This window comes from Chitinophaga sp. CF118 (genome assembly GCF_900112615.1).
In the GTDB taxonomy this organism is placed as follows: Bacteria; Bacteroidota; Bacteroidia; order Chitinophagales; family Chitinophagaceae; genus Chitinophaga.
This window is the reverse complement of sequence record NZ_FOMK01000007.1, coordinates 230,686-271,407: the sequence shown is the minus strand read 5'-3', so window position 1 is coordinate 271,407 and position 40,722 is coordinate 230,686. Positions and strand designations below refer to the sequence as shown.

Genomic DNA, 40,722 nt, shown 5'->3' with positions numbered 1-40,722 from the left:
TTACGGCTCATCTTCAAATCCTGCAGCCTTCTTCTGATCTCCAAGTTATTTTTAGCGAAACATCAGTCCCTTATTGGGTGACTAGAAGTATGCTTTATTTATGCTTTATATATGCTTCACATATGCTTTATATATGCTTTATCTCTCTGTAATCCTTATTGGCAGAGACTTATAAGGGGTTTGTTTTTTCCGGTTTAAGAGGTTTTTACAGCTATAATGGATAAAAAATAAACTGCGCAGAAAGACTGCGCACACGTGTTTCATCTTTGCATTGTCAATTACAAGCAAATAATAAGGTGATGAGATTCAATATTTTAAAGCACAAAGGGCAATCGGTGATAAACAATGAAGGTGCAAAAGTGTATAAACTTACACCTGAGATGGAATTGTACAGCAGTGTGGTAACATCGGCTCTTCAGGATCAGTTTTATGAAGGGGATACAACAAGGGTAGAAAGAATCCGTTCATTGATTACCCGTAATGATCCCGCTTATGTGGCCAAACTGGCAATATATGCCCGTGAAAACATGTACCTGCGTTCAATTCCCATAGTGCTGGCCGTAGAACTTGCAAAAGTGCATACCGGCGACTCACTGGTAAGTAAAACCGTGAGTAGGATAGTACAGCGTGCGGATGAAATTACAGAGTTGTTGTCTTACTATGCGCTGGCGAATGTGCGAACAGACAGAAAGAAATTACATCGCCTGAGTAAGCAACTACAGAAGGGATTGTCGCTTGCATTCAACAAATTTGATGAATATCAGTTCGCAAAATATAACCGTGACACGGAAATTTCATTGAGAGATGCCTTGTTTCTGGTACATCCGAAAGCAAAGGATGAAACACAGCAGTCATTATTCAACAAAATCGTGGATAATGAGCTGGAAGTACCATATACCTGGGAAACCGCTTTATCCGCTGCAGGACAGGTAAAATATGACTCCGGTAAGGAAAAGCTGCTTGCAGTAAGGGTTACCTGGGAAGGACTGATAGATAGCAGAAAGCTGGGTTATATGGCAACTATGCGTAACCTGCGTAATATGCTGGAAAACAACATCAGCGATGCGCATGTATATAAAGTATGCGCACAATTGACGGATGAAACTGCCGTGTTGAAATCAAAACAGTTGCCCTTCCGTTTTCTGGCCGCCTATCGCGAACTGAAAAAGGTGCCGCATGGATTAACAGGATATGTACAGGAAGCACTTGAAACAGCGTTGAAATTAAGTGTGCAGAACCTTCATGGATTTGATAACAGAACCCGGGTAGTGATTGCCTGCGATGTATCAGGTTCTATGCAGCAACCAGTATCTGCAAAAAGCAAAATCCTGTATTATGACATTGGCCTGATGCTGGGAATGCTGTTGCAATATAAATGCCATCATGTGGTATCCGGTATATTCGGTGATACCTGGAAAACGGTGAGCCTGTCCCGAAATAGTATCCTGTCTAATGTAGATGCGTTCTACAAAAGAGAAGGAGAAGTAGGATATAGCACCAATGGTTACAAAGTACTGGAAGATCTTGTAGCGCGCAGGTATGTGGCAGATAAGATCATGTTGTTCACGGACTGTCAGATGTGGGATAGCACGAGCGGAAACACGAATAATGCGAATACGCTGAACGCACAATGGCAGCTCTACAAGAAGATAGCTCCGGAAGCTAAACTGTATCTGTTCGACCTGGCTGGTCATGGTGCTATACCGCTTAATATACGTGAACAGAATGTATATCTGATAGCCGGGTGGAGTGATAAGGTATTTGAAGTGATGGAAGGCATCGATCAGGGTGCTTCTGCGGTAGAACATATTCATGCAATAACAGTATAATTGGCATCCCTCTGAAAGGGAGGGATGCTATAAAAATCTTAAATAACAGCATGTCGTAAAAATGAAATACTTCGCAGCCACTAAGGGGAGGAATAGCGCGACGCTCTGATAAAGCGTGAGGCTATACGGGTTCGACTCCCGTTTGCTTACCCCGCTTTCATTTTGCCTGTTACTGCTGTTGTTATAAACAGGTGTCGTAGAACAGCGTTACTTCGTGGGTCGGAGGTTCGATTCCTCCTCTGGAAAGCAATTTCCATGTAGCTCAGTTGGTAGAGCAACTTCACGCTGTCCGGTTTTCATTACCCTGTTTGTAATTTTTTACTTTCATGTCCGGTGCCGTAGCACAGGGATACTTCGCTTTGGTCGGGTACGAAGGTTCAAATCCTTCAGAGGATGCCTTAACCGGCTCCCGATGGTTAGTGGTTAAACACCGATCCAGATTTCCCTATGCGGCTTGTTGCCCGGTTGTGGAGGTAATAAAAAAGCATCCTTTTGCGAAGGGGCTTTTTTGTTAGAATCAGTATTACTGATAAATAAAGATAAAAATATCTTTTATTAATTAACCTTTATCTTTGTAGTCAAATATTGTATTCATGTTTTCAAAGACTTGTGAGTATGCGATCCGGGCTGTGATTTTCATTGCCCAAAAATCGAGTGACGGATCAAAAGTTGGAATAAAAGAAATCGCAAAGGGTATAGATTCCCCTGAGCACTTTATTGCAAAGATTCTTCAGGATCTTAGTCGTGACGGACTGGTATTATCACAAAAAGGCCCGTCCGGAGGGTTTTATCTTGATAAAAAATCACTGCATTCATCCCTGGCTGATGTGGTGAAGGCCGTAGATGGAGATAAAATTTTTACCGGCTGCGGATTAGGACTTAAACAATGTTCCGAATCCAGGCCATGCCCATTGCACAATGATTTCAAAAAGATCAGAGCAAACATCTTTAAGACACTTGAATCTACTAAAGTGGGAGAGTTTAATGAGAAGTTGGAAGCCTCCCTGGTGTTTCTGAAGAGATAACATGATAATTGTGATGTGAAAACCAGAGAATGGATCAAAAATAAATAAAGGGCTTGAAAATCGCTTAAGCGACTAGGGCTCTCCATCATCAAGTGTCCGAATGAAAAGAGCCTGTATCGTAATTAGAATACAGGCTCTTTTTACATGTATAACTATCTCTTCTCCTTTAAAGACCATCCCGTTTTCAGTCCTATCACAAAAATCACCAGCAGCACTTCCCCTGTTGCCAGTATTATATCACCCGGGACCCTTAACCAGCGTAACGTTTGCATAGTATCTGTATGCATGAATTCGGCAGATCTTGCATACCAGTAACCATGTTGTATAGAAGCAATTATCTGGAGGATGCCCATTGGCAACATGCTGATTGTTACCATTACCAGCAGTCCGATGTTGATCAGCCAGAAAGCAGAACCAATCAGTTTATCATTCCAGTGTTTTTCAGGATATAATCCACGTAATACAAATAACATTAGTCCTATACCAAGAATTCCGTATACCCCAAATAAAGCGGTGTGTCCGTGAACAGCTGTTGTATTTAATCCCTGGATATAATACAAGGCAATGGGAGGATTGATGGCAAAGCCGAAGATGCCCGCCCCTAAAAAGTTCCAGAAGCACATGGCAATGAAACAATAGATTGGCCATTTATAGGCTTTAATCCATTTGGTAGACCTTGTTATTGTATAATTATGATAAGCTTCATATCCTATCAGGATCAGCGGGACTACCTCGAGTGCGCTGAAAGTTGCACCCACCGCAAGTACTGAAATAGGTGTGGCACTAAAGTAAATGTGATGGAATGTGCCTAAGATTCCACCAAGCAGGAATATAATTGTAGAAAACAGGACTGCCACCGTTGCATGCCGGATATGTAATAAACCCAGCCGGCAGAACAGGAATGCAGAAACAACTGTTGCAAACACTTCAAAGAATCCTTCTACCCACAGATGAACAACCCACCAGCGCCAGTATTCGGCAATGGCCATGTGTGTTTGTCTGCCGTACATTAATCCGGCAGCATAGAACACTGCAATGGCAATGGAGGCAATTACAAATAAGGTGAGCAGGTGGCGACTCTCATCCCGTTTACGTAAGGCGGGGAGTAATGCACGCAGCATAAGTATTAGCCAGATAATCAGGCCCGCCAGTAAAAGGATCTGCCATATTCTTCCCAGCTCAATGTATTCATAACCCTGGTGTCCCCAAAGGAAATTATCTACCAGTCCCAGTTTCTGCATCACACCCAGCCATTGCCCCACTAATGAACCGGCTACCACAATCACCAGAGCCATAAATAATATATTCACACCTGCCTTCTGAAAGCGGGGCTCATAGCCGGATACTGCAGGTGCAATGTATAGTCCTGTAGCCAGCCAGGAAGTGGCTATCCAGAAGATAGCAAGTTGCACATGCCAGCTGCGGGATACAGAAGCCGGCAAGAACTTATCCAGCGGAAATCCATAAAAAGCATTGCCCTCTACCCCGTAGTGTGCGGTGATCACACCTGCCAACATCTGCACAATGATCAGCGCACTCACAATCCAGAAGTACTTTAGCGTGGCTTTCATGGAAGGAGTTGGTTTATCATTCCGTAAAGGGTCCTGCAATGGTAGTTCTACAGGCACCTCATCTTTGTTATAAGCATGATGCAGAATCAATAAGGCAAGGCCTGCCAGCAACAGCAATACACTAAATCCAGACCAGAGATGCAGGGAAGAGGATGGTATATTACCCACTACTTCATCTCCCGGCCAGTTATTGGTATAGGTAACGTGATCGCCGGGACGTTCGGTAATACATACCCAGGTGGCCCATGCCAGGAAAGCATTCATCTTGCGCATACGTTCTGCATCTTTGATGGTAGCAGTGGGAATAGCATACTGATTACGCAATGTGTTGAATGCGGGATCAGTCATAAAAAGTCCGGCGTAGTAAGTAGACAGTTGCCGGAATGCCTGGAGCCGTGCGGGGGAGAATACTATCTGGTTTTGTTGTTGATCAAACGTATTTCTCCGGATTTCCGTCTTTAAACGGTCTTTGTATAATGCCTGTTCATCAGTAGGTAGCTGGCTGTATGTTTTACCATCTTTAGCAGCTAATGCTGTTAGCATGATATCGGATTCCCTGTGCAGGTAGTCGGCAGTCCAGTCTGGCGCAATATAACTGCCATGCCCCCATATACTGCCCACTGTCTGGCCTCCGATGGATTGCCATACATTTTGTCCGTCTTTAATATCCTGTCCGGTAAACAGTACATCTCCTTTTTCAGAAACTACCTTGTCCGGGATAGGAGGCAGGTTGTGGTAAATGTCAGTTCCGAAATAAATGAGCAGCGCAAAAGATACCATCATGACGATAGCAAGGCTGATCCATAGTTTTCTAGGTGTCATGTAATTCTAATTAAAAGTAGTCAGTGATTGTATTTTAGGCAGATAAAAAATTTAACAAGCTATTGACAGCAGCAATCCGGAGTATGTAATAGTGCTGTTTTCATGATTGGCGTAGTGAGGTAATACGATGCAGGAATGTTGCCGCAATCGTCTGCGCTTTCTTTTTTGTATCGTTTGTTACCGGGCCATCAAAGCGTTCATCCAGGGTAGCATGAAAGTGGAGTAGCCATCTGTCAAAGTAGATACTATCCAGTGGCATGTGTTTATGTTTCTGAAACGGATTACCGGTGTAATCCCGGTTGCCGAATATGGCCATGTTCCAGAAGTTGTACATGATATTTAGATGAGCAGTCCAGTCATTTCCGATATGAGACAGGAAGATCGGGCCTAGCAGCCCATCTTCACGGACCTTGCCATAAAATCTGTCTACCATCCATTTAATGTCTTCTATTCCTTGTATGTCTTTTAGTTCCGGCATAACTTTTCTTTAATAGTATATAATAAGACCTTTTTATCTTTTATTATAATAGAGGTTTACCTCCTTTTCTTTCACAAAGGTATATGTTATTCCGATAATAAAAGATAAAATACTCTTTTATTATTTTGTCCCGTAAAAAAGGAGCAGGCAATCAATCTTCAAAGAGGGGTCTGATCTTTTCTTCTTCCATGTCCAGTAACTCTTCATACCTCCTGATCACAGCATCATCCACGCCTTCTTTTTTATTCAGTTGTCGCAAAAAGAGACGCTGATGTGCAAGTAACTCTAAATAGATTTTAGAGAAATCATCATGATCAGACTTTACGTTAGGGTCCAACATGGATTGGTCCCGCTCAAACCTTGCTTGTAATTGTTGTAATGAGGGGTTGGTTTTCAGCTTTTCATTGTAGTTTATTTCCAGGAATGTGAGGCTATGCTGCGCCAGTTTTTTCTTTATGTGTAAGTGTTGTTCTTCTGCAGATGTATATTTATCAGGATCTTCCATATTGAGCCACCTGATAACCAACGGTAATGTAAGTCCCTGGATAACGAGTGTAAGCAGGATTACCATAAAAGTGATGAACAGGATCATGTTGCGCTGGGGAAAGGCTTCCCCGTTGCTCATATAAACAGGAATTGACAATGCTGCGGCAAGGGAAACCACACCCCGCATACCTGCCCAGCCAAAGATAAGCGGCCCTTTCCAGCCGGGTCTGTTGTCTGCTGTTGTAATATAACGGCTGATGAACACAGTGAATACGGAAGAGCCTAAGGTGCAGAGAATCCGGGTAACGATGAGCGCAAAGGTGATGAACAGCCCATATCCTATAGCCTTTTGCAGGCTTACTGTTCCCAACTGATCAACGATCATCGGTAGTTGCAGGCCGATGAGCATAAAAACCAGCCCATTCAGCGAAAAGTCAAGGGTAGACCATACATTGGATGCCCGTAGCCTGCTGCGGTAGGTAAGGATGGTCTGGCTGCGGAAGGAGAGGAACAATCCGCCGCTTACCACAGACAATACTCCTGAGAAATGAAAATGTTCGGCCACGAGATACATCACATAAGGAGCTGTAAGGGTTAATACAATATCCATGTTGGAGTTTGTAGGTAACCACCTGTGAATGGCATAATAAACCATACCAATAAGTACGCCTGTAATAATGCCCATTACGATTACCTCTACAAAGCTAATTGCTGCTTCGTGAAAAATAAACTGGCCTGTACTTACAGCTATCAGCGCAAAGCGGAAAACGATGAGGCTGGATGCATCGTTCAGTAAACTTTCTCCTTCAATTATAGCACAAAGTCTTCTGGGAATTTTCACATTTCTCAGAATAGAAGTGGCTGATACAGCATCTGGAGGGGATACAATACTTCCTAATAAAAATCCGAGTGCCAGTGTAAAACCCGGAATAATTCTGCTGGATATAAAAGCAATCACGAATGAAGTAACAATAACAATCAGGAAGGCAAAACTGGAGATTACCCGCCTCCATCGCCAGAAGTCTTTCCATGACGTGTGCCAGGCGGCATCGTAAAGCAGGGGAGGGATGAATATTACAAGAATCAGTTCAGGATTAATTGTAATGACAGGCATAACGTGCGTGATACTTAATATAAGCCCACCTATTACAAGTACAATGGGGTATGCAATCTTCACTTTCTGGGCCAGCATTACCAGGAATAAGATGATAATGATGAGTATAATGTATTGTATGAAATTGTTCAGCATATCTTATTTTAATTTATCAATAAATAGCCCCGTTATGCCACAGATCCGCTTTTAAGAAGAAAGTTACAACAATTACAGTATTTTTCATGTCGGGTAGAATTGCCGTTTTTTATCAAACGAATATTGAAGTCTAAAGGCTCTTTAATACTTTCTGATGGAGCGTCGTCATGAAATGAATCGGCTCCATTCTTATTTATGGAATTTCCTGGTTGCAGCATCTATATTTTAAAATCACCTATGGCTTCGTATATCCGTATTCCAGAACCCTGTAATGAAAGCTGGGAAGAGATGCTTCCGGCAGAACATGGAAAACACTGCTTAAAATGTTGTAAAACAGTCGTTGATTTCACTGACTGGGAAATACCTGCTATTGTCGAATACATGAAAGAGAATGCTAAAAAGAATGTTTGCGGACACTTTAATAATACATCTGTGGAAACTTCTCAGGATTACCTGGTGAGGCAAGTTTCATTCTCCAATATCTCTATCTTTAAAAAGATAGCTGCTATCTTTTTAATTGCTTTCGGAATGGCTGGTTCTTCCTGTATGATGGGAAAGCCTGCTCCGGTAGAAAATATGGATGATTCTACTGCTATACCTGTTATGATTGATTCTACTACTTTATCTGTAACTACAGGGGTAGTTATTATGGATGCAGATTCAATTGCACCTTCAAAGGATTCGCTTATTCCCTGAAGGCAGAAATCAAGCAAACAATTGTATAATTCAAACAATTTTCAACGGAATAGCTAAAACGAGCAAGCATCCGGCTGGGTCTGATTATGTTAATATAGCATTATATTGTGAAGATTTAATATTAATTGTTATAGAGAGCCTAAATAACGAGTTGTAATCCCGGGCATTAACCGGCAATTAACAGTTTGAATGATCAGATGTGTGTAGATTTATGCAATAGATTGCAGAGATTCCAGCGTTATCCTTGTCAATATCAATATGTTGTTGATATGGAAGGCTAAAAACTCCAAAATTCTAAAGCAAAATGAATCACGAGCACATTTACCAGTTGTTATTACAAAAGCGCAATGGAACAATTAGTGTACCAGACGATGAGTATGTGACAGGACTTATTAATGTTCATGAAGACATAGAACTCATGTGGAAAGCAATCAAGCATAGTCCATCTATCCAGGGCGAAGAGAAGTTCTGGCATGAAATGAATACAGACCTTGCGTGGCAACAAGTAGAAGAAAAACTATTGCCAAGGCGTAAAGCAATGTGGTGGACCAATCGCTGGTTAATTGCTGCTGTAATTACAGGAGTGGTGGCTACTGGTATTACATTTATGTGGCAATCAGGGATTTTTAAACCAAAGCAACCACAGGAGCTGGCAACAACAGTAAAGGCAGAAACAGAATTACAGTTGAAACTGGCTAACGGACAGACTGTAAAACTTCCTTACCATCAGGCAAAACAACAAATCAGCGCGGGTGATGTGCAACTGAATGCTGGATCTAATAAATTACAATACACTGCAAATAAAACGGAGTCAGGATTTAATACCCTCATAGTCCCTCCTAAAATGGATTATAAGCTGGTGTTATCTGATGGTACGGAAGTATGGTTGAATGCTACTACTAAGCTCCGTTTCCCCTTCAATTTTAACGGCAATCAAAGAGAAGTATACCTGGAAGGAGAAGCATTCTTTAATGTAGCCAAGAATACGACACAGCCCTTTATTGTACACACGGAGAAAACAGAGATCAGGGTATTGGGTACTACCTTTAATGTGAGTGCTTATAAAAACGGTATTACAAGTACGTCACTGGTAAGCGGAGCTGTTACTTCAAAGTCTGCTACTGCACAGGTGACTTTAAAACCCGGGCAGGAAGCTGTTGTGACAGATAATGATAAATTTGACATTCGTAACTTTGATTCAGATGAAGTACTGGCCTGGATGCGTGGAATCTATATCTTCCATAACACCTCCCTGAAAGATATTGGAGGTGTAATTGAACGCTGGTATGGTGTGAAAGTAGTGTTTGACCGTCCTGAACTGGCCGCTAAGAAATTCACCGGAGGATTGGAAAAACTACATACTCTGGATTATTTCCTGGAAACATTAAAAATAGTAGGGAACGTGGATTATTCTTATGATAAAGAAGGTGTGCTGCATCTTAAGTAATAAAACAAGTAACGACACATTTAATATATAACAAGTACCTGTATCATATGTATGATGCAGGTTTTTTATCAAAATGCTTCTCCAAGGTTGAGCTTTATCGCTTTATATCCTTTGCTCACTCCAAAATCAATAGCCATATTCGTATTTGATCCTTTATTGAATTTAATTCTCAGCCCTGTACCTACCGCCGGATGCCACGACCTGAACATCGATTCAGATCCACTCACTGTATTTACATTAGCAAAAACAACAAACCCGAACAGACCATTTTCAGTTATATCCCTCCTGTATTCACTTTCCAGGTAGAATAGACTTTTGCCACGATACCGGTTTTGATCTACTCCTCTTCCGGAGCGGTTGCCAGGATCCCAGCCAATACTTGGTAAGTTAAGATAAGGAGCATTGCTGTGTAACACTGTCCAGAAATAAGACCAGAACGCAAAGGTGTTTTGCTGATCCGGATTTGCAGGATTGACCGAAATATATTTTCTCACATCCGCATACAAAGATTGCCACCGGAGATCATTACCCAGGAAAGAAGGATTTATACGAAATACAACATTCGCATAAGCTCCGGGGAGCGGGTTAATAGAATTATTACGACTATCGTATAATAAGCTGAAACTAACTCCTGATGAAACGGATCTATCATCTAATCCATATGGATAACCGGTAAAGGTTTTCAGGTCTATGTTCGCACTATCACTTTTGATATTCATATAGTAATCCAGGTTATATCCGGCTCCCGCAAAAAAATATGGCCTTATACGTTTGAGTGCCTGTTCATAAAAGCGGATATACCGGTAGTCTACTAACGTTCTGTGATCATGATCTTTATCGTTTCCCAATCCCCAGGTATATTGAGGATATACCAAAAGCCTCAGATCTCCCTGGATAGTCCATGAATTATTGGGTAACCATATACTTGTACGCAGGGGTAAGCCAAACCGTCCTTTTAAATTAAAATAAGGGGCAAATGTAGCACTTGAAATATTGGTAGTACGACGCGAACCTAAATAGATACCTGCCGTTGTACTGGTAACTAATACATGACCGCTTCCTCCCGGAACACTGCTACTCACTGGTAACACAGAAAAGTAAATTCTTTTTTCTTCCAGTTTCCTCTTTTTATTAGGTTTGATGTGAAAGAGCCTTTTGGCAATATCAACCAGATCTGTTTTTCCTGTTGTATCTTTTACAGTATTACTTTTAGATACAACAGTGGATGCATCCTGAGCAAACATCATACATGGGTATAAACATAATATTATAAAGATGATTTTTGACATGGAGATTTGGGGTATAAAAATAATTTCGCAATTTAAAGATTGAGTTAGACATAATAGTCATTATCAAAATTTATAGGCTGACAATGCTAAGGTTACAAATACTATACCACGACATTAATGTGTAGAAGGACCAAACATATTACAGAATAATTCACAAAAACGTGTATTTTTATAACAACTAAAGAGATCTCAACCAAAATCCAGCTATGGAAGCAGTAAAGCCATCATTGACTGCTTTGTATAAAGCATCTCCACAGGAGGAGTTATGGGATAACTTCCGGCAGGGTAGCCGGGACGCATTTGCAGTGATCTACCAGGAACATGTAGATGATCTTTACCATTATGGGGTGCATTTTTGTGGAGATGGAGAACAGGTGAGGGATTGCCTTCAGGAACTTTTTCATGACCTCTGGCAATCCAGAGAACACCTGACAGACCAACTACAGAATATCCGGTATTACCTGCTCAGCAGCCTACGCCGCCGTTTATTGCGGGCACTGGAAAAGGATCGCCGTCTCCGTGCTCAGACTTCTGAAATCCCGTTTGACTTTGAACTGATCCCTCCCCGGGAGCACTTTATTATCCAGGACGAAAAACAACAGGAACAGTTACAACAACTGCATGTAGCCCTGTCAGCCCTACCCCGCCGCCAGCGGGAAGCTATTTACCTGCGTTTCTTCCATGACCTTTCTTATCAGGAAGTAGCAGACCTGATGTCCATGAAAGTAGACTCCGTATACAACATCATCTCCAAAGCTATCGGTGTATTGAAAAGAATGCTACCACCTGCCGTATTACTCTTATTATTAAGCCCCGGGAAATAATTTAAAAAAAACCTTCCCCAAAACGATGAGATTTTCCCTTTCTCTGTCTCTTTATATAAAAGAGACGGTTTGCAGCAGTACCATATATATACAGCACGTGATTTTGCAATGGACGAAAATTTCCAGCAATGGGTACTAAAACCAGATGTAAAGAACAATTACGAATGGGCTACCTGGCTGAAACAACATCCTGAAAAAGAAGCTGTAATAGCAGAAGCCATAACCCTGGTAAAGTCCATCCATTTTCGTGATTACCAGCTAACCGGTGAGCAGAAGGACCAGTTGTGGGATGCTATCTGGGATAATATAGCAACAGATGAAACGGCAGAATTACCTGTTCTGCCTGTAGCGAACAGGAGTCGCTTTTATAGATTGTTTTCCTGGAAGTACGCTGCTGCCATATTACTGGGCATCCTGCTGGGCACGCTCTGGTTAACACATACAGACAAACAGTTTCATGCACTCACACTGAGCACAGCTACTTTACCGGGACAAACAAAAAAATTGCTGTTGCCCGATAGCTCGGAAGTATTATTAAATGCAGGATCAAGGCTGGTGTATGCACAGAAAGAAGCCAACGTAAGGGAAGTGTGGCTGGATGGAGAAGCCTGGTTCCATGTACGTCATACAAAAGAGAATACAAGATTCATTGTACATACATTCGACCGTCTTTCAGTAGAAGTTCTGGGTACCCAGTTCAACATCAATAATTTTAACAACAGGATAGCAGTCGTATTGCAACAAGGAAGTATTAAGCTGAATATCAAAGAACAGCAGGGACAAAATGAAACACAGCTATACCTGCAACCCGGAGAGATGCTCCGTTATAATAAACAGGATGGAGAATATACCAAGAGCAGAACAGATGTGACAAAGGTAATCGCCTGGACACACGGGCAGCTTATGATGGATGAATATACTGTTGCCGATGCCATACAATTTATGCGGCAGGTGTTTGACCGACAGGTATCTGTAAAAGAACCAAAGATGTTGCGGTACCGTGTTTCAGGCTCTATGCCTATCGTTTACAATGCCGATACTATGCTAATTCAATTTGAGAAAGCTTTTGGAGTACATTTTTATAAACAGGGCAAGTAAGATAGCGTAACCACGTTGGGAAACTGATACCCAAACTTTTTATTAACCAAAACTAAATTGCACATGAACAAACATTTACGTGTGCTGCTGATGCATACTATTGCATTAAGTGTTCTGTCACCTTGTGCTCTGGCAAACCAGCCGCTGGCTGCAAAGCCGGGTGCCAAACCTGTAAGACAACCACTGGAACAGCAGGAGGAAGTATTATTGAAACAATTATTCCGGCAAACGGAAGTGAAATTCGGTGTCTCAATTGCTTATAAAAGCGACCTGGTGAAAGACCAGAAAGCAAAAATAGATCTTGCTGCCTGTAAGTCAGCTGAAGAAGTACTCGACAAAGCACTCGCTCCATTTAATCTCTCATATCAGAAAGTCAGAGAGCACTTTTATCTTATTACCGCAAGGGAGGCAACGCAAACATCCGGTGGTGAAGCCATACAACGCCCTATACATGGTAAGGTAACAGATGCCAAAGGTACTGCACTGCCAGGTGTTACATTGCGTGTAAAGGGAACCGGTACGGGTGCTGTTACCGGCCCTGATGGTACTTTCACTCTCAACGTTCCCGGCACTGCCAATGACCTACTTGAAATATCTTTCGTTGGGTACGAATCCAAAGAAATACCAGTGGGAAGTCTGTCAGAAATAAATATCATACTAACAGAAAATACCAGCACACTTAACGAAGTGATCGTTACAGGTTACACCACTCAACGCAAAAAAGATCTGACTGGTGCCGTAACCGTTATCGACATCGGAGAAATGGTAAAGCAACCATCCGGACAGGTTACAAGTCAATTACAGGGACAAGCATCAGGCGTTACCGTTATTGGTTCCGGGCAGCCGGGAGAAGAACCCGTGGTGCGCATCCGTGGGGTGAATACCTTTGATAACAATACTCCGCTTTACGTAGTGGATGGAGTACCTACGCAAAGTATCAATGACCTGAATCCTAATGACGTGGCTTCGATGCAGGTATTGAAAGATGCAGGTGCTGCTTCTGTTTATGGTTCCCGTGCATCCAATGGTGTGATTATCATTACGACCAAAAGAGGTACCGGCAAGGTGAAAGTGAAATATGATGCGTATTATGGTCGTCAGTACCCTAAAGGAGGGAATGCTTTTCATACACTGAACTCTCAGGAAATGGCCAACCTGCGCTGGCTGTCATACAAAAATACAGGTACGCCATTGAGCGATACTTTGTATGGAGACGGCCTCACACCCAGACTGCCGGATTATCTGCAACCTGTAGGACTGATGGAAGGAGATCCCCGCACTAATCCTGACCTGTATTATGTAAATCCAAACTATACAGATCAGAACGATTATAACAGTTTCTATTATATCACTAAAGCCAATAAAACTGGAACAGACTGGTTTCATGAAATCTTTAAACCGGCCGCAATGACCAGTCATAACCTGTCTGTGAGTGGTGGCAGTGACAGAGGTAATTACTTGTTCTCACTGAACTATTTTAATCAGCAGGGTACCCTGATGAATACCTATCTGAAAAGATATATCATCCGCTCTAATAGTCAGTTCAACATTTCTAAAAATATACGGATAGGAGAGAATCTGTCTTTCTCTGTTACTGATAACCCCACCGTAGACCTGCTCACGGCCAGTGGGGCCGTGGGTATGGCTATACGGGAACAGCCCATTATCCCTGTATATGATATCAAAGGTAACTTTGGTGGTTCAAATGGGATTGGACTAGGCGATGCCATGAACCCGGTAGCCATGCAATACCGCACCCGTAATGATAAAGGACAGGTGAACAGGGTATTCGGTAACGTCTATGCTGATATTGACTTCATGGAACACTTTACCTTCCATACAAGCTTTGGTGGTGAGGTGAATTCGGGATATCGTCATAGGTTCACCTATCCACAGTATGAGAATAAAGAAAATGCAGGTGTAAATTCTTATACAGAATCAAGCGACTTCGCTCATAACTGGACATGGACCAACACTCTGAACTACCACAATACATTTAATAAAGTACATAACCTGAATGTACTGTTAGGTACAGAAGCATATGATGAACGTACCCGTCAGCAGGTAGGTACTACGCAGGACTTCTTCTCTTTTGATCCGGATTACGTAGATAACGGCACGGGTGCAGGCGGACAAACCATCACGTCTACCCGTTACTCTGCAGGTTTATTATCCCTCATCGGAAGGATAGACTATACTTTTAATGACAAGTATATCCTGAGCGGTACACTGCGCCGGGATGGATCTTCCAAATTTGGTGTGAATAACCGTTATGGTATGTTCCCCGCAGTAAGCGCCGGCTGGCGTATCTCCCAGGAGTCTTTCCTGAAAAGTGTAAGCTGGCTCACAGATCTGAAAATTCGTGGTGGATGGGGTATTATGGGAAACCAGTTGAGCCTTACACCGGGTAATGCCTTTACTTTATATGGTGGTAATAAGAACACTTCTTATTACGATCTGCAGGGTACCAACAACGGTATTTTGCTAGGTTTCCAACAGGTACAAATAGGTAATCCTAATGCAAAGTGGGAGAGTGATATCAATACCAACATCGGTATAGATGCAACCTTGTTTGGTGGTAAACTGGAAGTATCTGCTGATTACTTTCAGAAGAATATCAAAGACCTTTTATACAACAGTGAATTACCGGGAACATTCGGCACCGCTCCTGCACCTTATTCTAATGTGGCCAACATGAAGAATCAGGGTGTAGACCTTACCGTTACCTCACATACGAACATCACCAAGGATCTGAAGTTTGATGCGACAGTAACATTGACCACCTTCAAAAACAGGATCGTTAAGATTGCCACAGGAGTGGATTATTTTGACAGCCAGCCACGTAACTTCAGTGAAAGCATTATCCGCAATGCTGTAGGACAGCCTATTTCCAGCTTCTACGGCTATAGGATTACCGGGTTCTGGAACAGTCAGGATGAGGTGGATAAAGCCGATGCGGCAGCACAGGCAAAGACGGGAGATGCTTCTGCCACCTTCCAGGAAGCAGCAGCACCTGGCCGCTTCAGATATGCAGATACGAACAATGATGGTGTAATCAACTCAGACGATCGTACCTTCCTTGGGAACCCTAATCCCAAAGTATCTTATGGCATTAATCTCGGATTAACCTACAAAGCATTTGACTTCAGTATGTTCCTGTTTGGTGTGCAGGGCAACCAGATCTGGAACCAGGTAAGATGGTGGACAGACTTCTCCTCTTCATTTGATGGTGCTAAAAGCAAAACAGCCCTCTATGATTCCTGGCTGCCGGAACGCACCAATGCCAAAGCGCCTATCCAGGAAGGAGAAGGTTCTTTCAGTACCAACAGTGTTCCCAACTCTTATTATGTAGAAAACGGTGCTTACCTGCGTTGTAAGAACGTTCAACTGGGATACACCTTCCCACAAGCATTCGGCAGCAGGATCCACATTGAAAGATTAAGGATCTACGTACAGGCAGCTAACCTTTTCACTATCACAAAATATACAGGTATTGATCCTGAAATTGGAGGAAGTGATGTAAGGAGCTTTGGTATAGATGAAGGCACTTATCCAAGCCAGCGCCAATTCCTGGCAGGTGTAAATCTTACATTCTGATGTTAAATTGTAAAGCCATGAAACTAAATAAAAATATATCTATAGCAATACTGGCAGGAATAACACTTTGCAGTCCTTCCTGTAAAAACTTCCTGGACCGGGTGCCGCCATCTTCTTTAAAAGAAGAGCTGATCTCCAATAAAAAAGGAATCAATGCACTACTGGTAGGTGCATATGGTGCACTGGATGGTCAGGACTTTACGGATGGAGATATGACAAATCTCTCCGGTGGAGCGGGGTACGCAGTATCTCCCGATAACTGGATCTATGGGAGTGTGTGTGGAGGTGATGCACATAAAGGTAGTGATCACTTTGACTCTCCACCAACACTGGATCTGGCCAGGTTTACTGCCGGTGCTACCAACAGCTTCCTCAATGATAAATGGCGTGTGGATTATGAAGGAGTAACCCGTTGTAATACCGTACTCCGTCTGTTACCTAAGGTTACAGATATGACTGATGAGGAGAAAACGGAAGTTGCAGCAGAAGCACACTTCCTGCGGGGGCATTATTATAGTGATCTTAAAAAGATGTTTAATATGGTACCGTGGATAGATGAAACTACCACAGACATGAAAACACCGAATAATAAAGATATCTGGCCTGAAATAGAAGCAGATTTCAAGTTTGGTATGGATAACCTGGCTAGCACCCAGACAGAAGTTGGCCGTCCGAATAAATGGGCTGCTGCCTGCTACCTGGCCAAAACTTACATGTTTGAGCATAAATATACAGATGCCAAGCCTCTCTTTGATCAGATTATCTCCCAGGGTATCACCTCAAAAGGAGAGCGTTATAAGTTGAGAGATCGTTTCGAAGACAATTTTGATGCGGCAACAGAGAATACATCAGAATGTGTTTTTGCCATTCAGTATGATGCAAACGATAATTCCGGTACCTCTGCCAATGCCAACCAGGGCGAAATGCTCAACTACCCCTATAATGGCCCCTTCAGCTGTTGCGGTTTTTTTCAGCCTACACAAGACCTGGTAAATTCTTATATCACAAACGCCCAGGGGCTGCCTTACCTGGACGATTATAACAGTCACAGTATCACTACAGAAACATTGGATCCACGCCTGGACTGGACAGTAGGCCGCCAGGGGATTCCATACCTTGATTGGGGCGTACATCCCGGCGATACCTGGATTAGGGAAGCATCTACTGCTGGACATTATTCTCCCAAGAAAAACGTTTACTGGCAGGCAACACAGGATAAATATTATGATCCCAGGGGATGGGCACCTGGTAATGCAATCAATTATAATCTGATCCGTTATGCAGATGTACTGTTGATGGCGGCAGAATGTGAAGCCCAGTTGTCTAATCTGGATCAGGCACAGGCTTATGTGGATACAGTGCGTGGAAGGGCTGCCAGGCCAGAAAGTGAAGTATATCTATATCTGGACAATAATGCGCCGATGAGTGGCTTCCAGGATGTACCTGCTGCCAATTATAAGGTGTCCAGGTATCCCACAGGTACTTTTACGGCGCAAGGCAAGGATTATGCCCTGAAGGCCATCTATTTTGAGCGCAAACTGGAACTGGCTATGGAAGGACATCGCTTCTTCGACCTGGTTCGCTGGGGAGATGCGGGTGATGTGCTGAATGCATTCTTTGCCTTTGAAGGAAACCTTACATTGGATATCCAGGGGGCTAGTTTTACCAAAAATAAGAATGAGTACTTTGCTATTCCGCAGCGGCAGATAGATTTATCTACTAATGGAAGCAAGAGTACATTAGAACAGAATAAAGGATATCATTGATAGATAATAGCGATACCCATGATAGTTATAGCGGTCAGACGCCCGAAAGTCGTCTGACCGCTATGTTATTTAAGATAAGATCCTGTATTGCTGGGTAAGGTTTTTAATGGCGTATTTGATCAGGGAGTTATGACCAGTAAGATTCAGTTTTTTGGAAATATTATGTCTGTGATTCTCTACCGTTTTAATACTGATGTTAAGTGCCTGCGCAATCTCTTTTGTACTCATACCTTCTGCAATCATCTGCATAATCCTGAATTCAGTCTTACTCAACTTGTTGTGAATTTCAGGTGCAATCACCGGCATAGATACGATAGTAGTATGCTTTCTGTCTCTTTGTTGAATGTTATAAAACGTAAACCGGATGAGCCTTGATTTAATGCTCATGATGAGTTCTTTGCTTTTAAATGGTTTGGTCAGGAAATCATCAGCTCCCAGGTTCATACCCATGCGCATATCTTCTTTACCATCTTTCCCACTGATAAAGATAAAGGGGATATGTTGAAGGGTATGGTCATTGCGAAGTTCCATAAGGAAGTGAAACCCGCTTCCACCGCGGAGTTTTACACCGCATACCACAAGGTCGGGCTTGTATTGCCGGCTCATATAAATGCCTTCTTCTGCAGATGTACAGGTAATTATTTCATAGTTGTGCAAAGTCAGCAACTGCTGAATCTTTTTTAGCAGAGTAGTGTCTTCTTCGAGCAACAATATTTTATAAATAGGATCTTTCATGTATTAATAATTTGAGGTAGTTTATACGTCCCTGTTATATCATGCCCGATTGCACTGGTTGAGTAGAACTGTGCATTGTTATTATAGAACGCATAACAACTGGATGTGGTATATAATATCATCCGTATATAATGGTTTTTATCTGGATAAATGACAACCATACTTGCTGTGGGTACGAACATTTGGCTGATAAATCGTTCACGGTCAATAGTAAGAGTTGGGATAATTTCCAGCATATCTTTTACTTATGTGGGCAGCAATTGAAGTAAAATAAAGCATAAGTCTAAGAATTTTCAAAGTATGTTTTTTAATGATAGGTAATAACTTCATTCTTTATTATAGTAATTACTTTTTAAGAATAATTCTTGCGTAGCTTTTCAAGAGAAGATATGGGGTATAAATTTCTAAGTCGGTCACGATGCACGTAAATATGCGTTAAATAACGGCGGTTTCAGAATGTTTGGTTGTCGGCCATGCTTAAAATAAGTGTTAGCACCTAGAAATATGTGTATCCTTACTCATTTTCCAAAAGGGGCACTGAAATTTACAAAATCTAACGTATCAAATGTACATCTTTACATCGGAAAATGTATAAAGCATTTAAAACTAGGCATATGCATCGTAAAAAATTATATCAATGACTATTTAGGTTAATATAAGCTCAAATAGACGATATAATGAAAATGTCTGGTTGTAATAGTGGAGAGCCATATCCATAATAAAGCCAAACTCTCGTTAAGCCTGGTATGCTTAATAGAATGTGTACCAGGCAACTGCGAAAGATTTGGGACAGCTCCCATCATGTCATTTATACACAGGTTTTCATAGGATAGATAACTAAATTGCCGCCTAGTCCTGGGCGGCATATTTATTTTTATCATTAAATTTATTAGTTTAGTACTTCAGGTCGATTTATATTCTAATAACCATAATGTATATACTCAATTTAAATAATTCCATGCCACAGAAAACTAATTCCAACCGGAGGAACTTTATCCGGAATGTATCCTTAGGAAGCCTGGCCGCAATAACCCTTCCATCGTTGGTTTCAGGAACCGCCAAAGAAGTACAGGCAAAGAAAATTACGCTAAAAAAGAATGCTGTCGTTCTCTTTCAGGGAGATTCTATTACAGATTCCGGTCGTAAAAAAGACCAGTCCACACCCAACAATGCGGGTTCACTGGGAAATGGTTATGCTTTCCTGGCAGCGGCAACCCTGCTGAAACAATTCCCTGATCTGAACCTGCAGATCTTTAATAAAGGTATCAGCGGCAACAAAGTATATCAGCTGGCTGAGCGCTGGGAGGAGGATTGCCTGAAAATACAGCCTGATGTACTGAGCATTCTGATAGGGGTCAATGACTTCTGGCACACTCTGACAGGTAATTACAAAGGAACTATAAAGACTTATCAGGATGATTTTACAGCGTTGCTGGATCGTACCAAACAAAAATTACCAGCTGTGCAGCTGGTAATAGGAGAGCCTTTTGCTGTGATTGGCGTAAAAGCAGTTGATGAGAAGTGGTACCCTGCTTTCAATGACTATCGCGCTGCTGCAAAAGAGATAGCCACGAAATATGATGCTGTCTTCATCCCTTACCAGACCATTTTTGATAAGGCGCAGAAAATAGCACCGGGATCATACTGGACAGGGGATGGTGTACATCCAAGTATTGCGGGAGCCGAGCTGATGGCCGCTTCCTGGGTTGAAACGGTAAAGAAATAGCATTATAATTAAGGGGGCAACTAGGGCCCCCTTAATTATAATGTTATTGTTGAGTTACTCTTGGTGGCATCAGCTTATACACTACTGGAGTTACTATTCTTGACAGCAAAGTAGAACTGATCAATCCCCCGATCAGTACGATGGCAAGTGGTGCTATCAATGGATTGGTAGAGATAGCAATAGGAATCAATCCACCAATGGCGGTGAGGGAAGTGAGTACAATCGGTAAAAAGCGTACCTCCCCGGCTTCCCTGATGGCTGTTTCCAGAGGTTTACCCTGTTCCCTTAGCTGGTTGGTAAAATCTACCAGCAGGATGGTGTTCTTCACTTCAATACCTGCCAGTGCAATCATACCCACGATAGCAATAAAAGATAAGGAGTTACCGGTTAACCACAGTGCTATGGCCGCACCCACAATACCCAACGGGATTACTGATAATACAATTAAGGTACTTTTAAATGTACCGAACTCCAGTACGAGTACTGCTACAAAGAGGAATATGGTTACAATAATAATGCTCATAAACCCTCCAAAAGAATCCTGCCTTGACTCCACTTCGCCACCCATCTCATAACTATATCCTGCAGGTAACTTCATTGCATCCATTTTGACAATTACATCATTGATCACCCTGTCAACAAGAAACCCTTTCTGTACGAAAGCTGTCACAGAAACTACTCTTCTTTTTTCCTGATGATGAATACTCAGCGGAGAGGTTTCCATACGGAAGTCTGCCACTTGTGTAATCGGGTAAGCTTTGCCTGACCGGCTGTTTACATACAGGTTATTGAAAACATCCAGGGAAGGATGTCCATCTTTATTACGGGTTAGCAGAATATCATAATCATTGTCGTTATTATCCGAATAATGCCCAAGATTCAGTCCGGCTACCGCCATTCTTACTGTACGGTCTATGGTAACACTGGAAATATCGAGCAACTGTGCTTTTTCATTGTTGATAGCCACCCGGATATCGCTTTTCAGCAAGTTCACGGGGTTGTTTACATAAATAGCGCCCTGTGTATTTTTCAGCAGGAGTTCTGCTTTTGCTGCCAGATTGCGTAAAGTGTCCAGGTTATCTCCGAATAGACGAATTTCTACGGGAGCAGGAACAGCTGGCCCTTGTTCAAAGTTGGTCACTTCCACTTTAGCACCTGGATAGGGGGTCCATAATTTACGGAGTTTCTCGATCAATGCGAGCTTTTTGGTAGGAGAAGCGTGTTCGTCCAACTGAACGAACAGCTGTGCATAATCTGTTCTTTCATGTTCCGGAACAATGTTATAGTAAATACGTGGATTACCCTTACCAATGTTGGAAGAAAAGTATTTTACCTCCGGTTCCTGTTTTAATACCTTTTCAATGTTCTTCGCAATGCTGTCTGTATAGGCCAGACTGGATTGAGGCGGTGTGGTAATATTGATCAGGAACTGTGGTTTTTCAGAAGCAGGGAACAAACTGAAACCTATTACCTGGAACAGAATCAGAGAGGTGCCAAAAATTATCACAGTGGCAATGATGGTAAGTACAGGTTTATTTAAAGCCTTATCCAGCAGTTTGGAATAACTACCGTGGATCAGGCGTTTCAGAGCACGCATGAAGATATTTCCTTCCGGATTTCCGGTATGTTCAGATAATAACTTGCTGGACAGGAATGGGATGATCGTTAATGATACCAGCATAGATGCAAATACACTCATGATTACAGCCAGTGGTAACCCCCGGATAAAATCCCCGGCGCCTTCTGGTAGGAATACGAGAGGCATAAATGCGATCATCAGTGCAGCCGTACAGCCCACAACAGCCTTGCCTATCTGACCAGTAGCTTTTAACGTAGCCTCCATACGGGTATGCCCTTCCAGGATCCAGCGTTCTATATTTTCTACCACCACAATACTATCATCCACCAATAAACCCAGTGCTACAACCAGGCCTACAATACTTAACTGATTAAGGTTATAACCGAACAATTGTAAGAGGATCACCCCAATGGCAAGCGACAAAGGAATAGAGATCATTACGATCAGAGCAGGGCGGAAACCTAACGGTAGAAGGGTAAAAGCTACCAATAAGATGGCGATGAGAAAATCTTCTCCTAATCCACCTAAGCGCCTGTTTACATTCTCTGCCTGGTCAAAATTCTGCACCAGGTCTATATTAGCAGGCAAGGTCTTTTTAAATTGTGCAATGACTGGTTTATACAGTTCCTGGGTCTTGCTGATATTCTCACCTTCTTTCTGTGCAGCTACCACGAAAACACTGCGGTGTCCGTTTAGTCTTGTTGCGTAAGTTTCATCTTCATAACCGTAATACACATTGGCAATATCTTTCAGGAACACGTTTTTTCCATTGCTGATGTATACCACTGTATTCTTGATCTGATCCAGCTGTTGATAACTGCCACTGCTTTTAATATTGAAGGTACGGTTACCTGCATTCAGACTACCACCGGGAATATTCACCATCTCATTTTGCAGGCTGTTCATTACATTATCTGCTGATATGCCCATCTGGGCTATCTTATCTGTTGCCAGTTCGATCCTTACCTGTCTGGTAGGCAATCCGTGGATCTCAACATTCTTTAAAGAACGGAGGCGTTCCAGTTCATCCTGCAATTTCTCTGCATAATACTGTAACCTGTCGCGCGGCGCATTTTCAGACACCAGAGCAATCTGCAGGATGTTTACATCGCTGGGCTGAAAGCGCATTACCGTCACGTTTATATTTTCGGGTAATTCACTCCGCTTGCCATTCATCACGCGTAATACTTCCTGGTATTTATCGTCAACATTACTGTTGTATTTATATTCTATCCTGATCACAGCTAGTCCGTCGCCAATACTTGTACGTACACGTTTGATATTCTCCTGTGCAGAGAATTCTTTTTCCAGCGGATCTACTATCAGGTTTTCCATGTCTTTGGGGCTGGTACCAGGATATACGATAGCCACTGAATAAGTGGGGGCATGCATTTCCGGATCTTCCGAACGGGGCATGTTGATGATAGTCGTAATGCCCAGCACAATGATCATGATAAAGATCACCAGTGTGAACTGGTAGTTCTTTACTGCGTATGAAGATATTTTCATGTTCTGAAATGTTATTTGTTCGTGATAGTGATGGAGCTTCCTTCAGTTAAATAAGCGCTGCCTGAGATGATGAGTGATCCTGCATTTTCTAATCCGTTGCTGATAATTACATGATTTTTTTCCATACCAGCAATTGTAACGGTTACCTTATGCGCTGTTTTATTATCACTTGTTACAAATGCATATCCTTTATTGCCGTCGCCCTCCAGCAGAGCATCGTAAGGGATGTCCCAGGGACCATTGCTTCCGGAAGCAGTGGCAACAACCGGGGTGATCTTAGCCTTTCCGAACATACCAAAGGCAATAGCCGCAGGTTTTTCACCGGTAAGTTTTATATCTGCCATAAAGGAACCATCGGCAACGTTAATACCTTCTGATTTGCGGGAGATAACACCACTGAATACTTTACCTGGCATTGATTCTACTTCAACCTGTGCTTTGTCCTGTAGTTTAATCGCCGCCCATTCTTTGTTGCTTACCGGAACACGTAGTAACCAGTTGCCTGACTGTGCACCGTTGGTTTCAAATACAGCCGTGCCGGGTTGTACCATTTGCCCTTCGCTGGCCAGTTTACGTAATACATAACCATTGGCCTGTGCCCGGATTTGCGAATGACTACGGTTGAACTGTGCACTTTTCAATTGTTCCAAAGCTATGTCTACAGCTGTTTGTGTGTTCTGTAATTGCTCAAGAGTAGCTACACTATCTTTATACAGGTTCTGGATCCGTTGGTGATCGCGTACTGATTTATCATAATATAGCTGCGCTTGTTTCACCTGTGCATCAATCTCCACGGGATTGAGCGTAGCCAGGAGTTGTCCTTGTTTCACTGCATCTCCTTCTTTTACAAGGAGGCTTTGTATGATTCCTCCAGTTTTGAAAGACAGCATTACTTCATCATCTGTAGTAAATTGACCTGAAACATTAATCAGATTCACAGCCGCTATCTGTCCATTTAGTGGCAGTAATTTTACAGGAATCTGATCTGTTTCTTTTTTCTGTTCCGCAGATGTATGTTCTCCGCAGGAAACTGCAAGAGAGGAGAGTAGTGCGAGTAGTGTAATAACATGTATTGTTTTCATGTTGTCGTATTTTTAAGATGTTAGAGTTTATAAGTAGCCGTTGTTCTTTCTATCTCTGCAAGTGCCGTCTGCACCTGTGCAAAAGCAACGGAGAGTTGCAGTCTTGCACTGGTAAGCTGATTCTGAGCATCCAGAAGTTCAATGTACAGGAGTTGCCCTGCTTTATATACTTTCAGTTGATCGTTGTAATATTTTTCGGAGAGCTGTAACTGCGTTTGTGCATTGGAGAAAGTGGCAGCAGCAGTACGGTAATTATTCTGTGCGGTATTTGCCTCTAGTTGCAGAGCACTATTGGTCTCATTATATGAAGCCTGGATCACCTTTAAGTCCGAAGCCGCCTGTTGTGCTTTGTATTTTCTTTGTCCACCGGCAAACAGGTCCCATTGTAGATTTACACCCCACATATAGTAGCGGGATTTATTATCGAAGTTCCAGTTATACGCCTGGGTACCCAGGTCCAGAAATGTGTTGAGTTTAGGGATCAGATAAGAAGAAGATAGCCTGTATTGCAGGTTCGCAATTTTTTTCTGTTGATCCAGCTGGATCAGTTCTTCACGGTTACCAGCATTTCCATCTATTAGTAATACTTGTGCAGGAGTGAAAAGAGTACTGTCAAGTGTAATCTCTGTAGTGAAAGGCTCGTTCATCAGGAAGTTAAAATAAGCTTGTGCGTTCTGTTGCTTGTTCTGAGCTTCTGTGATTGATGTCACTATCTTCTGCTGTTCAGCCTGTGCGCGGGTTAAAGCGGTGCTATTACGTACCCCGTTATCGAGGAAACTTTTATTCACCCGGATATTTTCCTGCACCTGTGTTAGCGCTATATTGTAAATCTCTACAGCTTTAGCAGCCTGATAGTACTGATAGTAAGCTGTTTTAAGGTCTTTAGCCAGTTCACGTTTATAAACGTTTACGGTAGCCTGTTGCAGGGAAATGCTTTCCTTGCGGATTTTCTGTGCATACCATATTTCTGTATTGATGAGTGGGAGTGTGGTGCGTATATGAGCATCATAATAATTATCAGGATTCAGCAATACCGATTGATTTTGTAATTGCGGAAACTGCTGGCTGTTGGTCAATTTATTCAGAGTGCTGTACACTGGGTTCAGCATGTCGCCAATCGGGATATCAATGGTACGGCCTCCGGCGGCTTTGGTATAGGACCCCGTCAGGCCAATTTGTGGATAGAAGAGCGCTTTAGCTTCTTTCAGGGCTAGCAGGGATTTTTCCAGCTGAAAATTTCTTTGCTGTAATCCCTGGTTATGTTCAAAAGCCTGCTTAATGTACCTGTCAAGTACTGTTTCCTGTGCATTAGCTGCTATTACAGCACTAATCAGCAGTAGCAATGTGAACGATAATCTTTTGATAATGTTTGTTGACATAATGAACACTGTTTAGTGATAGCGTTAAAAAAAAGACACATTGAGTGCCAGTTGCTTAAAATGCATTGTTGATGACGTCAAGTAAGTTCTGATCAGTATTTAGATACTGTTGACCGGAGCAATTAGTTCATTGTCTGATCAACAGTATCAAGTAGTTAGCGGGTGATCAGTTCAATATATTCATCAACGGATTGTATGAGTATCTTGTTAATGTCTTCTTCGCCTGGCAATTCGAGTACTTTACAGCGGCCCCGTACATTCAGGGAAACCAGACCGTGTACCATTGCCCAACAGGATAAGGCGGCTGTCTTTGCGTCTTTGTACCGTAGCCTGTCACCGCAGCGCTCAATCACATCTGTCAGGAATTTGAAGGCATTACTCCCATTTTGCCAGCTTTCATCGTCTTTTACGTTCATTGGAGAGCGGATAATGAACATCAGGTCGTACAGGTCCGGGTTATTCATGCCAAACTCAACATATGTCTTAGTTAGCTGTTCCAGTTGTTTTACCGGATCTGTAGCTGTAACACTGGTTTGGAATATCTCGTTTAATTTCCCGAATGCTTCAGCCTGAAGTCCCCATAACAATTCATCTTTATCTTTATAATATAGATAAATAGTAGCTGGACTATATTCTATTTTATCAGCTATATTACGGAGGGAAGTCTTTTCATAGCCTTCCTTTACAAACATTTCCATGGCAGCGTTCATGATGAGCTTACGCATTTCCTGTTTCTCCCTTTCTTTTCTATCCGAGATGCCCATGTTATTTTATTTACAATGCAAACTTACTAAACAGTGTTCAGTAATTAAAATATTTTTTCTACATTTACGTCATAATTAAAAAATAACCTATGGAATTGTACACAATATTAGGAGCGGGAGGTGTGATAGCGAATGAGTTAACGAAAGAATTATTAAATAATGGCAAGAAGGTACGGTTGGTAAGCCGGAATCCTAAAATGATAGATGGCGTTACAGATACTGTAGCCGCAGATATTACAGATCCACTGCAAACCCGTAGGGCGGTGAGTGGGTCATCAATGGTATTTTTGTGCGCCGGCCTTGCATACAATCATAAAGTATGGGAAATAGCCTGGCCAAAGATCATTCAGAATGTGATCCATTCCTGTAGTGAGGCTGGAGTGCCGCTGATTTTTTTTGATAATGTATATATGTATGGGCGGGTAGATGGTGCAATGACTGAGCAGACACCTTATAATCCATGCAGCAAGAAAGGTGAAATCCGTGCACTAATTGCCAATAAAATTATGGACCGGGTAAAAGAAGGTCGTCTGACAGCTACCATCGCCCGTTGTGCAGACTTTTACGGACCGGGTGCAGATACTACCGGGGTTATGAACCTGCTGGCAATTGGTAAACTCGCAAAAGGGAAAACGGCCAACTGGCTGGGGAGCGATAAGCATACACATAGTTATACCTATACACGGGATGCTGCAAAAGGACTTTATTTATTGTCGCAGGACCGCAGTACTTTTAATCAGGTATGGCATTTGCCAACTAGCAATCCGGCTCCCAACGGTAAAGAGTATATAGAAATGATTGCAAAAATAGCAGACGTAAAACCACGGTATACGAGGCTGACAGGCTTTATGATCCGTCTTGCCGGCCTTTTCGATACTACCGTGGGAGAGTTGCATGAAATGCTTTACCAGAGTAACTATCCTTACATCTTTGATAGTACTAAATTTGAAAGGCATTTCAATTTTAAGCCAACATCATATGAAGAAGGGATCAGACAAACACTGGGAAAGTAGTGGATTTGAAATCAATATCTTATAAAGACCGATGTGATAAACTACCAGGAAATAATAAAATAAATTTGGAAGAATAAATATTCCTGTTTTATATTTGCATCAGTTCTTTAAGATTCTTATCAAGAAAGACGGAGGGAAATGGCCCTGCGAAGTCTTAGCAACCATCCTGTTATAACAAACAGGAAAGGTGCTACATCCACCCGGTAAAAACCGGGAAAGATAAGTCAGTTAGTTTGATCTATATTCTTTACAATATATTGAAACTCACCTGGCTCTCAGGTGAGTTTTTTTGTTTTATAGACAAATCTTCTCTCTGCGCTCTCTCTGATAAGTTGCTTACAGGAACCTGTATAACAACATTCTTCATCAAACTAAAAATCAAAAAGAGATGAGCACAATTACGCAATTAATCCATTCCATTCCTGTTGACGAACAAACAGGTGCTATTGCAGTTCCTATTTATCAGACTTCTACCTTTGTACAGGAAGCACCTGGTGTAAACAAAGGTTATGATTATGCACGTACCAATAACCCTACCCGTGAGATCCTGGAAAAGATAGTGGCACAGCTTGAAGAAGGTGCAACCGGTATTGCTTTTTCTAGTGGGTTGGCAGCCATAGACGCAGTATTAAAACTCCTGAAATCAGGCGATGAAATAGTTGCCGTTGATGATATTTATGGTGGAGCATTCCGGCTGTTCACTAAAGTGTATGAAAAATTCGGGATTAAGGTAACCTATGTGGATACTTCGGATATACAGGCGGTATTTAATGCCATTACACCAGCCACCCGTTTGATATGGCTGGAAACGCCTACCAACCCCACTTTGAAAATATCAGATATTGCTGCTATTGCTAAAGTAGCAAAAGCCAGTAAGTGTTTGTTCTGTGTAGATAATACTTTTGCATCCCCGGTACTACAACAACCGCTGGAACTGGGTGCTGATATAGTTGTGCATAGTGCTACCAAATACCTGGGCGGTCACAGTGATCTGATAGCCGGAGTTGTGGTAACCAAAACAGCAGAACTAGGGGCAGAAATCCGTTTCTATCAGAATGCCTGTGGTGCTATACTGTCGCCGTTCGACAGCTTCCTGCTGATCCGCGGTATTGAAACATTACATCTACGTGTAAGGCAGCATTGCAGCAATGCACAACAGATAGCAGAATATCTTGAAAATCACCCGCTTGTTGACAAAGTATATTATCCCGGCCTTTCATCTCACCCCAATCATTTATTGGCAAAACAGCAGTCAAATGGTTTCGGGGGCATTGTGTCTTTTTCCCTGAAAGATGACACGGAAGAAGCAGCAAAAGCATTTGTGACAAATACCCGCTATTTCAAACTGGCAGAAAGCCTGGGAGGTATTAAAAGCCTGTTGTGTCATCCCGCCAGCATGACCCATAAATCCATTCCTGATGAAAAACGCAGGGCAGCAGGAGTGGCAGACAGCCTGATACGCCTGTCCGTTGGACTAGAAGAACCTGAAGATCTCCTGGAAGATCTTACACAAACATTTAACAAAATACATCAATCCTCACCGGTAGTTTCTGGTTTATAGTTCGTAGTTTGCAAAGGCAAAATTGTTCTGTGAGGAACTGTGTATTTGTAGAAAATGGGCTTCCTGTTTCCAGATATAAATCTGACTTCGTAGAAGTTTTCTGTTAAACTATAAAAAACAGCAGGCTTCTACGGAGTCAGAGTATGTGATATGAGCAGGTAACTACTCACAGAGTTTTAAATTGCTTTATACAGGGACTATAAATTGTTAACTATGCATAAATGGTTATTACTTAGTGTAAGCCTCTCCGTTATCTGTTATCAAACTTACGCACAGGATAAAAAAGCAACTTATTTTAAAGATATTACGCTGATAGATGGCAGTGGTAATGCTGCACAACCTCATGTAAATCTGCTGATCAACGCAGATACTATTGTATCTGTAATAAGCGGTAATCATATCCCGCCCAATGCGAAGGTGATCGACATGTCAGGCAAAACGGTTATGCCATTGCTGATATCCGGTCATGAGCATCTCGGTCTGTTGAAAGGAAACACGTCTACAGCAGATAACTATACCCGTGAAAATGTAATACGTCAGTTAAAACGTTACCTGCACTATGGCGTAGGTACTGTGCTTAGTCTTGGAACGGATCAGCCACTGGTATTTGCCTTGCGTGATTCTTCCGGAAAGGGCCTGATTCCGGGGGCTACAATATTGACGGCCGGTTATGGATTTGGGGTAAAGGGGGGCTCACCACCACCGGCTTTCGGGCAGCATACACTTCGCCCGGAAACGCCGGAACAGGCTATTTCAGATGTAGATAAACTGGCCATACTGCAACCGGATTTTATAAAGATCTGGGTAGACGATGGCGGCGGTTCCATGCCAAAAGTAGCGCAACCTGTATATGAAGCCATCATTAAAGAAGCGCATGAAAAAGGATTAAAAGTTGCTGCACACGTTTACTTCCTCGAAGATGCCCGACAACTGGTAAATGCAGGTATTGATCTGTTGGCACACAGTATTCGCGATAAAGAAGTAGATGCTGCATTGATCACTGCTATGAAAGAGAAGGGTGTTTTTTATATTCCCACACTAGCACTGGATGAATATGGCTTCATCTATGCAGGTCAGCCTGAATGGATAAATGATCCTTTTTTCATACGATCCCTTGAGCCGGGTGTGTGGGATATGATTACAAGTGATGTCTATAAAAAGGAACAACAAGAAGATAAGAACCGTGGGAAAAAAATGCGGGCGTTTATGACTGCCGTAGTAAATCTGCGTAAGCTGGACAGTGCTGGCGTGAAGATAGCCATGGGTACAGATGCCGGAGCATTTCCTGTAAGAGCACAGGGCTTCTCTGAGCACCTGGAACTGCAACTGATGGTAGAAGCGGGGCTTAGTCCGCTGAAAGTAATTTCCTGCGCTACGCTGAACGGTGCTACATTATTGGGCATTGAAAAGCACACCGGCACACTGGTAGCAGGAAAAAAGGCGGATTTTATGATCCTGGATGGAGATCCTTCACAGGATATCAATAATACCCGGCATATCGTTGAAGTATGGAAAAATGGTAAAAAAGCGGAATAAAATTTAAGGCGAAGATGATTAATCTATTTAAAAACTTATTTATTGCATGCCTGCTGATCTTAACAATCTCATCATCACAGGCACAGACTTTCACGGCGAAAGAACAGATACAGATCAGGAAATCTTTTTACCTCCTGTACATATTTGAACGGAAAAGCGAAGTACACAATTTGCTGCTGAAAAATGTGGCATTCAATAGGATAGCTACCAGTCGCCAGGAACGTTTGACAAAAGCCAACAGTCAATGTAAAGATGTATCCTGCCTGGCAACCGCACTATTATGGACGCCTGAAGAGATCCGTGATGCGGGTGTAGAACTACAGCGGCTTACGACAGGAGATAAAAGTTTTCAGGAACTAGTAGAAAGATTAAAAGTAGAGGAGCGTTATCCGGTATATAGCAAAGATGCGGATACGACTTTTATTAGGAAAGCATGGCAGGATGTAACAGCAGGGATCAATCATATTTATCAGGTATATTTGAAGGGGTTACCGCCGCGTTATCCACGCATAGATTCTATTTCTTTCCTGCCATCTGATCCGGCGTTTTTCAAGTTGGTAAAAACCAATCTGAAGCCAGTGATCAACGTGGGGAAAGGTAATGCATTTTACAAACAACCATTGGTAATAGCATTAAAAGCACTAGCGATAAACGGACGTGATGAAGCCACTCGTTATGAACCGCTATATAAGGATAAGAATGCTGCTCCTTTTGCCAAATCAAGAAGGATAAACTGGAATGGTTTCCGTTACAGTGCGATCCTTGTTCCGGGCGCTGGTCCTGGTTCATCGGGAAAAGCTATTGATACGATGGGGGAGTACCGGTGTAAACTGGCAGTAGCCGCCTATAAAAAAGGAATGGCTCCTTTTATAATTGTTTCCGGTGGACATGTACATCCGTATAAAACACCTTTTTGTGAAGCGATAGAAATGAAAAAGTATATCGTGGGCAAATTAGATGTTCCGGATAGTGCAGTGATCATAGAGCCCCATGCGCGTCATACGAGTACCAACATAAGGAATGCAGAAAGATTGATGTATCTGTTTAACATGCCACCAACAAAGCCTGGGTTGATCATCTCTGATCAGTTTCAGTCACTGGCTATTAAAAATATGGGCGTCCGCTTTATCAATGAGTTGGGATATATACCTTATAAGAGCCTGGAAAGGGTGAGTAATACAGAGAATGTATTCATTCTATCATTGAAAGCGTGGCAGCAGGATCCACAGGATCCGCTGGATCCTTAATAACACTTTAATTGACTTTATTATCAGGTCTTGCCCGATAATAAAGTCAATTTATAATTTGGCAGGTTTCCCTATAAATTTCGTCACCAACATAGCAGCTACGGTATCACCGGTAGCATTTAAAATAGTAGCCAGCGGGTCCACCAGCGTACCAATGATCATTACCGCAGGCAGTGCTTCCACTGGAAATCCATATACCGACATTACCAGCAGTTCTCCTATATAACCACCATTAGGAATACCCCCCTCTACAATGCTCACTATTACTGTAATACCCATCGCCAGCAGGATAGTATCTATGCCGCTGAAATCGCGCCCGAACATGGCAAATACAACCCCAATTTTAACAATGGAAGAAATGCTGGAACCATCCTTGTGCAAAGTGCCTCCCAAAGGAATCACCACATTGCCAATATGTGTTGGTATGCCCATTTTATCCGCTGCTTCAAGGTTAGCAGGAATAGTAGCGATACTACTGCAGGAACCCAGGGCGGTGAAGGTTGGTACCAGGTTATATTTCCAATAGGTTTTGATGCCGTTTATACCGCCGGCAATAAACGCATAGACACTGAATATCACGATGAAATAAAAGAAACCAAATCCATAATAGATACGCATAGAGCTGGCATAAGTACCAAACAGTTGCGGACCGAGGGTACCTACCTGGTATGCAAAATAAGCTCCCAGACCCACTGGGGCCAGGTACATAATTACGGTAAGCAACTGCTTCATCACCTCATTACCGGATACCAGGAAATGCCGGAATGATTCACCTGCTTTCCCTGCTTTTAACGTAGCAAAGCCCACCAGGGACGAAAAGATAATGAGGGGGAGCATGTTCTTCCTTGACAACAATTCAAAGAACTCTCCGGTTGTAAGGAGTTTAGTAAGCTGTTCACCCCAACTGCCGGTATTGTCAGGGGCCGCAAAACTACTTATTCCGGTAGTAACTGCTCTTAAGGGGAAGATTTTAATGGTAATGATAGTCAGGAAGGAAGAGACCAATATAGTGCCTAAAAACACAACTCCCATTACCGAGATAATCTTTCCAAGTTTCTGCCCCTGATCTACATTTGCTATGGCTGATGATATAGAAAAGAATACCAGCGGAATCACCGCCGTAAAAAGTAAATTCAGGAATATTTCTCCTATTGGTTTGAGCATCTCCACGCGCGCGCCAAATATCAGTCCCAGTATACTTCCTGCTATGATTCCAAGCAATAACAGGAGTATGCTGCTATAGTTTTTTAATAGTGTCCGCATAGGGCTGTAATATACATGAAAAAGTACACGTGATACCTATATCTGTCCATTTACTTGTTGCACCATATATTTGTATATTTGTATTATGAACAGGAAAGACTTTCTGGCTGCATTAGCCATATTACCTGTAGGAGGAAAATTTATGCAACTACAAGAACTGGGCAATATTACCCGTGATTTTAAAAGTACGGCGACCATGCCTGCCATGTTTATTGGCCATGGAAATCCTATGAACGCGCTGGCAGATAATACATTTACCCGCCGGCTATCAGCTATGGGGAAATCGCTGAAGGAACAACCCCGGGCTATACTGGTAGTATCTGCACACTGGCTTACTAAAGGTACGCACGTCTTGATATCAGCTAAGCCTGTCACTATTCATGATTTTGGGGGCTTCCCGCAGGCATTGCATGATGTGCAGTACCCCGCGCCCGGAGCCCCGGATATGGCCCGTGAAACTGCCGGGTTGATTCAGGGTACAAAGGTGGTAGAGGATGATCAGTGGGGCCTTGACCATGGTACGTGGACAGTATTAAAACATATGTATCCTGAGGCCAATATACCTGTATATCAGCTGAGTATCGATTACAGTAAATCGCCTGAATATCATTTTAATCTGGCACAGGAACTGAAGGCTCTGCGACAGAAGGGGGTATTGATTATGGGCAGTGGTAATATTGTACATAATTTACGCAATATCAGCTTTTCAGAAACTGCTAAGCCGTTCGACTGGGCTGTGGAATTTGATTCGACAGTGAAGTCAAAAATTGAACGGCGCAACTTTGAGGATCTGATACATTACGAGCGATTGGGAGCTGCCGCCAGGATGTCGATTCCTACCAATGATCATTACCTGCCACTGCTATACAGTCTCGGTTTAGCAGAGAAGGATGAGTATATCAATTTTACGTACGAAGAGATCCAGAACGGCAGCATCAGCATGCGTTCTTTACAGATAGGAGAATAACATTTTCCGGATGGTCAGGTGGCTTGAATTCGCCTGACCATTTTTTTACCTTAAAATTTAATTGTAAAATTGACATTTATCATTATCTTGCGATAAGCAGGGTAATCCATGTTCCCTGCAATACCATGAAAAACAGCGCAATAATATTGCGGATTTATCAATGCCATTAATTCCACAAGTATGAATAAAATCATTCTTGCAATAAACATATCATTATAACTTTTTATTTAGCTGCATGCAACTCTTTGGTAATTTTTGCCGCATGTAGTTAATTCAATAACGTGAACTATAACTAGCGGAGGTCGAATTCATTCGACCTTCTTTTTTTTCCGGTGGGGAGGTTGTACTACCGCTACTGTACCAACCACAATATCAATATTTTTGGGTAGTGTGGGCGTATTTAATTGTTGTTTGCCCGTTGTGTCTGTAGAAAGGGGAGCAGGTTCTCCCATAGGATGTTTCGCTATTTTGCCCTGTACATCCATGTTGCAGGATGCTCCGGCAATACCAAATACAATTACAACAATGGCAGCTATCTTTTTAAATACAGACAGATTGGAATAATAGATCCGGTGTATTGTTTCTTCAACAGGTTCATTGAGCTGTTCCTCTTTAAAACGTCCGCATACCTTTTGACTTGCATTGGCTTTTAAATAGGCTGCAATATCTGTAGCCTCCCAACTGGTAAAGTCTATAACTGTTTTACAGCATTGCAGGCAATGGCGCCCCTTGTTTTCCGGTAACATGTTGTTCCAGTCTTCATGACAGGGCTCGGGGATATATAAGTAGGTATTCATGAGTGATGATTTTGGGGTATGATGCCTATATCGCGAAGATTCCATAAATCACTAATATTTCACTTTTTAGAATTAACCTTTTAGCTTTGCGGTCTATGAAAAAGGCATTTATTTTCGATATGAATGGCACTATGATAGATGATATGGAATATCATGTTCATGGTTGGTACAACATCCTGAATGACGACCTGAAGGCTGGGCTGAGCAGAGATGAAGTAAAAAAGGAGATGTATGGTAAGAACCAGGAAGTGCTGGTAAGAATCTTTGGGGAAGGCCGGTTTACTGAGGAAGAAATGGATACCCTGGCCCTGGAAAAAGAGCGTCGCTACCAGGCGGCCTACCGTCCGCATCTGGAATTAATAGCCGGATTGAAAGAATTTTTGGATGATGCACAGCAACAAGGGATAGCATTGGGTATAGGTACTGCAGCCATTCCTTTCAATGTTGATTTTGCACTGGACAACCTTCATGTACGCGATTATTTCCAATCCATTATCACGGCTAATGATGTGGTGACCAGTAAACCGAACCCGGAAGTATTCCTGAAGGCGGCGGCAGAACTGGGTGCTGTTCCTGCTGATTGTATTGTATTTGAAGACGCGCCAAAAGGAGTAGAAGCAGCTGCCAACGCAGGTATGAAGGCCGTAGTTCTCACTACAATGCATACCCGGGAAGAGTTTGCAGTGTATGATAATATCATTGCTTTTATTGCAGATTATACAGCTATCACTCCTGGACAATTATTTTAAGATCAGATTTTAGCTGGCGTATACCGGATATTACCATTTTTGTATATAATTGTTGTGGTGACATTTATTTTTCTATCTTGTGAAGAAATAAACAGTCCGGCTAAAAAGTGACAATATCACCGGGGAGTTTTATATTAGCAGAATTAAACACCAGGAAAATATGACACGTTATTCCCGGCAAACCCGGATGCTGGTAGCTGTAGACTGTATTATTTTCGGTTTTGACGGACAGGATCTTAAGTTATTACTGATAAAGCGAGGCTTTGATCCAGAGAAAGGTAAGTGGAGCCTGATGGGTGGTTTTGTGCAGCCGGAGGAGGCACTGGATGGTGCTGCTGTCCGCACACTAAATAAACTGACAGGGTTGGACGGGGTATACATGGAGCAGTTGGCTGCTTTTGGAACACCTCAGAGAGATCCAATGGAACGTACCTTGTCCGTAGCTTACTTTGCGCTGATAGACATAAACCTTTACAAGCAGCAACTGACAGACGAATATAAGGCAGAATGGTTCTCTCTCAGAGATATACCTAAACTGATCTTTGATCATGCTGATATGGTTCATGAAGCGCAGGCACGGTTACGTTACAAGGCAGCAATCCACCCATTGCTGTTTGAACTACTACCACCTAAATTTACGATCCCGCAGCTTCAGATTCTGTTTGAGGCTGTATATGATGCAGGGTTTGATAAGCGTAATTTCAGCCGTAAGGTATTGTCAACCGGATTGCTGGTAAAACAAAAGGAAAAGGAGAGGGCATCTTCCAAAAGGGGAGCATTCTATTATAAGCTGGATAAAAGAAAATACAGCGCCAAATTCCACGCCTTCCTCAATTTCGTTTCCGACCCGGGCAATTTGAGATAAGTGCAGATCATCGCTGGCTTCTTACCCAAAGTAAGCTACTGATGTCAACATCATATTCTGAATATGGTAAAAAGTGCTATATTTAGGATCGTCCTGTATCCAGGACGTTTTTTTTATCATTATTTATAATTGTCGTTCTGACAATAAAGAGGCAAGTATTTATTAACCACTAAATACCTTTAAGATGATCCCTTCTACCTGGTAGGGAGTCTGAGAAGAGAAGTACGTTATGGAAAATTCATTTGTGATAGGTGTTGACTTTGGCACCGATTCGGTACGTTCGCTGGTAGTGAATGTCAATACCGGCGAAGAAGCTGGCAGTGCTGTTTATTATTATCCCCGTTGGCAAAAGGGGAAGTATTGCGATCCTTCTACACAGCAATACAGACAACATCCTTTGGACTACCTGGAAGGCCTTGAAAACAGTATCCGTGATGCATTGAAACAATGTCCTGCAGGGACTGCAGGTAAAGTAAAAGGCATTTCGGTAGATACTACCGGCTCCACTCCAGGACCAGTAAATGCAGAAGGTACGCCGCTGGCCTTACTCCCGGAATTTGAAAACAATCCCAATGCGATGTTTGTATTGTGGAAAGATCATACCGCTAATGAAGAAGCAGCTCTAATCAATGAAACCGCACATAGTAAGGGTACGGATTATACACAATATTGCGGTGGGATTTATAGCAGCGAATGGTTCTGGGCAAAAATACTGCACGTCATTAAAGAAGATGCACCCGTAAGAGCACAGGCAGCAGCATGGGTAGAACATTGCGACTGGATTCCGGCAGTACTTACCGGCAATAAAAGTTTGAGTACCTTATTACGCAGCCGTTGCGCAGCAGGCCATAAAGCCATGTGGCATGCGTCCTGGAATGGGTTACCTCCAGCCGATTTTTTACAACAACTGCATCCTTTTTTGGCTAAGTATGTTAATATGTACAGCGATACAGTAGACGCTACTGTGCCCGCCGGTATTATCAGCGCTGAATGGGCATCAAAATTGGGACTTCCCGCTGATGTGGTGATTGGAACAGGTGCTTTTGATGCGCATATGGGAGCCGTTGGTGGTGGTATAAAACCTTATTCGCTGTGTAAAGTAATTGGTACAAGCACCTGCGATATTTTGATTGCCCCGATGGAAGAAGCTGGTCACCTGCTGGTAAAAGGTATCTGCGGACAGGTAGATGGTTCTGTAGTGCCCAACATGCTGGGCATGGAAGCAGGGCAATCGGCCTATGGTGATGTATTTGCCTGGTTGCGCCGCCTGATTATGGGTCCTATGTATGCTTTGTTGGATGATGCTGATAAACTGGCAGCCGCCGAAGGAAAACTGCTGGCATATTTGTCGGAACAGGCGCAGCAATTACCTCTTCGTGAGAATGATCCATTGGCGTTGGACTGGTTCAACGGACGTCGTACACCGGATGCAAATCATACCTTGAAAAGCACCGTAACAGGTCTGCATCTGGGGATTGATGCTGCACAGTTATTTAAAGCGCTGGTGGAAGCAACAGCCTTTGGTGCGCAGAGTATAGCCGAACGTTTTGTAAAGGAAGGAGTTCCCATTCATGAAGTGATAGCATTGGGAGGTGTGGCCAAAAAATCAGGATATGCCATGCAGGTACTTGCAGATGTGATGAACCGGCCCATCCGGATTGTGAACAGTGAAAATGCCTGCGCATTGGGTGCTGCTATGTTTGCTGCTGTTGCCGCCGGATTTTATCCTACAATCGATGCAGCACAAGAGGCTATGTCTTCAGGTTTTGAAACTGTTTGGGAGCCAAGGGCTGCAAATGTTCCTTACTATGCAAACCGTTACCGTAAATTCCAGGAACTAGGAGTTTTCACTGAAAAATTTAACGCATGAGTTATCAGTCAATAAAAGAAGAAGCGTATGAAGCCAATATGCAGTTACCTGCACTGGGGCTTGTACTGTTCACTTTTGGAAATGTAAGTGTGGTAGACCGTAAAGCCGGGGTATTTGCGATTAAACCCAGCGGAGTACCCTATAAACTGCTATCGCCTGAAAAAATGGTGATTGTTGATTTCGACGGAGAGGTGGTCGAAGGGGGTTTACGTCCATCTTCAGATACAAAAACCCATGCCGTATTATACAAACACTGGGCACAGATTGGCGGGATTGTACACACACATTCTACTTATGCTACCGCATGGGCACAGGCACAACGTGACATTCCCATATACGGCACCACGCATGCAGATCACCTGACGGTGGATGTACCCTGTGCTGCTCCAATGAGTGATGAGATGATCAGGGGGAATTATGAACATGAAACAGGGTTCCAGATCATGGGTTGTTTACAGGAGCGGAAATTGTCTTACCAGGAGGTAGAAATGATCCTGGTCGGTAATCATGCACCCTTCACCTGGGGGAAAACAGCCGATAAGGCAGTATACAATGCCGCCGTAGTGGAGGAAGTAGCCCGGATGGCTTTCCTGACGGAGAGTATTCATCCTGGAGTATCCCGCCTGAAAGATTCCCTGATACGTAAACATTTTGAACGCAAACACGGTCCTGATTCCTATTATGGCCAGTAGTCACCCGAAAAAAAATCAATAGCATGATACAATTGAAGCAATTCGAAGCCTGGTTTATCACCGGTAGCCAGCATCTTTATGGAGAAGAAACTTTACAGCAGGTGGATGCACATTCAGCAGCTATAGCCAAATGGCTGGATGCATCGCCGGATATTCCTGTGCGCATCGTATTCAAGCCAGTTGTTAAAACACCGGACGAGATCTATCGCATTTGTCAGGAGGCTAATAATGCTCCTAATTGCATAGGGATCATTGCATGGATGCATACTTTTTCTCCTGCTAAAATGTGGATCGGCGGACTGAAAATATTACAACGTCCGTTACTCCATTTACATACGCAGTTTAATCGCGATATTCCATGGGGTGAAATCGATATGGACTTCATGAATCTGAATCAGTCTGCCCATGGCGATCGGGAATTTGGTTTTATGATGTCGCGTATGCGCATGAACCGTAAAGTAGTAGCTGGTCACTGGCAGGATCCTGAAGTAGTGAGTGAGCTGAATATGTGGCTGCGTGCCGCCGCTGGCTGGTACGATTGGCAAGGTGGCAAGTTTGCCCGCTTTGGAGATAATATGCGGCAGGTGGCTGTTACCGAAGGTGATAAAGTAGAAGCTGAATTACAGTTCGGTTATTCAGTAAACGGGTACGGCGTAGGAGATTTAGTGAAGTATGTAAAAGAGGTGAGTGATGCTTCTATCAGTACGCTGGTTCAGGAATATGAACAAAGTTATAACCTGGCAGCATCCCTGCGTAAAGGAGCAGCACAACATGCTTCACTGAAGGAAGCGGCCCGTATTGAACTGGGATTACGTGCATTTCTGGAAGCCGGGAATTTTAAAGGGTTCACAGATACTTTTGAAGATCTTCACGGGCTGGAACAGTTACCGGGTATAGCTGTACAACGTCTCATGGCAGATGGTTACGGCTTTGGAGGAGAGGGCGACTGGAAAACAGCCGCACTTGTACGGGCTATGAAAGTGATGGGCAGCGGTTTACCGGGAGGCAACTCATTCATGGAAGACTACACCTATCATTTTGATCCGAAGAATCGTATGGTACTTGGAGCGCATATGCTGGAGATCTGTTCTTCCATTGCAGAAGGGAAACCTTCATGCGAGATTCATCCTTTAGGAATCGGCGGTAAGGCGGATCCTGTGAGACTGGTATTTAATGTAGGTGCAGGTCCGGCTATTAATGCCTCTGTGATC

Annotated in this window: 30 protein-coding genes and 1 riboswitch (1 of these 31 only partly in view); of the genes, 19 read left to right on the top strand and 11 right to left on the bottom strand. The window is 42.8% G+C overall.

All coding sequences use genetic code 11. The annotated features are described in order from the left end of the window. The first annotated feature begins 299 nt into the window (after positions 1–299). Positions 300–1,829, top strand: a complete 1,530-nt coding sequence (locus tag BM176_RS24280; RefSeq protein WP_090106934.1) for a TROVE domain-containing protein — start codon at positions 300–302, stop codon at positions 1,827–1,829. Between the two features lie 593 nt (positions 1,830–2,422). Then, on the top strand, positions 2,423–2,854 hold the full coding sequence (locus tag BM176_RS24275) for an RrF2 family transcriptional regulator (protein WP_090106933.1): 432 nt from the start codon (positions 2,423–2,425) through the stop codon (positions 2,852–2,854). Between the two features lie 152 nt (positions 2,855–3,006). Here BM176_RS24275 and BM176_RS24270 read toward each other — a convergent pair whose 3' ends face one another. From BM176_RS24270 to BM176_RS24260, 3 genes are all read right to left on the bottom strand, one after another. Then, entirely contained in the window at positions 3,007–5,247 is a 2,241-nt protein-coding gene (locus BM176_RS24270; RefSeq protein ID WP_090106932.1) for a nitric-oxide reductase large subunit, read from the bottom strand. 100 nt (positions 5,248–5,347) lie between these two features. Next, the gene (locus tag BM176_RS24265; RefSeq protein WP_090106931.1) at positions 5,348–5,725 is read right to left on the bottom strand and encodes a group III truncated hemoglobin; all 378 of its coding nucleotides are present in this window, start codon (positions 5,723–5,725) and stop codon (positions 5,348–5,350) included. A 151-nt stretch (positions 5,726–5,876) separates the two neighbouring features. After that, positions 5,877–7,460 (bottom strand): Na+/H+ antiporter, encoded by a 1,584-nt coding sequence (locus tag BM176_RS24260; RefSeq protein ID WP_090106930.1) that lies wholly within the window; start codon positions 7,458–7,460, stop codon positions 5,877–5,879. A 237-nt stretch (positions 7,461–7,697) separates the two neighbouring features. On the opposite strand from BM176_RS24260, the gene BM176_RS24255 reads away from it, so the two are divergent. Together BM176_RS24255 and BM176_RS24250 are read left to right on the top strand one after the other, a co-directional pair. Continuing rightward, positions 7,698–8,156, top strand: coding sequence for a hypothetical protein (locus BM176_RS24255; RefSeq protein WP_143097905.1), 459 nt, complete (start codon positions 7,698–7,700; stop codon positions 8,154–8,156). A gap of 304 nt (positions 8,157–8,460) precedes the next feature. Next, positions 8,461–9,603, top strand: a complete 1,143-nt coding sequence (locus BM176_RS24250; RefSeq protein WP_090106928.1) for a FecR family protein — start codon at positions 8,461–8,463, stop codon at positions 9,601–9,603. 68 nt (positions 9,604–9,671) lie between these two features. On the opposite strand, the gene BM176_RS24245 is transcribed toward BM176_RS24250, so the two are convergent. After that, positions 9,672–10,850: a BamA/TamA family outer membrane protein gene (locus BM176_RS24245; RefSeq protein WP_255373579.1), complete on the bottom strand. Its 1,179-nt coding sequence runs from the start codon at positions 10,848–10,850 to the stop codon at positions 9,672–9,674. A gap of 248 nt (positions 10,851–11,098) precedes the next feature. Here BM176_RS24245 and BM176_RS24240 point away from each other — a divergent pair, with 248 nt between their 5' ends. The 4 genes from BM176_RS24240 to BM176_RS24225 all read left to right on the top strand — a co-directional run bounded on the left by BM176_RS24240 (position 11,099) and on the right by BM176_RS24225 (position 18,177). Next, on the top strand, positions 11,099–11,716 hold the full coding sequence (locus tag BM176_RS24240) for an RNA polymerase sigma factor (protein WP_090106926.1): 618 nt from the start codon (positions 11,099–11,101) through the stop codon (positions 11,714–11,716). Positions 11,717–11,785: 69 nt separating this feature from the next. Further along, positions 11,786–12,814: a FecR family protein gene (locus BM176_RS24235; RefSeq protein ID WP_090106925.1), complete on the top strand. Its 1,029-nt coding sequence runs from the start codon at positions 11,786–11,788 to the stop codon at positions 12,812–12,814. A 63-nt stretch (positions 12,815–12,877) separates the two neighbouring features. After that, positions 12,878–16,411: a SusC/RagA family TonB-linked outer membrane protein gene (locus tag BM176_RS24230; RefSeq protein WP_090106924.1), complete on the top strand. Its 3,534-nt coding sequence runs from the start codon at positions 12,878–12,880 to the stop codon at positions 16,409–16,411. A gap of 17 nt (positions 16,412–16,428) precedes the next feature. Continuing rightward, positions 16,429–18,177: a RagB/SusD family nutrient uptake outer membrane protein gene (locus tag BM176_RS24225; RefSeq protein WP_090106923.1), complete on the top strand. Its 1,749-nt coding sequence runs from the start codon at positions 16,429–16,431 to the stop codon at positions 18,175–18,177. A gap of 69 nt (positions 18,178–18,246) precedes the next feature. Here BM176_RS24225 and BM176_RS24220 read toward each other — a convergent pair whose 3' ends face one another. After that, positions 18,247–18,912 carry a response regulator transcription factor gene (locus BM176_RS24220; protein ID WP_090106922.1) on the bottom strand — a complete coding sequence of 222 codons (666 nt, stop codon included), beginning with the start codon at positions 18,910–18,912 and terminating at the stop codon, positions 18,247–18,249. A gap of 958 nt (positions 18,913–19,870) precedes the next feature. Here BM176_RS24220 and BM176_RS24210 point away from each other — a divergent pair. After that, complete coding sequence (locus tag BM176_RS24210; RefSeq protein ID WP_090106945.1) at positions 19,871–20,638, top strand: SGNH/GDSL hydrolase family protein; 768 nt, start codon at positions 19,871–19,873, stop codon at positions 20,636–20,638. A gap of 43 nt (positions 20,639–20,681) precedes the next feature. Here the strand turns inward: BM176_RS24210 and BM176_RS24205 are convergent, their stop codons facing one another. The 4 genes from BM176_RS24205 to BM176_RS24190 all read right to left on the bottom strand — a co-directional run bounded on the left by BM176_RS24205 (position 20,682) and on the right by BM176_RS24190 (position 26,951). Then, entirely contained in the window at positions 20,682–23,726 is a 3,045-nt protein-coding gene (locus tag BM176_RS24205) for an efflux RND transporter permease subunit (RefSeq protein ID WP_090106920.1), read from the bottom strand. An 11-nt stretch (positions 23,727–23,737) separates the two neighbouring features. Continuing rightward, positions 23,738–24,808, bottom strand: a complete 1,071-nt coding sequence (locus BM176_RS24200) for an efflux RND transporter periplasmic adaptor subunit (RefSeq protein WP_090106919.1) — start codon at positions 24,806–24,808, stop codon at positions 23,738–23,740. A gap of 20 nt (positions 24,809–24,828) precedes the next feature. Further along, entirely contained in the window at positions 24,829–26,187 is a 1,359-nt protein-coding gene (locus tag BM176_RS24195) for a TolC family protein (RefSeq protein WP_090106918.1), read from the bottom strand. A 155-nt stretch (positions 26,188–26,342) separates the two neighbouring features. Beyond that, positions 26,343–26,951, bottom strand: a complete 609-nt coding sequence (locus BM176_RS24190) for a TetR/AcrR family transcriptional regulator (protein WP_090106917.1) — start codon at positions 26,949–26,951, stop codon at positions 26,343–26,345. 89 nt (positions 26,952–27,040) lie between these two features. Between BM176_RS24190 and BM176_RS24185 the strand changes: the two genes are divergently transcribed. The 4 genes from BM176_RS24185 (at position 27,041) to BM176_RS24170 (ending at position 32,308) form a co-directional block, all read left to right on the top strand. Beyond that, complete coding sequence (locus BM176_RS24185; protein ID WP_090106916.1) at positions 27,041–27,964, top strand: NAD-dependent epimerase/dehydratase family protein; 924 nt, start codon at positions 27,041–27,043, stop codon at positions 27,962–27,964. Positions 27,965–28,077: 113 nt separating this feature from the next. Further along, a riboswitch (SAM riboswitch) is annotated at positions 28,078–28,190 on the top strand. Between the two features lie 162 nt (positions 28,191–28,352). Then, positions 28,353–29,525 carry a trans-sulfuration enzyme family protein gene (locus BM176_RS24180; protein ID WP_090106915.1) on the top strand — a complete coding sequence of 391 codons (1,173 nt, stop codon included), beginning with the start codon at positions 28,353–28,355 and terminating at the stop codon, positions 29,523–29,525. Positions 29,526–29,738: 213 nt separating this feature from the next. After that, positions 29,739–31,061 carry an amidohydrolase family protein gene (locus BM176_RS24175; RefSeq protein ID WP_090106914.1) on the top strand — a complete coding sequence of 441 codons (1,323 nt, stop codon included), beginning with the start codon at positions 29,739–29,741 and terminating at the stop codon, positions 31,059–31,061. A gap of 14 nt (positions 31,062–31,075) precedes the next feature. Next, complete coding sequence (locus BM176_RS24170; RefSeq protein ID WP_090106913.1) at positions 31,076–32,308, top strand: YdcF family protein; 1,233 nt, start codon at positions 31,076–31,078, stop codon at positions 32,306–32,308. Positions 32,309–32,359: 51 nt separating this feature from the next. Here the strand turns inward: BM176_RS24170 and BM176_RS24165 are convergent, their stop codons facing one another. Beyond that, complete coding sequence (locus BM176_RS24165; RefSeq protein WP_090106912.1) at positions 32,360–33,571, bottom strand: dicarboxylate/amino acid:cation symporter; 1,212 nt, start codon at positions 33,569–33,571, stop codon at positions 32,360–32,362. A gap of 85 nt (positions 33,572–33,656) precedes the next feature. Here BM176_RS24165 and ygiD point away from each other — a divergent pair, with 85 nt between their 5' ends. Beyond that, positions 33,657–34,538 carry a 4,5-DOPA-extradiol-dioxygenase gene (gene ygiD / locus BM176_RS24160; protein WP_090106911.1) on the top strand — a complete coding sequence of 294 codons (882 nt, stop codon included), beginning with the start codon at positions 33,657–33,659 and terminating at the stop codon, positions 34,536–34,538. A gap of 308 nt (positions 34,539–34,846) precedes the next feature. Here the strand turns inward: ygiD and BM176_RS24155 are convergent, their stop codons facing one another. After that, positions 34,847–35,335, bottom strand: a complete 489-nt coding sequence (locus tag BM176_RS24155; protein WP_143097904.1) for a hypothetical protein — start codon at positions 35,333–35,335, stop codon at positions 34,847–34,849. A gap of 95 nt (positions 35,336–35,430) precedes the next feature. Between BM176_RS24155 and BM176_RS24150 the strand changes: the two genes are divergently transcribed. The 5 genes from BM176_RS24150 to araA all read left to right on the top strand — a co-directional run. After that, positions 35,431–36,084: an HAD family hydrolase gene (locus BM176_RS24150; protein WP_090106909.1), complete on the top strand. Its 654-nt coding sequence runs from the start codon at positions 35,431–35,433 to the stop codon at positions 36,082–36,084. Between the two features lie 160 nt (positions 36,085–36,244). Then, a complete protein-coding gene (locus BM176_RS24145; RefSeq protein ID WP_090106908.1) occupies positions 36,245–36,949 on the top strand; it encodes an NUDIX hydrolase in 705 nt (234 codons plus the stop codon). 229 nt (positions 36,950–37,178) lie between these two features. Next, positions 37,179–38,819 carry a ribulokinase gene (locus BM176_RS24140; RefSeq protein WP_090106907.1) on the top strand — a complete coding sequence of 547 codons (1,641 nt, stop codon included), beginning with the start codon at positions 37,179–37,181 and terminating at the stop codon, positions 38,817–38,819. Beyond that, positions 38,816–39,511, top strand: coding sequence for an L-ribulose-5-phosphate 4-epimerase (locus BM176_RS24135; RefSeq protein ID WP_090106906.1), 696 nt, complete (start codon positions 38,816–38,818; stop codon positions 39,509–39,511). Before BM176_RS24140 ends, BM176_RS24135 begins: the two co-directional genes overlap by 4 nt. A gap of 23 nt (positions 39,512–39,534) precedes the next feature. Next, positions 39,535–40,722 carry the 5' portion of an L-arabinose isomerase gene (araA, locus tag BM176_RS24130; RefSeq protein ID WP_090106905.1) on the top strand. It continues 318 nt past the right edge of the window, so the window shows 1,188 of its 1,506 coding nt (coding positions 1–1,188); it begins with the start codon at positions 39,535–39,537; its stop codon lies beyond the right edge, outside the window.

Excerpts from the sequence above, each read along its gene's own strand:
- BM176_RS24270 (WP_090106932.1), bottom strand. The coding sequence starts at position 5,247 with ATGACACCTAGAAAACTATGGATCAGCCTTGCTATCGTCATGATGGTA.
- BM176_RS24175 (WP_090106914.1), top strand. The coding sequence starts at position 29,739 with ATGCATAAATGGTTATTACTTAGTGTAAGCCTCTCCGTTATCTGTTAT.
- BM176_RS24185 (WP_090106916.1), top strand. The coding sequence starts at position 27,041 with ATGGAATTGTACACAATATTAGGAGCGGGAGGTGTGATAGCGAATGAG.
- BM176_RS24155 (WP_143097904.1), bottom strand. The coding sequence starts at position 35,335 with ATGAATACCTACTTATATATCCCCGAGCCCTGTCATGAAGACTGGAAC.
- BM176_RS24170 (WP_090106913.1), top strand. The coding sequence starts at position 31,076 with ATGATTAATCTATTTAAAAACTTATTTATTGCATGCCTGCTGATCTTA.
- BM176_RS24225 (WP_090106923.1), top strand. The coding sequence starts at position 16,429 with ATGAAACTAAATAAAAATATATCTATAGCAATACTGGCAGGAATAACA.
- BM176_RS24220 (WP_090106922.1), bottom strand. The coding sequence starts at position 18,912 with ATGAAAGATCCTATTTATAAAATATTGTTGCTCGAAGAAGACACTACT.
- BM176_RS24195 (WP_090106918.1), bottom strand. The coding sequence starts at position 26,187 with ATGTCAACAAACATTATCAAAAGATTATCGTTCACATTGCTACTGCTG.
- BM176_RS24245 (WP_255373579.1), bottom strand. The coding sequence starts at position 10,850 with ATGATGTTTGCTCAGGATGCATCCACTGTTGTATCTAAAAGTAATACT.
- BM176_RS24275 (WP_090106933.1), top strand. The coding sequence starts at position 2,423 with ATGTTTTCAAAGACTTGTGAGTATGCGATCCGGGCTGTGATTTTCATT.
- BM176_RS24140 (WP_090106907.1), top strand. The coding sequence starts at position 37,179 with ATGGAAAATTCATTTGTGATAGGTGTTGACTTTGGCACCGATTCGGTA.
- BM176_RS24145 (WP_090106908.1), top strand. The coding sequence starts at position 36,245 with ATGACACGTTATTCCCGGCAAACCCGGATGCTGGTAGCTGTAGACTGT.
- BM176_RS24180 (WP_090106915.1), top strand. The coding sequence starts at position 28,353 with ATGAGCACAATTACGCAATTAATCCATTCCATTCCTGTTGACGAACAA.
- BM176_RS24260 (WP_090106930.1), bottom strand. The coding sequence starts at position 7,460 with ATGCTGAACAATTTCATACAATACATTATACTCATCATTATCATCTTA.
- BM176_RS24135 (WP_090106906.1), top strand. The coding sequence starts at position 38,816 with ATGAGTTATCAGTCAATAAAAGAAGAAGCGTATGAAGCCAATATGCAG.
- BM176_RS24255 (WP_143097905.1), top strand. The coding sequence starts at position 7,698 with ATGGCTTCGTATATCCGTATTCCAGAACCCTGTAATGAAAGCTGGGAA.
- BM176_RS24205 (WP_090106920.1), bottom strand. The coding sequence starts at position 23,726 with ATGAAAATATCTTCATACGCAGTAAAGAACTACCAGTTCACACTGGTG.
- BM176_RS24190 (WP_090106917.1), bottom strand. The coding sequence starts at position 26,951 with ATGGGCATCTCGGATAGAAAAGAAAGGGAGAAACAGGAAATGCGTAAG.
- BM176_RS24240 (WP_090106926.1), top strand. The coding sequence starts at position 11,099 with ATGGAAGCAGTAAAGCCATCATTGACTGCTTTGTATAAAGCATCTCCA.
- BM176_RS24210 (WP_090106945.1), top strand. The coding sequence starts at position 19,871 with ATGCCACAGAAAACTAATTCCAACCGGAGGAACTTTATCCGGAATGTA.
- BM176_RS24165 (WP_090106912.1), bottom strand. The coding sequence starts at position 33,571 with ATGCGGACACTATTAAAAAACTATAGCAGCATACTCCTGTTATTGCTT.
- BM176_RS24150 (WP_090106909.1), top strand. The coding sequence starts at position 35,431 with ATGAAAAAGGCATTTATTTTCGATATGAATGGCACTATGATAGATGAT.
- ygiD (WP_090106911.1), top strand. The coding sequence starts at position 33,657 with ATGAACAGGAAAGACTTTCTGGCTGCATTAGCCATATTACCTGTAGGA.
- BM176_RS24200 (WP_090106919.1), bottom strand. The coding sequence starts at position 24,808 with ATGAAAACAATACATGTTATTACACTACTCGCACTACTCTCCTCTCTT.
- BM176_RS24230 (WP_090106924.1), top strand. The coding sequence starts at position 12,878 with ATGAACAAACATTTACGTGTGCTGCTGATGCATACTATTGCATTAAGT.
- BM176_RS24280 (WP_090106934.1), top strand. The coding sequence starts at position 300 with ATGAGATTCAATATTTTAAAGCACAAAGGGCAATCGGTGATAAACAAT.
- BM176_RS24265 (WP_090106931.1), bottom strand. The coding sequence starts at position 5,725 with ATGCCGGAACTAAAAGACATACAAGGAATAGAAGACATTAAATGGATG.
- BM176_RS24250 (WP_090106928.1), top strand. The coding sequence starts at position 8,461 with ATGAATCACGAGCACATTTACCAGTTGTTATTACAAAAGCGCAATGGA.